The following is a 55511-nucleotide window of genomic DNA, read 5'->3' as shown; positions in this document are numbered from 1 at the left end:
GTCTTCACCGCGGCCGATCAGGCCGAGCTCGGTGATGCCGGCGACTTCCGTCGTGAAACGAACGCAGCGCGTGCAGTGGATGCAGCGGTTCATGATCGTCTTCACGAGCGGGCCGATATACTTGTCCTCGACCGCGCGCTTGTTTTCCTGGTAGCGCGAACTGTCGATGCCGAAGGCCATCGCCTGGTCCTGCAGGTCGCATTCGCCACCCTGGTCGCAGATCGGGCAATCCAGCGGATGGTTGATGAGCAGGAACTCCATCACGCCTTCGCGCGCCTTCTTGACCATCGGCGTGGTCGTGAAGACTTCCGGCGCTTCGCCGTTCGGGCCGGGACGCAGGTCCCGCACGCTCATGGCGCAGGAAGCCGCCGGCTTCGGCGGGCCACCCTTCACCTCGACGAGGCACATGCGGCAGTTGCCGGCAACCGACAGCCGCTCGTGGAAACAGAAGCGCGGAACCTCGGCACCGGCCTCCTCGCACGCCTGAAGCAGCGTGAAGTGATCCGGGACTTCGATTTCTTTTCCGTCGACTTTCAGCTTTGCCATATCTCAATCCCGCTTTTGACCCAGGAAAATCCCGCGTCGCGCCAGCGCCATTCTCTCCGGCGTCCGCTCGGGGCTTTCGCCCGTCCCGTACGCCCTTGTTCCATCTGCCGGGTCCGGCGGGGATTACCCCCTGCCCTTCGCCAGCGCCTTTGCCTGCTCCACCCAGCCGTCGCGGGCGATACGCCCTGCGAAACCGAGTTCGGCTTCGATCCTTGCGACATCGGCAGGCGTGAGGCCCGCGATGTCGGCATACCGCCGGAAGCCCATGCCGTTCAGCACCTGCTCCAGCTTCGGCCCAATCCCCGAAATCGCTTTCAGGTCGTCAGCCTTGGCGGCCTTTGCCGTCGGCGCCTTGCGCACCGGCCGGACTTCCACCGTCTTCGGCGTCGCACTCTTCTCGCGCGCCACCTTCACCGTCTTCGCCACAGCGGGCTTTTCCGCCTTCGGCACCACGGTCAGCACCGGCTTCGCCTTGACCGGTTCGACCGGCTGGGGCTCCGCTTTCGCCTCCGCCAGCGCCGCGGCTTCGTCGAGCGCCACCTTCGCCCGCTCCGCCGCGCTCTGCATCAGGCCGAGCATTGCGCCTGCCATCTGGCCTGCAATGCCGAAACCGATCGCGGTCGTCGCGGCGATTGCCGCCACCGGGTGGGCCATCAGCGGGTGCAGCGGCACATCCGGCATTTCCTTCAGCCACGGTGCGAGCCCGAAGGGGTCACCGCCGCCGGCTTCCGCCGGCTGAACTCTGGTTGCATTTGCATCCTGTCCTGCCGGCGTCTTCATCCTCTTACTCCGCCGCTTCTAGCACGGCGCCATGCGCCATGGCGTTGGCCGTGTACTGATCGATGCGCGCCTCGATTTCCGGACGGAAATTGCGGATGAGGCCCTGGATCGGCCAGGCCGCCGCATCCCCGAGGGCGCAGATCGTGTGGCCTTCGATCTGCTTCGTCACGTCGAACAGCATGTCGATTTCGCGCTTCTGCGCATTGCCCGTGACCATGCGCTGCATGACGCGCATCATCCAGCCGGTGCCTTCGCGGCACGGCGTGCACTGCCCGCAGCTTTCGTGCTTGAAAAAGGCCGAGATGCGCCAGATCGCCTTGATGATGTCCGTCGAGCGGTCCATGACGATCATGCCGCCGGTGCCGAAGGAGGATTTCACCTCGCGCAGGCCGTCGAAGTCGAGCGTCACGTTCATCATGTCCTCGGCCTTGACGACCGGGCAGGATGCGCCGCCGGGAATGACGGCAAGCAGGTTGTCCCAGCCGCCGCGAATACCGCCGCCGTGCTTTTCGACCATCTCCTTGAAGGAGATGCCCATGGCCTCCTCGACCGTGCAGGGACGGTTGACGTGGCCGGACATCATGAACAGCTTGGTGCCGACATTGTTCGGGCGGCCGAACGAGGAGAACCAGCTGGCACCGCGGCGCAGGATGGTCGGCGTCACGGCGATGGATTCGACGTTGTTGACCGTCGTCGGGCAGCCATAGAGGCCCATATTCGCCGGGAACGGCGGCTTCAGGCGCGGCTGGCCCTTCTTGCCTTCGAGGCTTTCGAGCAGCGCGGTCTCTTCGCCGCAGATATAGGCGCCGGCGCCGTGGTGAACGTAGATGTCGATGTCGTAACCGAGCTTGTTGTTCTTGCCGAGAAGGCCGGCGTCATAGCACTCGTCGATCGCCGCCTGCAGCGCCTCGCGCTCGCGGATGAACTCGCCGCGCACATAGATATAGGCGGCGTTGGCGCCCATGGCGAAGGAGGCGATGACACAGCCTTCGATCAGCGTGTGCGGATCGTGGCGCAGGATGTCTCGGTCCTTGCAGGTGCCGGGCTCGGATTCGTCGGCGTTGACGACGAGGTAGTGCGGACGGCCGTCGGATTCCTTCGGCATGAAGGACCACTTGAGGCCCGTCGGGAAGCCGGCGCCGCCGCGGCCGCGCAGGCCCGAAGCCTTGACCTCGTTGATGATCCAGTCGCGGCCCTTTTCGAGCAGCTGCTTCGTGCCGTCCCAATGACCCCGGGCCATGGCGCCTTTCAGCGACTTGTCCTTGGTGCCGTAGATATTGGTGAAGATACGATCCTGGTCCTTAAGCATGGTTCTTACCCGCCATTTTCCGTGGCATTGCCCGCGCCGAAGACGCGTCTGGCAATGAATTGAAACGCTACGCCGCCGGCAACCGCACTGCCCGCCGCCTTCAGCAGCAGCAGCGCGACGGCGCCTATGTCGGTGGTCTGCAGTCCGTCCTTGAACGCGGTCTGCTCACCGACTTCCACTCCCAGGACCTCGGAAGGCGCCAGGAATGTCGAATAGACAAAGTAGCCGAACCCGACAAGCGCACCTGCCAGATAGGCCGGCGACTTGAACGGATTGGTGCGGACGGCATGAAGGTCGTCCAGCGACTTGCGGAACTTGTTGGCCACCCAGTAGAAGAACAGGCCGGCCAGCAGCGATGTCAGAACGACGGAAAACGGATCCGTCCTGCCGCTCATCACCACGTTGAAATAGGCCGCAAACAGCGCCATGCCGACGCCGACGGCCTTTGGCCAGTGCTTCTCGATGAAGACGACCGTCGGGTTGGCCGCGCGCGGCTCGTCCGCACGCACCATCACACGGCTACGATCGCCCGACACCTGGTGCGGACTGGCGGTCTGCGGCAGACGCACGGACGCCGTCGGGGTTTTAACCCCGACACCGGTCTCCATGCCCTTCTTGCCGAATGTCGCCATCGGTTCCCTGCCTTACCGCGGCTTCTTGCCGAAGACGCGGATGTATTCCGCTTCGCCGCCCTTGGCGAGCGCCTTGGCCTGCTTGACCCAGTCGTCGCGCTCGATGCGGCCCTTGAAATTGAGATAGGAATCGACCCACTCGCGCTCCGCCTTCTTCCAGGCCGCGACCTGCGCGAAGGTGAAGATGCCGAGCTCGTGGAGAATACCCTCGATCTTCGGGCCGACGCCCGAGACGAGCTTGAGGTCGTCAGGCGTTTCCGGGCGGGCAATGCCGGCCGGACGGTTCTTGTCTTCCAGCGATGGCTTGCCGACGGCGGCCGCGACCGGCTGCTTGGCGGCGGCATCGCCACCTTCGGCGCGCGTGTCGCCGGTCGCCTTGGTGTTGGCAGCGGCTTCCGCCTTGGCGTTTGCCGGCGTCTTCAGCTTGGGATCGGTCTCGACGGCATCCGTCTTCGGCTTTGCGGCATTCGACGGGGGAACGCTGACGCTTTCCTCCTCGGTCTTCTTGGCGCGGGCCGGGGCCTTCTTTGCGGCCGCTTCCGGTTCGTTGAGGCTGGTGAGGCCACCGACCGGGGCGGAGAAGATGCGATCGACCTGCGGGCCGGTCTCGACCGTCGAGCCCTTGCCGGCATCGAAACGGTCGATGATGTGCTCAAGCTGCGTCGCCGTCAGGTCTTCATAGCTGTCCTTGAAGATCATGATCATCGGCGCGTTGACGCAGGCGCCCTGACACTCGACCTCTTCCCAGGAAAGCGTGCCCGTCTCGTTGAGATGGAAGGGCTCGGGATGGATGCGCTTCTTGCAGACGTTGATGAGGTCTTCCGCGCCGCGCAGCATGCAGGGCGTCGTGCCGCAGACCTGGACATGGGCGCGCGTACCGACCGGCAGCAGCTGGAACTGGGTGTAGAAGGTCGCGACCTCGAGCACACGGATATAGGCCATGTCGAGCATGTCGGCGACGGATTCGATCGCCGCCTTGGTGACCCAACCGTCCTGTTCCTGCGCCCGCATCAGGAGCGGAATGACTGCCGATTGCTGGCGGCCCTTCGGATACTTGTTGATCGTTGCCTTGGCCCAGGTCGCATTCTCCTTGGTAAAGGCGAAGCTGGCGGGCTGGACATTGTCATCGGCTAGTCGACGAACGGACATTCTGTAACGCCTTGTCTCAGTTAATCTGCCGGCACTGCGTTTGCGTCGTGTTGACGAATTCGCAGGCGTAGGCCGACGTGTCTTTCTGCATGAATACGACGTAGCGGCTGCCGTTCGGCGCCGCCGCCTTGATCTCGTAGCCCTGGCTTGCCAGCTGGCCCATGGAGGCGCTGGACGCACCGACCTGCACATCCTCCTGCGCGCCGGCGACAGCGGCGCTTCCCAGGAAGATCAGTGTGGCAAAGGCTAGTTTCGGCATCAGCGATCGACCTCGCCGAACACGATGTCGAGGGAGCCGAGGATCGCCGAAACGTCGGCGAGCTGGTGGCCGCGACAGATGAAGTCCATCGCCTGAAGATGGGCGTAGCCCGGTGCGCGGATCTTGCAACGGTACGGCTTGTTGGTGCCGTCGGCGACGACATAGACCCCGAATTCGCCCTTCGGCGCCTCGACGGCCGCATACACTTCGCCGGCAGGCACATGGTAGCCTTCCGTATAGAGCTTGAAGTGGTGGATAAGCGCTTCCATCGAGCGCTTCATCTGGCCGCGCTTCGGCGGCACCATTTTGCCGTCGATCGAGGAGACCGGGCCGACCTTGGCATCGCCCAGAAGGCGGTTGACGCACTGGCGCATGATCTTGGCCGCTTCGCGCATCTCGATCATGCGAATGACGTAACGGTCGTAGCAGTCGCCGTTCTTGCCGATCGGGATATCGAAATCGAGGTCGGAATAGCACTCATAGGGCTGCGAGCGGCGCAGGTCCCAGGCCGCGCCCGAGCCGCGTACCATGACGCCCGAAAAGCCCCAGGCCCAGCAGTCTTCCAGCTTCACAACGCCGATATCGACGTTGCGCTGCTTGAAGATGCGGTTGCCGGTCAGAAGCTCGTCGATGTCGTCGACGGTCTTCAGGAACGGGTCGATCCACTTGCCGATGTCTTCCACCAGCTCGTGCGGCAGGTCCTGGTGCACGCCGCCGGGACGAATATAGGCCGAGTGCATGCGCGCGCCACAGGCCCGCTCATAGAACACCATCAGCTTCTCGCGCTCTTCGAAGCCCCAGAGCGGCGGCGTCAGCGCGCCGACGTCCATGGCCTGCGTCGTGACGTTGAGGAGATGCGAGAGGATGCGGCCGATTTCGGAATAGAGCACGCGGATCAGCTGGCCGCGGATCGGAACCTCGGTGCCCGTCAGCTTTTCGACGGCGAGCGCGAAGGCATGCTCCTGGTTCATCGGCGCCACATAGTCGAGGCGGTCGAAATAGGGCACGGCCTGAAGATAGGTCTTCGTCTCGATCAGCTTCTCGGTGCCACGATGCAGCAGGCCGATATGCGGATCGACGCGCTCGACGATTTCGCCGTCGAGTTCGAGCACGAGGCGGAGAACCCCGTGCGCCGCGGGATGCTGGGGCCCGAAGTTGATGTTAAAGTTACGAACGTTGTGCTCGTTCATGCCGCTTGCTCCAGAAGCCGGCGCCCAATCGGGTCGCCTGACCCAAAATCAGTTCGTCTTCGCCTTCTCGTCGCCCGGCAGCACGTAGTCCGTGCCTTCCCAGGGAGAGAGGAAGTCGAAGTTGCGGAATTCCTGCTTCAGTTCGACAGGTTCGTACACGACGCGCTTGACCTCGTCGTCGTAACGCACTTCCACGAAGCCGGTCGTCGGGAAGTCCTTGCGCAGCGGGTGCCCCTCGAAGCCGTAGTCGGTGAGGATGCGGCGCAGGTCCGGATGGCCGGTGAAGAGAATGCCGTACATGTCGTAGGCTTCGCGCTCGAACCAGTCTGCCCCCGGATAGACCGGAAAAGCAGAGGGCACAGGCACGTCCTCGCCCGTTGCAACCTTGATGCGCACGCGAAGATTCTGGCGCGGCGACAGGAGGTGGTAGACCACGTCGAAACGCTCGGCGCGGGCCGGCCAGTCGACACCGCAGATATCGATAAGATTGACGAACCCGCACTGCACGTCGTCGCGCAGGAAAGTCAGAAGATCGAGGATGCGCGCACCGTCCGTCTTCAGGGTGAGTTCGCCAAAGGCGATGTCGGCGGAGGCGACGAGATTGCCTGCCGCTTCGCCGATATGGCAGGAAAGCTCCTGGAGGGCTTCGCTCATGTCTAAAGTCCCCTGCCCTTAACGCTCGATCGTACCGGTCCGGCGGATCTTCTTCTGCAGCAGGAGCACACCGTAAAGGAGCGCTTCCGCCGTGGGAGGACAGCCTGGTACATAGATGTCGACCGGCACCACACGGTCACAGCCGCGCACCACCGAATAGGAATAGTGATAGTAGCCGCCGCCGTTGGCGCAGGAGCCCATCGAGATGACGTAACGCGGCTCGGGCATCTGGTCGTAGACCTTGCGGAGCGCAGGCGCCATTTTGTTGGTCAGCGTACCGGCGACGATCATGACGTCGGACTGGCGCGGCGAGGCGCGCGGCGCAAAGCCGAAACGCTCGACGTCGTAGCGCGGCATCGACAGCTGCATCATTTCAACGGCGCAGCATGCAAGGCCGAAGGTCATCCACATCAGCGAGCCGGTACGGGCCCAGGTGATGAGTTCATCCGTCGAGGTGACGAGGAAGCCCTTGTCGGCGAGCTCGTTGTTGATCTCGCCGAAGAAGGCGTCGTTGCTGCCAATGGGCTTGCCGGTGTTGGGATCGATGATCCCCTTGGCCTGCGGCGCAACGAGCGTCGTGTTGGTGTGGGCTACTCCCATTCGAGCGCTCCCTTCTTCCATTCGTAGATAAAGCCGATGGTCAGCACACCGAGGAAGATCATCATCGACCAGAAGCCGAACCAGCCCATGTCGCCGAAGGAGACGGCCCAGGGAAAGAGGAAGGCCACTTCGAGGTCGAAGATGATGAAGAGGATCGACACCAGATAGAAGCGGATATCGAATTTCATGCGCGCATCGTCAAACGCATTGAAGCCACACTCGTAAGCGGAGAGCTTTTCCGAATCGGGGGCCTTGTATGCGACGGCAAACGGCGCGACCAGCAGTGCAATGCCGATCACGAGCGCGATACCGATGAAGATGGCGATCGGGATATAGGAACCGAGAAGTTCAGTCATTGGCGTCCATCCTGCCTGCTCGTGGCGCCGGAGAGACGCCTGTTGGTCCAAGACCTGCAAGCCGATAAAGTATGTTGCAACGCCCCGTCGTTAGCGCAGTGAGCGCCCCCGCGCAAGGCTTTGTCCGGCTTTCGCCCCATTCATTGTGTTCTTTTCCGGGCGACCAGCAAATGCCTGCCGCAAAGCCATTTAAATCGTTACGATTTCACGACTGCCGCAATGCAGGACGTTTCGCCGCAGTTGCGAAGAAAAAAGTCTGATAAATCGCTCCTTCTACCGATTTACATTGAAATCGGGCAGCATGGACAGAGCCGCCGATCGGCCCTGCAAAGCGACAACCCCTCTCCCCCTTTTGCCCGGCCCTCTCTTTTCGGGGAGGCAGGATTCGCCGTCAGGCACCAAGGCAAATCATGGCGACTCACAACGGCGGCTCGAAACGAGCGAATCCGACGCCCGAGAAAGGGCGCCGCACGAATCCCGGCTACCGCGAAAACGAAACAGATTTGAAAAGGAGGACACGGCGAAGCGACGTGAGAAAAAAGTTGCAATGCCTTGGAGAGAAAGAAGAATGGCGCGAGTGACGGGGCTCGAACCCGCGACCTCCGGCGTGACAGGCCGGCACTCTAACCGACTGAGCTACACCCGCGCATTTTATGGCCTTGCGGCCCGGAATGTTTCGTCCGGCCTTTCGAGTGGCGCGAGTGACGGGGCTCGAACCCGCGACCTCCGGCGTGACAGGCCGGCACTCTAACCGACTGAGCTACACCCGCATCCTCGAAAGTGTCCGGAAGGCGAACCATCCGTCCCGAGCGGCCTGCGCCGTTCGATGAGCGGCTAACTAAGGGGTTCGCCTTTGGGTGTCAAGCAGGTTTCACGACAAAAGAATGACGTGTCCGAAAATGTTTCCACAGCCTTGGGCATCTTCATGGTCGCATTCAAAAAAATGCAAAAACTTTGCGATTGCCTCTTGCGGTTTGATCCGGTTCCGCATAGATCACGGCCACCAACGCGGCGGGCGATTAGCTCAGTTGGTAGAGCGCCTCGTTTACACCGAGGATGTCGGGAGTTCGAGTCTCTCATCGCCCACCATTTCCCCCCAGAATTCAAATTTCCCCGAGAATTCAACGCGCTTTGCGCGGGGAGACGGTATTTCAAAGCTCCGCCTGCCCCTACCCCGCCTTTCCAGGGCTGCGCGTTTCCCTGCGCAGATCGCGGAGAATTGTCCTGCGGTACGGCAGTTTCCGATTGCAATCGGAACCCGAGCGGCTAGTTGACTCAGGAAAGAGCGGCTTCACACGGAAAGTTCCGTCGATAATGTCCAGGTATCGCCAATCGGCCACGAGATCGGGCAGGACGCCACGCCATCCCGCGGATGGATTTTGGATTTTTGGCAGATGAGGGATTTTGCTTGAGCGGCAAGGTGGCGCCGGGACAGCGTTTTGGCAGCGAAACCGACGAACGCCCGGCGGCCTCCCGGGCGTTTTTGCGCCGGTTGCGGCTGTGGACGGGCCTCACCCTTTTCCTCTACGCCACGATGCACCTTCTCAATCAGGCCTTCGGCATTCGCTCGCTTGAGGCGATGGATATGGCGAGCCGGGTGCTTTTCCATCCTTGGCAGAGCCCGCTGGGACGGGTGCTGCTTTACGGCGGGCTCCTCATCCATGCGTCGCTCGGGCTGCGTGCGCTCTACCGGCGGCGCCATCTGCGTCTGCCTGCAGTCGATGCGGTGCAGCTGGTCTTCGGGCTGGCGATTCCGGCCGTCCTCTTCGCCCATGCCGGCGCAATCGCCTATCTGAAGGGCGTCTACGGCGCGCGAATCGATTTCGACAAGACCGTCTACACGCTTTGGGTCGCCAGCCCCGATGCCGGTCTGCCCCGCCAGTTCCTGCTGATCCTCGTCGTGTGGATCCACGGATGCCTCGGTGTACGCGCCTGGCTGCGCGGAAAACCCTGGTATCCGCGTTTCGTGCCGATCCTGATGTCGCTCGCCACCCTGCTGCCGGTGCTGGCGATCCTCGGCTTCATCAATGCCGGTCTCGATATGCGCGATCTCGCGGCCCAGGGCGCGGAGGCCCTGCGGCCCGGTCTTCTCGACCTGCCGGGTTCGCCGGCCGCGCTTGCGGCCGCCGAGGCCAATGGCGTCGCAAACCGCCTCACCATGGGCTATCTCGCGCTGCTCGCCGGCATCTTCATCCTGCGCATGGCGCGCGACTGGCATGCCACCCGGTTCGATTCGGTCCGGATCACCTATCCGGGCGGGCGCGTCGTCTCCGTTCCGGTCGGCTTCAGCGTGCTCGAGGCGAGCCGCTGGTCCGGCGTTCCGCATGCGTCCATCTGCGGCGGCCGGGGCCGCTGCTCGACCTGTCGTGTCGAGATCACCGCAGGCGGCGAAACGTTGCCGGCCCCGGCGGGTGACGAGCAGCGCCTGCTGCGGCGCATCGGAGCGCCACCATCGGTGCGACTCGCCTGCCAGATCCGGCCGGAACAGGACCTCACGGTCGTGCCGCTCGTGCATTCCGCCACCGCGGCCCAGCTGCCGAAGGGCCAGCTCGGACCCGTGACGGCCGCCCGGCGGGAGGCGGAAGTGGCAGCGCTCTTCGTCGACCTGCGCCAGTCCACGCGCCTTGCCGACGACCGCCTGCCCTACGATACCTTCTTCATCGTCGAACGCTACATCAAGGCCGTATCCTCGGCGGTGCGGGCGAGCGGCGGTCACGTCATCAACATCGCCGGCGACGGCGTCATGAGCGTTTTCGGCACCGACGGGCCGACGCATGATGCCGCCCGCGACGCCTTTCGCGCGGCGTTGCGGCTGTGGGAGGGGATCGACGCCCTGAACGAGGAGCTGCGGCAGGAACTGAGCGAGCCGCTGCGCATCGGCATCGGGCTGCATGTCGGGGTCGCGGTTGTCGGAACGGAATGGACGGGCGGCCTCGAAGGCACTCCCTTCCTCGGCGATACCGGCAATGTCGCCGCGCGCCTCGAGGCTCAGACCAAACAGCTCGGCGCCACCCTGATCGCCTCGAAGGAGGCGGTCCTGATGGCGGCGGGCGTACCGAACGACCTCACCTTCGTCCCCGTCATGCTGGCCGGAAAACAGGAGCCGATAGAGGTCCTTTGTTTTCGCGACAGCGACGCGCTTCGCCAGCTCGTCGGCGCCGCCGCTTCCGGCTAACGCGCCACGGCATTGCCACCACATCCTCCGCCACTGTCCTTTCGGCCGTGTTCCCATGCGTGCTGGACAACCGCTTGACAGCCGTTATCAAAAATAAGAACATAAAGAGAACAAATGGAGGTGCCGATGCAAAGCGATGCCGTTGAACGCGCCCTGGCCGAAGTTGCCGCCTGCCGGGCCCTGCGCGAAAAGCAGCAGGCTCACAGGGCGGAATTCCAGCGCAAGCTGGAGGCGGTCGCCAAGCCTCTCTATGTGCTGAAGTCCAAGGCGCAGCTGGAGCTGCGGCTGCAATGATGCATGTTATGAGACGACCGGGCGGCATCGTGCGCGAAGAGGCCGCCGAAATCCTCGCCCTTCACAACGGCAATGCGCTGGAGGCCCTGCGCACATTGATTGCCGAACGGGACGCCGTCGAGGAACGGCTTGCCGTCGCAACGCTTATCATGCGCCGGCAATGGGAGGCGGACGATCAGCGATGATGCCCGACAGATCGCTCAGGAAGGCGATCAGATCCGGCGCTTGCGCTGGACATTAGGAGGCAAGCAGACCCGGATGTTTGTCCGACAGGTGATGGTGGACGTTCCCCGACACCACGCGCCAGGACAAACAACCTAGCGCGTCGCAAGCAGCGCCACGTAAGCAATGACCGTCATCAGCAGCCCGCGGAAGGCGAAGCCGACAAAGCGGTATTTGTCGCGGGCGATGGAGGCCATCGCATCGGCATTCTGCATGTATTGTTCGAAGAGATAGCCGACATCACGGTCATGCGCCGCCTTGCGGAAACCCTCGCGGTGATGCGGCCAGGCCCCCCAGAACAGGGAGGTGGCCTTGTCGACCCGGCGCGGCAGCACGACGAGAATCGCCGAGACGATGGAGAAGATCAGCGCGAAGGCGAGCAGGCCGGAAAGCGCGATCGCCGTGAGGCTGCCTTCCGCATAGCGCGACCAGGTGAAGACAGCGCGGCTTTCGGTGGAGGTAACCAGCAGCGCGAGCATGAAGGTGAAGATATAGGCAGCCTTCTGGTCGGAAATCTTCACCTGATCATAGAAGACGTCGTTGATGCGGCGGATATGGTCGAAATGCTCGAGCGCAATGCCCTGCGTGCCGTCAAGGGCCCGCTCGAGGATGGTCTGCCGCGTTTCCAAAGCCGTCATGTCGCGTCTGCCCCTGCTGCGCTTGTCCCGTGATAGCCGAGTGCCTTGAGAAAGCAACGGCCGCCCCTCCACACCGCTTGACTTTTTCAGGGCGATGTCGAGTTCTGGTTGCATGCTGAACCTCGCCCCGCCTCCCGGTCCGCCGACCCCAGCTGCCTTGCGGCACGCCAACCGGAGCCACGCATGAGCGCGGCACTGCGCCTTCCTCACCGCTGGTCGCGCCGCACCCGGCGCCTTGTCGTTCTGGCCCTTGCGGTCATCACGCTCGTCTCTGCCCTGACACAGCTGCCGGCCTGGTCGCTCGCGGACCTGCGCGCCTTCGATTATCTCTCCACCGTCGACGATCCGCGCCCGCCGGCCGGCGGACCGGTGGTCGTCGCGATCGACGAGCCGTCGCTGGCGGAAATCAATGCGCAATGGCCCTGGCCGCGCGAACTGCACGGCCGGCTGGTCGAAAGCCTGCGCAAGGCCGGCGCCACGGCGATCGGCCTCGACATCATCTTCGCAGAGCCGTCCAACCCGGCCTCCGATGCCGCCTTTGCCGCAACGCTCGGCCCCGATGTCGTTCTGGCCGGCGACGAAAGCGTCATCGTCACGCCGCAGGCCGAGCAGCTTCTGCGCACGACGCCGCTGCCGGCATTCACCGAGGCCGGCGCGGTGACCGGTATCGCCGCGATCACGCTCGGCGGTGACGGCGTCTTCCGCGACCTGCCGCGCTACGAGGATGGCTTTGCGCTTGCGCTGGCCCGCATTGCGGGCACGCCGGCAGTCTCGCCAGAGGGCAAGCTCCTGCAATCCTACGGCCCCGCGCGCAGCTATCCGACGGTCTCCTACTATCAGGCGCTCGATCCGGACAACATGCTGCCGAAGGATACGTTCAGAGGCCGCGTGGTGGTGGTCGGCCTCAGCCTACAGAATGCGCCGGTCATCAATTCCGGCGGTGCGGACGCCTTCGCCACGCCCTATACCGTCCATACCGGCCGGCTGGTGGCGGGGGCCGAAATCCAGGCGACGATCCTCGACAATCTCACCGCCGGCGCGGCGATCACCCGCGCCGGCACGCCGCTCGCCATCACCGCCGTCGCGCTCGCCGCCCTGCTTTCGGCGGCGATCGTGCGGCGCGCGACAAGGTGGCAGACGGTCGTGCTCAGTGTCCTCGCAAGCGCCGGCCTCGCTCTCCTCAGCTTCGCGTTCATGCGCGAGGCCAACCTTTTCGTTTCACCCATCGGCCCGACCATTGCGCTTCTCCTGGTCGCAGCCGGCCAGACGGCGCTCGACTATGCCGAAGAGCGGCGCCAGCGCCGCGAGATCGTGCGCGCCTTCTCGCAATATCTCTCACCCGCCCTCGTCGAGCGTCTCGCACGCGACCCCTCGCAGCTGAAGCTCGGCGGCGAGCGGCGCACGCTCTCCATCCTGTTTTGCGACGTGCGCGGCTTCACCACCATCGCCGAAACGATGAAGGACGATCCGGAGCAGCTGACGACGCTGATCAACCGGCTGCTGACCCCCCTGTCCGACATCGTGCTCAAGCACGGCGGAACGATCGACAAATATATCGGCGACTGTGTGATGGCCTTCTGGAACGCGCCGCTCGACGACGAGAACCATGCCCGGCATGCCGTGGCCGCCGCGCTCGACATGCTCGACGTGATGGCGATGCTGAATGCGAAACTCCAGGCGGAGGCGGCGGCGAGCGGAAGCATCCATCATGCGCTGCGCATCGGCATCGGCATCAACACCGGCGAATGCGTGGTCGGCAACATGGGCTCCTCGCAGCGATTCGACTATTCGGTGCTCGGCGATGCGGTAAACCTCGCCTCGCGTCTCGAAGGCGCCTCCAAGGCCTATGGCGTGCCGCTGCTTATCGGCGAAAGCACGGCCAGGCTGGCGTCGGCGGATTTCGCGGTGCTCGAACTCGACCGGATCACCGTCAAGGGCCGCAGTCTCGCCGCCCCCGTCTTCACCGCCATCCGCAGCCTGCCGGACGCGGCGAAGGCACTGCATGCCCGTTTTGTCGAAGAGAAATATGCCGGGCGGCTCGCCGCTGACGATGCGGCCTTCGATACGCTGATCGAAGCCGCCCCGACGCTGGCACCGTACTATGCCACCGTGCGGGCCGAACACGCGACCGGCGGAGCGTAGGCCTCAAGCGCCCTGCTTGGGGTGCGAAGGGGCGAATTCGGCGACGAGCTCGTGTTTCTCGCCGGGATAGGTCAGCCGCACATGGGTGACATAAAGGCCGCCGCTCCAGGTGCGCCGCTCCACGACGAGGCAGGGCGTTCCGGGCGCGATCGCCAGAAGCTCGGCGGCGCGGGCATCAGCCCCGACCGCGCGGATACGGTGTTCGGCGGCGCTCCAGGGCACGCGGCTGATCAGCCAGGCGCCGGGCGCGATGTCGTCAAAGCTTTCCTCGGCCGCTTCCGGCACGGCTTCGAGATTGATCAGGCGGTCTTCCAGGCAGAAGGGCTGAGCGCCTGCGAAATGCAGGGCGGAAATGTCCGTCAGGCGGGCTGATTCGGAAAGCTCCATCAGCCGCCGGTCGGCGGCCCTCGCCACGCGATTAACCCGTGTGCGCCGCTCGTAGCGATACGGCAGGCCGAGCGATTCGACCTCCAGGCGGATGTCGTGAATCTCGAGCACCGCGGATTGGGCATGCGGGTGCGTGACGTAGCTGCCGGATTTGCGCCGGCGCTCGATCAGGCCGCGCTTGACGAGCTCGGTGATCGCCTTGTTCACCGTCATGCGCGAGCACTGGTATTGCTCGGTCAATTCGTGCTCGAAGGGGATGCGGTGGCCCGGCGGCCATTCGCCCGAAAGGATCCTGCCCTCCACATCCTCCAGGATGCGGCGGTGAAGCGACGGCTCCTTGGCCTCGGGCTGCCTGTTGTCCTCGACGGTGGAAATGGTCGCCTCCGCGCTTGCCGGGCGCAGATTCGCCCGGTCGGGAAAAGTCATAAGAAAGGCGGGGACGCCTTTCAATACGTCGTCAGGCCTCGGCCAGCGCCCGCATGGTGGCCGTGAAGCGCCGCCCGACCGCCTCGCGCGCCACATGGCGGCCGCCCTCGACCCGCCGGCAGCCGTTCACCCAGACGCAATCGACCGTCGCACCATTGGCAAAGATCCAGCCGTCGAGCAGCGCATCGCCCGCAAGATCGAGACCATGCCGTGCCTTGAGGCTGACGAAATCGGCGGCGCGCCCGGCCGAAAGGCCCGATTCGGCACCGAGCGCCGCCGCGCCGCCAAGCAGCGCGCCGTCGAAGAGCGCCCGGCCCGTCGAACCGCCGGGGGCGGCCAGCACGTTGCGGGCGCGGTGGGCGAGACGCTGCGAGTATTCGAGCTGGCGCAATTCGTCCGGCAGGCCGATCAGCACGTTGGAATCCGAGCCGACGCCGAAGCGGCCGCCATGAGCCATAAAATCCGGTGCCGGGAAGGTGCCGTCGCCGAGATTGGCCTCCGTCACCGGGCAGAGGCCGGCGATCGCCCCGGTCTTCGCCATGCCGCGCGTTTCGGCCTCCGTCATGTGTGTCGCATGGATGAAGCACCAGCGGCCGTCGACCGCCTGGTTGTCGAGCAACCACTCCACCGGACGGCGGCCGGACCAGGCAATGCTGTCCTCGACTTCCTTGACCTGCTCGGAAATATGGATGTGGACCGGCGCATCGCCGGCCATGGCCACGACGTCGGCAAGCTCGTCCGGTGTGACGGCGCGCAGGCTGTGCGGGGCGACGCCGGTGATGCCGGCGGGCAGCGTATCGGTCAGCGCGCGGCAGCGCTCCAGCACTGCGCCATAGGACCGCCGGTCGTTGATGAAGCGGCGCTGGCCCTCCCCCGGCGCGGTGCCGCCGAAGCCGGCATGGGCGTAGAAGACGGGCAGCAGCGTTAGCGCGATGCCGGTCTCGGACGCCGCTGCGGCGATGCGCACGGCCATTTCGGCGATATCGGCATAATGCCCGCCATCCTTGTCATGGTGCAGGTAATGGAACTCGCCGACGCGCGTATAACCAGCCTCCAGCATCTCGATATAGAGCTGGCCGGCGACCGCTTCCACATCGTCGGGCGTCATGGCGAGCGCGAAGCGGTACATGACGTTGCGCCAGCTCCAGAACGAATCGCTGCCCGGCCCGCGGGTTTCCGCCAGTCCTGCCATACCGCGCTGGAAGGCGTGGCTGTGCAGGTTCGGCATGCCGGCGACGATGGTGTCGTGGCGCTCGTCGCCCGGCGCCGGCGCGGCACCGGTTTCGAGCGTCGCGATGCGGCCGTCCACGATGCCTATACGAACATCCCTCGCCCAGCCGCCCGTAAGCAGCGCCTGCCTTGCATGAATGACGGCCATGGCCCGTTCCTTCTCCCGATGGTGCATCCTGGCGCCGCTCCGGCAAATTGGCTCTTGCGCCTCTCATAATTATGTATATACATTATATTCATCACAGGGAAGAGGCAATCACGATGACGACACCGGAAAAGGACAGTCCCCGAGTCTGGCGCAATGCCCGGCTCGCGACGCTCAAGGAGAGCCTGCCGGATCTTGGTATCGTCGAAAACGGCGCGATCGCCGTCCGCGACGGCCGCATCGCCTTTGCCGGCCCCGAGGCCGAGCTTCCCGCAGAATTCTCCGCCGCGGAGGCCATCGACTGCGAGGGCCGCTGGATCACGCCGGGCCTCATCGACTGCCATACCCATCTCGTGCATGCCGGCGACCGCGCCCATGAATTCGAGCTGCGCCTTGCCGGCGCCTCCTATGAGGAGATCGCCCGGGCCGGCGGCGGCATCGTCTCCTCCGTCAAGGCGCTGCGCGCGGCGAGCGAGGACGAGCTGGTACGCCAGACCCTGCCCCGCCTCGACGCCCTGATCGCCGAGGGCGTGACGACGGTCGAACTGAAATCCGGTTACGGCCTCGACACCGAGAACGAAGTGAAATCCCTGCGTGCTGCACGGCGCATCGCGGAGATGCGCGACGTCACCGTGCGCACCACCTTCCTCGGCGCCCACGCGCTGCCGCCGGAAATGAACGGCGACAAGACGGCTTATATCGACAAGGTCGTCGGCGAGATGCTGCCGGCCGTCGCGGCCGAAGGGCTTGCCGACGCCGTTGACGGCTTCTGCGAGGGCATCGCCTTCTCGCCGGAGGAAATGGCAAAGGTCTTCGACGCTGCGAAGGCGCATGGCCTGCCCGTAAAGCTGCACGCCGACCAGCTTTCCAACCTCCACGGCGCGGAAATGGCCGCCCGCTACGGCGCGCTGTCGGCCGACCACCTCGAATACACCGACGATGCGGGCGCGGCTGCCATGGCCAAAGCCGGCACCGTCGCCGTCATCCTGCCGGGCGCCTTCTACTTCATCCGCGAGACGAAGAAGCCGCCGGTCGATCTCTTCCGCAAGCACGGTGTCCGGATGGCTGTTGCGACCGATGCCAATCCCGGCACCTCACCGCTGACCTCGCTGCTTCTTACCATGAACATGGCCGCGACCCTCTTCGGCATGACCGTCACGGAATGCATTGCCGGCACGACGCGCGAGGCCGCCCGCGCCCTCGGCCTCGTCGACGAGGTGGGAACGCTCGAGGCCGGGAAATGGGCCGATTTCGTCCTCTGGGACATCGGCCGGCCGGCGGAACTGGTCTACCGCATGGGGTTCAACCCCCTGCATGCCCGTATCCGCAGCGGACACTGATCCATTCAACAGGCAGCACAAGGCTGCATCGGGAACTGCACCATGACGATCACGCTCCATCCGGGCTCCGTGCCCCTCAAGACCCTTGAAACCCTCTACTGGACCGGCGAAGCCACCCGGCTCGACGCGTCCTTCGACGCGGGCATCGAGAAGGCCGCCGCGCGCATCGCGGAAATCGCCGGCGGCGACGAGCCGGTCTACGGCATCAATACCGGCTTCGGCAAACTCGCCTCCATCAAGATCGCGCCGGCCGATGTCGCGACCCTCCAGCGCAACCTGATCCTGTCGCATTGCTGCGGCGTCGGCAAACCGCTCGCCGAAAACATCGTGCGCCTCATCATGGCACTAAAGCTGGTCTCGCTCGGCCGCGGTGCGTCGGGCGTGCGCATCGAGGTCGTTCGCCTCATCGAGGCGATGCAGGCCAGAGGCGTCATCCCGGTCATCCCGGAACAGGGTTCCGTCGGCGCCTCCGGCGACCTCGCCCCCCTCGCCCACATGACGGCGGTGATGATCGGCGAAGGCGAGGCCTTTTATGCCGGCGAACGCCTTTCCGGCGGCAAGGCGCTGGAAAAGGCCGGCCTGAAGCCCGTCGTGCTCGCCGCCAAGGAGGGCCTCGCCCTCATCAACGGCACCCAGGTCTCGACCGCCCTGGCGCTGACCGGCCTCTTCCGCGCTCATCGTGCCGCCCAGGCCGCCCTCGTCACCGGGGCGCTTTCCACCGACGCCGCCATGGGTTCCTCCGCGCCGTTCCATCCGGATATCCACACGCTGCGCGGCCACAAGGGCCAGATCGACGCCGCCTCCGCGCTGCGCGCGCTGCTTGCCGGCTCCGTCATCCGCGAAAGCCACATCACCGGTGACGAACGCGTGCAGGATCCCTATTGCATCCGTTGCCAGCCGCAGGTCGACGGCGCCTGCCTCGATCTCCTGCGCTCGGCCGCCCGCACGCTCGAAATCGAAGCCAACGCCGTCACCGACAACCCGCTGGTCCTCTCCGACAACAGCGTCGTTTCGGGCGGCAACTTCCATGCCGAACCGGTCGCCTTTGCCGCCGACCAGATCGCCATCGCGACCTGCGAGATCGGTGCCATCGCCCAGCGCCGCATCGCGCTGCTGGTCGATCCCGCCCTCTCCTTCGGCCTGCCGGCCTTCCTCGCCAAGAAGCCGGGCCTCAATTCCGGCCTGATGATCGCAGAGGTCACCTCGGCCGCGCTGATGAGCGAGAACAAGCAGATGGCGCATCCGGCCTCGGTCGATTCGACGCCGACCTCCGCCAACCAGGAAGACCACGTCTCCATGGCCTGCCACGGCGCCCGCCGCCTGCTGCGCATGACGGAAAACCTCTCCGCCATCGTCGGTATCGAGGCGCTGACGGCCGCGCAGGGCATTGAGTTCCGCGCCCCGCTCGTCACCAGCCCGGAGCTGAAGAAGGTCGTCGCCGCGCTTCGCACCGTCGTCGCCACGCTGGAAGAGGACCGCTACATGGCGCCCGACCTTGCCGCCGCCAGCAGCTTCGTCTCCTCCGGCGCGCTCGCCGCCTCCGTCACCAAGGGCATCCTGCCGGTTCTGGAGGCCTGAGGTGGCACTGGTCGAAACCCGGCAGGGCACATCGCCCGTGATTCTCGCCTTCCCGCATACCGGCACGGATGTCCCGGCCGATATCTGGGAACGCCTGAACGACAACGGCCGTATCCTCGCGGATACGGACTGGCACATCGAGCGTCTCTATGCCGGCCTCCTGTCGGAGGTGACGACGGTGCGCGCAACCTTCCACCGCTATGTCATCGACGCCAACCGGGATCCCGATGGTGTCAGCCTCTATCCCGGCCAGAACACGACAGGCCTCGTTCCGGAAACGGATTTCGACGGCAAGCCGATCTGGAAGGACGGCGAGGCGCCGACCGAGGCGGACATTGCCTATCGGCTCGCCCATTTCCACGCGCCCTACCACGCGGCCCTTGCCGCCGAGATCGAGCGCGTCAAGGCGATCCACGGCGTGGCAATCCTCTATGATTGCCATTCTATCCGCTCGCTGATCCCCTTCCTGTTCGAAGGCCGGCTGCCGGATTTCAATGTCGGCACCGACATGGGCCGCACCTGCGCCAGGGAGATCGAAACGGCGACGTTCGAAATCTGCGCCAAGGCCGAAGGCTATACCAGCATCCTCAACGGCCGCTTCAAGGGCGGCTGGACGACGCGCCACTACGGCAGGCCGCAGACCGGCGTGCACGCCATCCAGATGGAGCTTGCGCAGGTCAGCCACCTTGCCACGGAAGCCCTGCCCTTCGCCCTCGACGAGGCGAAGGCCGCAAGACTGCGCATTCCCCTTCAAGACATCCTGAACCGTCTCGAGGCGCTTGCCTCCACCCTCACACGCTGATCCGGGAGAACCAGCCATGACCGACAATCCCCGCCACAACATCCGCGACGTCCGCGCCGCCACCGGCACCGAACGCACCGCCAAGAGCTGGCTGACCGAAGCGCCGCTGCGCATGCTGATGAACAACCTCGACCCCAACGTTGCGGAAAACCCGCATGAACTCGTCGTCTATGGCGGCATCGGCCGCGCCGCCCGCACCTGGGCCGATTTCGACAAGATCGTCGCGTCGCTGCGCGATCTGGAAGACAACGAGACGCTGGTCGTGCAGTCCGGCAAGCCGGTCGGTATCTTCCGCACGCACAAGGATGCCCCGCGCGTCCTTATTGCCAATTCCAACCTCGTGCCGCACTGGGCCACCTGGGACCATTTCAACGAGCTGGATAAGAAGGGCCTTGCCATGTACGGCCAGATGACGGCCGGCTCGTGGATCTATATCGGCAGCCAGGGCATCGTTCAGGGCACCTACGAAACCTTCGTGGAAGCCGGCCGCCAGCACTACAATGGCGACCTCAAGGGCAAATGGGTGCTGACCGGCGGTCTCGGCGGCATGGGCGGCGCCCAGCCGCTCGCCGCCGTCATGGCCGGCGCCTCGTGCCTTGCCGTCGAGTGCAACCCGGACTCGATCGATTTCCGCCTGCGCACCCGCTACATCGACGAAAAGGCCGACACGCTCGACGAGGCGCTTGCGATGATCGACCGCTGGACGAAGGCCGGCGAAGCCAAGTCCGTGGGCCTTCTCGGCAACGCCGCCGAAATCCTGCCGGAAATGGTCCGCCGCGGCATCCGCCCCGACATGGTCACCGACCAGACCTCCGCCCACGACCCGATCAACGGCTACCTGCCGAAGGGCTGGACGATGGCCGAATGGAAGGCCAAGCGCGAAAGCGATCCGAAGGCTGTCGAAAAGGCTGCCCGCGCCTCGATGCGCGAGCACGTCGAGGCGATGATCGCCTTCCAGGACATGGGCATCCCGACCTTCGACTACGGCAACAACATCCGCCAGGTCGCCAAGGAAGAAGGCCTCGAAAACGCCTTTGCCTTCCCCGGCTTCGTTCCGGCCTATATCCGTCCGCTGTTCTGCCGCGGTATCGGCCCTTTCCGCTGGGCCGCCCTTTCGGGCGATCCGGAGGACATCCGCAAGACCGACGCCAAGGTCAAGGAACTGCTGCCCGACAACAAGCACCTGCACAACTGGCTCGACATGGCCGCCGAGCGCATCGCCTTCCAGGGTCTGCCGGCGCGCATCTGCTGGGTCGGCCTCGGTGACCGCCACCGCCTCGGCCTCGCTTTCAACGAGATGGTCAAGAACGGCGAACTGAGCGCGCCCATCGTCATCGGCCGCGACCACCTCGATTCGGGCTCCGTCGCCTCGCCGAACCGCGAGACGGAAGCGATGAAGGACGGTTCGGACGCCGTGTCTGACTGGCCGCTGCTCAATGCCCTGCTCAACACCGCCTCGGGCGCGACCTGGGTGTCGCTCCATCACGGCGGCGGCGTCGGCATGGGCTTCTCGCAGCACTCGGGCGTCGTCATCTGCTGCGACGGCACGGATGAGGCGGCCGAGCGCGTCGGCCGCGTTCTCTGGAACGACCCGGCGACCGGCGTCATGCGTCACGCCGATGCCGGCTACGACATCGCGCTCGACTGCGCCCGCGAAAAGGGCCTGCGCCTGCCGGGCATTCTCGGCAACTGATGCTTGTCGCCCGAAGGTGTGCGGCGGTTCTGGGAGAACGACATGCATAACGGAGCCCGCCTCCTGCGCAACAGCGACCATCGCCGCATGCCGTGGAAGAACGGCGGCGGCGAGACGGTCGAGGTGATCGTCCATCCGGAAGGCGCCAGCCTTTCGGATTTCGGCTGGCGCGTCAGCATGGCGACGGTGGCGAGCGACGGGCCGTTTTCGGTCTTCCCCGGCATCGATCGCACGCTGGCCGTCCTTTCCGGTGACGGAATGGCGCTTTCCATCGAGGGGCTCGGCGACAAGCTGCTGACGCCGGTCTGCGCGCCCCTCGCCTTTCCCGCCGATGCACCGACGACCGCCCGGCTGACGGGCGGCCCCATCACCGACCTCAATGTGATGACACGGCGGGGCGCCTTCCGGCATTCGCTGACGCACCAGGTTGCGGAAGGGGCCAGAGCGCTTCGCGAGACCACGGGGAAACGCCTGCTGCTGGCGCTTTCGCCACTCGGTGTTTCCACCAGCGAGGGCCTGATCGGCCTTCACCCGCTCGACGCCCTCGTGTTCGATGGCGCGCAGAAGGCGGAGGTTATCCCGACGGGTGAGAAGGCGGCTTTCTATCTGGTAGAAATCACGCCCGTCTGAGCCATCGGCGCAAGCGATTTCCTTGTTCGCCTCCCTGCGGAGTGCTACCTCCCGGCACAACGATTTTTGCCGGGAGACATTTTCATGAGACATCGCAAATTCGGCCGCACGGGTTTCACCACCACGGATATCGGCTTCGGCGCCTGGCAGATCGGCGGCGCCTGGGGTGATGTCAGCGAGGCGGACGGCCGCGCCGCCCTCAACGCCGCGCTCGATGCTGGCATGTCCTTCATCGACACAGCCGACGTCTATGGCGACGGCCGCTCGGAAAAGATCATCGCCGACGTGCTGAAGGACCGCGGCGGCCAGCGCCCGATGGTGGCCACCAAGGCCGGTCGCCGGCTTTCCCCGCATGTCGCCGATGGCTATACCAAGGAAAACCTCGAAGGCTTCATCGATCGCAGCCTGAGGAACCTCGGCGTCGAACGCCTCGATCTCGTGCAGCTGCATTGCCCGCCGACGGAGGTCTACTACCGGCCCGAGGTCTTCCATGCGCTGGAAGAGATAAAGACCGCCGGCAAGATCGCCAACTACGGCGTCAGCGTCGAGAAGGTCGAGGAAGCGCTGAAGGCGATCGAATATCCCGGCGTCGTCAGCGTGCAGATCATCTACAACATGTTCCGTCAGCGCCCGGCGCAGCTCTTCTTCCGGGAAGCCGCGCGCCGTCAGGTCGCCGTCATCGCCCGCGTGCCGCTGGCAAGCGGTCTGCTCTCCGGCAAGATCACGCGCGACACCGCCTTTGCCGCCGACGATCATCGCAACTTCAACCGCCAGGGCGATGCCTTCGACGTGGGCGAGACCTTTGCCGGCGTGCCCTTCGAGACCGGCCTGCAAGCTGTCGAGGAAATCCGCGCCCTGGTGCCCGCCGGCACCGCGATGGCCGCCTTCGCGCTGCGCTGGATCCTGATGGCCGACGCGGTCAGCGTCGTCATTCCCGGTGCGCGCAATGCCGCGCAGGCAGAGGCCAATGCCCGGGCTGCAGGCCTTCCGGCAATTTCGGAAGACGTGATGGAAGCAACGCGCGAGGTCTATTACCGGCTCATCGCGCCCCATGTGCACGATCGTTGGTAAGGAAAATCCGGAGAGTCTCGCGCATCAACTGAAATGATAGCCGACATCATGGCTATCTATTTCGTTTATGCGCGAGGCCGCGCTACCGTTCCCTATCGGTCACAATCACAACAGGGGAACGACCATGAAGAAAATGCTGCTCGCGCTGGCTCTCGCAGGCTCCACGCTGCTTTCCGCCCCGGCTTTTGCCGAGACGCTGAAGATCGGCACGGAAGGCGCCTACCCGCCCTTCAACTTCCAGGATTCCGCCGGCAAGCTTGGCGGCTTCGACGTGGAAATCGGTCTTGCACTCTGCGAGAAGATGAAGGTCGAATGCGAGGTGGTGGCGCAGGACTGGGACGGTATCATTCCCGGCCTCGTCGCCAAGAAGTACGACATGATCATCGCCTCGATGTTCATCACCGACGAACGCAAGAAGCAGGTCAACTTCACCGACCCCTACTATCTTGCCGCCATGACCCATGCGGCGCCGAAGAATTCCGGCATCACCGATTTCACCAATGAAGGCATGAAGGGCAAGACGATTGGCGCCCAGTCCGGCACCACGCAGGCCGATTTTGCCGCCGCCGTCTATCCGGATGCGGACATCAAGCTCTATCCGACGCAGGACGAGGTCAATCTCGACATGGCGAACGGCCGCCTCGACGTGCAGGTCGGCGACATGATTCCGCTGCTCGACTGGGTCACCAAGAACGACGACGGCAAGGCCTGCTGCGAGCTGATCGGCGAGCCGATCACCGACAAGAAGTTCGTCGGCGAAGGCGTCGGCATTGCCGTGCGCCAGGAAGACAACGACCTGCGCGAAAAGCTGAACGCCGCGTTGAAGGCCATCCGCGAGGACGGCACCTACAAGAAGATCAACGACAAGTATTTCTCCATCGACATCTATACGATGAAGTAAGCCAACCTCTTCCGCGTTGTGGTCAGGCTCGACTGGACCATGACGCGGCAGCGGATGGGACGATGTGCACATCAGACTGAGGCGGCTTCGGCCGCCTCTTTCGTTTTCGGGATCAAGGTAAGAAACGGAAGGGGCTCCCGCCCCGAGCGCCATTTATGGGTCGCGTAAAAAAGGCTTCGTCTTCTCCCTCGTCCGCCGGCCTGACCAGAAACGGATAGGGATCCAGCGCCCGCCGCGGGCGAAACTCCATCCGCGCCGCCACCCCGTCCGCCAGGAGGCCATCGAGATACGCCCCCGCGAGGCCGCTGGTGCTAAACCGTTCCCACATCACGTTTTTCCCCTTCATTCGCGATGGGCAATGCGCCAGCCTGCTTTTTGGTTCCGCGAAAAACCCGGCGCGCCGATCACATTTCGACGGTTCCAAGACCCGCCTCCCCTTGCCTTTGTCGACGCCGTGGCCGTAGCTACACGCATGCCGATCAACCGCCTTGAACGCTTCGCCCACAATCTTGACTGGAACCTCCTGCGCACCTTCGTGGTCGTGGTCGAGGAGGGCTCGATCACGCGGGCGGCGAACCGTCTGCTGCTGCAGCAGCCGGCTGTCAGCATGGCGCTGAAGCGACTGGAGCAATCGGTCGGCCACCGGCTGATCGACCGAAGCCCCGGCCGTTTCGAGCTGACCGAGGCCGGCGAGCGGCTGCATGCGCTCTGCCACGATATCTTTTCCGCCATCGTGCGCCTGCCGGAGGCCATGCAGCCCTCCGGCGAGGACATTTCCGGCCACATCACCATCCATGCGGTCAGCCATGCGATGAACCCGGCCTGGGACAGGGCGATCGCCGATTTCTTCCGGCTGCACCCGCGCGTCACCGTGGGTGTGACGGTGGAAACGACGACCGACGTCATCCGCTCGGTGGAGCGCGGCGTCGCGACGCTCGGGCTCTCGGACGGCATCATACCGGAGGGCCTCGAGAAGGCCCCCTTCTGCTACGAGCGCTACGCGCTCTATTGTGGCCGCGGGCACCGGCTGTTCGGCATGCTGGATGCCCGGCTGGAGGACCTGCGCGGTGAACCCTATGTCAGCTTCCTTGCCGACGTTTTGGGCGGGCCGCATATGGGGCCGGTGACGGCGGTGCGCGCCATCGGCTCCTTCGGCCAGCAGGTGCGGGCGCTCGCCTTCAATGTCGAGGAGGTACTGCGGCTCGTCGTCGCCAATGCCGGCATCGGCATGCTGCCGGTGCATCTCACCGGTGCCGCGCTGACGGCCGGCGAACTCTGGCAGCTACCGCCCTATGACGACCTGCCGGTGGCCGAGACCTTCCGTATCACCAATCCCGGTTCCGCGCTTAACCCCGCCGAGCGGGCCTTCCTCGCCCATATGGCGGATGTGCCGCCCTGGCGCTGGGGCGAGCCACATCAATACGGATGATAGCCACTTTCATCGCTATAAATTTGAAGAATGCCGACGGCTTGCTTAGGCAGGAGGAAAGGGTTCACAGCGGAGGCAGGCCATGCGGACATTCGACATCGCGATCATCGGCGGCGGCATTGCCGGCCTTTCGCTCGCCTATTTCCTGAGCCCGTTCCGCTCCGTCGTCGTTCTGGAGCAGGAAGGCGCGCTCGGCTATCACAGCACCGGCCGCTCGGCGGCGGAGTTCACGCTGCGGGACAATGCACCGCTGGTGAATGCGCTCGCCCGCGCCAGCCATGATTTCCTGATGCAGCCGCCCGAGGGGTTTGCCGACGTACCGCTGCTCATAGAGCGGGGCAGCATCATCCTTGGCACGGCGGAGAAGACGGCACTGGTGCGCGCACGCTTCAAGGCCGCCAAAGCGCTCGGCGTGGCGGTGGAGTGGCTGGACGAAGCCGCAATGCTCGCCCGTGCGCCAATGCTCGACCCGGCCTATGCAGCGGCCGCCTATTTCGACCCCGACTACTGGGATATCGAGGTGGACGCCCTGCTGCAGGCCTATGCCCGCCACGCCCGGCGCAACGGCGCACAGATCCTCGAAGGGCAGATGTTCTCCGGCGCCCGGCGGGTCGCGGGCGCATGGCGGATCGAAACCGGTGGAGACACCATATCGGCCGGCACGCTGGTGAACGCGGCCGGCGGTTGGGCCGATGCGGTGGCCGCGCTTTCGGGCGTCACCCCCGCTGGCATCGTGCCGCACCGCCGAACGGCCATCACCGTCGACCTGCCCGGGGGCATCGACGCGAGCCGCCTGCCTGAAATCAACGAGATCGAGGAACTGTTCTATTTCAAGCCGGAGGGGGGCCGCCTGCTCGCCTCGCCGGCCGACGCCACGCCCTGCGAGCCGGCGGACGTGCAGCCGGAGGAGCTCGATATCGCCTATGCCGCCCACTATGTCGAGGAAGTGACGACGCTCAGCGTGCGCCGCGTCTTCAAGAGCTGGGCCGGCATGCGCAGCTTCTCCGCCGACCGCCTGCCCGTCATCGGTCCGGCGAAAGACGAGCCGTCCTTCTTCTGGCTCGCCGGACAGGGCGGCTACGGCATCCTCACCTCGCCCGCCCTCGGCAGCCTTTCCGCCGCCCTCCTCACCGGAAGCTCCATGCCCGAACCCCTCGCGCGCGAAGGCATAACGGCGGATACGTTCAGCCCCTCCCGCTTCTCCTGAAACGAAACGGGCGCCCCAGGGGCGCCCGCTTTGGTCTTAGGCTTCGGTTGCCGGCGTCGTTGCCGAACCGGGCGCCCGCGCGGTATCGCGATCCTTCCACCAGCGGCTGAGGAAGAGCAGGATTGGGCCGCCGATATAGATCGACGAGGTCGTTGCGACGATCACGCCGAACAGCATCGGCCAGGCGAAGGGCTTGACCGTGTCGCCGCCCCAGATCGCCATCGGCAGCAGCGAGGCCGCGACGGCAACCGAGGTGAAGATGCATCGCATGATCACCTGGTTGATCGAGAGATCGATAAGGTCCGAGAAGGGCATCGACTTGTACTTGCGCAGGTTTTCTCTCATGCGGTCGTAAACGACGACCTTGTCGTTGACCGAGTAGCCGATCAGCGTCAGCACGGCGGCGATGGCCGTCAGGTTGAAGTCGATCTGCATCAGCGAGAAGAAGCCGATCATCTTGGTGATGTCCAAGAGCAGCGTCGCGATGGCGCCCACGGCGAAGTGCCACTCGAAGCGCCACCAGATGTAGATCAGGATCGCCAGCATGCCGAGGCCGACGGCGAGGAAGCCGGAGCGGGCAAGCTCGGTGCTAACCGTCGGGCCGACCACTTCCGTACGCTCGAAGCTGGCGTCCGGGATCACTTCGGCGACGCCGTCGCGGATCTTCTGGAGCGCTGCGGTCTGCACCTCTTCGCCGCCCGGCTGGCGCTGGACGCGCACGAGGACGGACGTGCCCTGGCCGAATTCCTGCAGGGCCACTTCACCGAGATTGAGGCCCTCCATCTTCTCGCGCAGCGGGGCAAGGTTGATCGGCGTCTTCGACGTCGCTTCGACCTGGATGCCGCCGACGAAGTCGATGCCGTAGTTGAGGCCCGGCGTGAAGAACAGGATGACCGAGCTGATCGAGATGAAGGCCGACATGCCGATCGCGATATAGCGACCGCGCATGAAGGAGAAGCTCGGGATCGCCCAGACCTTGCCGAAGATCGAATGGATGTCGATCCTCTTCATCTTGCGGCGGATGACCACCTCGCGCATCAGGAGGCGCACGAAGGTGATCGACGTGAACATCGAGATCGCAAGACCGATGATCATGGTGATGGCGAAGCCACGCACCGGACCGGAACCGAACATGAAGAGCAGGATCATGCCGACCATGGTCGTCATGTTGCCGTCGACGATGGTGGCATAGGCCTTGTTGAAGCCCACATCGAGCGCCTTCATGGCCCCCGCCCCGGCCGCCGTTTCCTCTCGGATACGGGCGTTGATCAGGATGTTGGCGTCAACGGCCATGCCGATGCCGAGGATGATGCCGGCGATGCCGGGCAAGGTGAGCGTCGAGCCGAGAAGACCGAGAAGACCGATCGTCAGAACGGTATGCAGCACGAGGCCGAGGTTGGCGATGAGACCCCAGGAGCCGTAGAGCACCTGCATCAGCACCACGACGGCGGCAAGGCCGGCGAGACCCGTGTAGAGACCCATGCGGATCGAGTCCGAACCGAGGTTCGGGCCAACGGTGCGCTCCTCGATGATGGTGAGCGGAGCCGGCAGCGCGCCGGAGCGCAGCAGCGCCGAAAGGACGGTCGCTTCCTGCGGGTTGAAATTGCCGGAGATCTGGCCCTGGCCGCCGATAATCGGCTCGCGGATGACCGGCGCCGTCAGCACCTTGCCGTCGAGAACGATGGCGAAAGGCTTGCCGACATTGGCCTGGGTGATTTCCGCGAACTGGCGTGCGCCCGTCGAATCGAAGCTGAACGAGACGATCGGCTCGTTGGTGCGCTGGTCGAAGCCGGCCTTGGCATCCGCAAGGCGATCGCCCGAAATGGCGACGCGCTCTTCCACGGCATACTTGCCGGGATCGTTGGCGCCGGGCAGGATCATCACGCCGCGCGGGGCGACGCTGTTCGGATCCACCGTCTGGTCGACCATGTGGAAGCTCATCTGCGCGGTCGAGCCGAGCAGCTGGCGCAGGCGCGTCGGATCCTGCAGGCCAGGCAGCTGGACGAGAATGCGGTCGCCGCCGACCCGCTGGATCAGCGGTTCGGCAACGCCGACCTGGTCGACGCGTCGGCGGATGATTTCAAGGCTCTGCTCGACGGCGGCCGACATGCGCTCGTTGATGCCGGCTTCCGTCAGCGTGACGTTGATCAGGTTGCCGCTGGTGGCGACATCGATATCGGCGCTGCCGGCGGTGAAGCCGAGCGTCGTCGTCGGCGTCGCGAGCTTGCGCACTTCCGGCAGAATTTTGTCGAGCGTCGCCTGGTCGGGCAGCGTGATCGTCAGCGTAGTGCCGCTGAGGCGGGCGGCCGAGGCGCGCTCGCCGGCAGTGCGCAGAATGGCGCGCGTATCGTTCAGCAGCACGTCCATGCGCGCTTTGCGCAGCGCCGCGGCATCGACCTCCAGCACGAGATGCGAGCCGCCCTTCAGGTCGAGGCCGAGCGTGACGGGATTGGCGGGCAGGTAGCTCCCGAACTTGGCTTGCTGTTCGGACGTCAGCACGTTGGGCACGGCCGCGAGCACCCCGAAGAGGATGATCGCGATGTAGACCAACAATGCCCATTTGGAGGTTTTCATGGGTTTGTTCCATCTAGACTGCCGGACGGGCGCGACAGGAAGTCGGCGCCGTCCGCGGGAATCGGAATTTCGAACGAATGGCGCGGCGTGCAGAGACGCCACAGGGCCTCAGGCGGCAAGGACCGGAGGCGCACGGCTGCGGAAGGATGCCGGGCCCAGGCGGAGGGGCGCCGCATCGTCGACAGCGACAAAGACCACAGAAACAGAGGTCTCGAAGGGGTAGAGCACGACACCGGCGCCCGGGACGAGTGCCTTGCCGGCAGCATCGCCTTCCGGCAGGCCGCTCTTGGCCTTGGCGACCCGCCGTTCGGCATGGCCGCTTGCCGGGAACCACAGTTCATCGCCGGTCGCCGAGAGCGGCGATGGCGCGACGCCGCCTTCGGCGGCTGCCCGCGGCGGGTGGCCAGCATCATTTGCGCTGCCAGGAAGGGAGAATTGCGAGAGGAACAGGGTGACGAGCAGCACGAGGAAGCCGACGGGCGCAAAACCCCGCTCCCAGATCGTCGCTTCTCTGCCGGTCCTCAACGTCATACCCGTCCGTTTCTTCAGGGCGGAGCGCCGCGCGAAGCAGGCTTCGCAGCAATGCCGATGGTGCGCCAAGAACCACTTACCATCGGCCAAGTCAAGTTTTGACCGTAACGCTTCCTTTACACTTCGACGTTTCAGGCCTCACAATTCATGGATCGTGACGTCAGGGCAGGCCTTTTTCGCGAGGTCGCAGAGATGCTCGTGATGGGTCAGGTAGATCACCTGCCCGCCCGTCGCCATCGCACCCATCACCGTCAGGGCATTGAGCGCACGCCGGTCGTCGAAGGTTTCCATGATGTCGTCGGCGATGAAGGGCACGATCTCGCGACTGGCGGCGATCTCGTGATAGCCCGCAACGCGCAGCGCCAGATAGAGCTGGAAGCGCGTGCCCTTGGAGAGGTCCTTCGCAAGCTTCGAGCCGCCCGGGGCGGCGTTGACGACGAGGAATTCGCTGTCCTTTTCGAGGATCGTCGACAGGCCGGTATATTCGCCCGCCGTGATGTCGCGGAACGTCCGCGAGGCGCGTTCCATCATCGCGCTGCGGTGACGCTCGCGGTAAAGTCGCAGAGCCTGTTCCGCCGCCAGAATGCCGGCGCGCGTCGCCAGATAGCGGCGCGACTTCTCCGCAAGCTCGATCAGCACCGTGCGCCGTCGCTCCTCCAGCACCGCCGCCGCATCGCTGCCAGCGACCTTAGCCAGCGCCTCCTCCGCCCGGGCGCGCAGAAGGTGCTGCTCCTGCACCGCGCGGTCGAGCTCCTCGAGCCGTGCGGAAAGGTCTCCCCTTTCCGCAGAAAGCTGGTCATCATCGACCGCCGAGAGCAGCGCCTCAGCTTCATCGACCGTTTCCGTGCGCAGCTGCTGGGCGAGATCACGCCCGACATCGTGGACGCGCGCCAGAATGTCGTCGCGCTTGCGATAGGCTTCGATGAGAAGATCCGCCTCCGCAAGCGTGTCGCAGCCAAGGACGGAATAGACCTCCGCGAGCCGCGCGGTAAGCACCGCACGACGCTCCTCCAGTGCACCCTCCTCCTCGGCAAGGCGCAGCCCCGCCTTGTCGATCGCCTCGCGCCGCTGGCGCACCGCTGTCGCCGCGGCGAGCCGCCGGCCGAAGGCTGCGACGGTGGAAAGCGGGTCCTCATTGTCGAACGGCTCGGACAGGCGCTCGGCAAGGCGGCGGGCGTGGCCGGCATAATCCTGCTGGTCCCGGCGCATGCCGGCGATGCGGTGATCGAACTCCCCGCGCCGCTCGACATTCTGGGCGAGCGTCTGCAGCGCCGGAAGGAGAGCGCCGACGCGCTCCAGGGCGACGGGCGCGTCCGGCCCGGCGAGCCAGGTGCCGGCGATGTCCCGCTCCCAGGCCTCCTGCCATGCGCCAAGTGCCGCCGTGGCGTCTTCCGCGGCCTTGCCGCGCATATCAATATCGGCCTTCAGACGGGCGAACTGCACGGCCGCAGAATTCCGCCGGGCCTCGGCGGCCTTCAGCGCCTCCAGCCGGTCCTCGGCAAGGAACAACGCTTCATCGAAGGGGCTGTCCTCGGCCAGCGCTTCACCCAGTAGGGCCGCCAACCGCGCCAGCACGTCGCGCCTCTCCCTTTCCACGAGATCGGCTTCCACGGTGCGCTGCGCAAGCCCGCCGATGGCATCCAGCGCCGCCGCCCGCCGCTCCAGCCAGCCGGCCATGTCTGCCAGCGTCGTCCCCTCAGGCAGGCCGAGGCGCGCGGCAAGCGACGACACCTGACCTTCGACTTCCGCCCGCACCTCGGACAGACGGGTCCCTTCACCGGCAAGGGTCTCCAGCCGCGCCGTGCCTTCCGCGATCGTCCGTTCGAGAAGGCGCAGCTCCGAAAGGCGGTCGGCATTGCGCAGGCGCGCATCCGAAGCCTTGTCATCCGCGCGCATCGCCTGCTCGAAGGCATCGGCAGAGCCGCTGTCGAGCGTGCCGGCATGCCTCTGCCAGGCCGCATCCCGCAGGGCCCGCAGATGGCCGGCATGTTCTTCGCCCGCCGCACCGGTCGCCTTTTGAAGCGCCCCGAGCGTTGCACGGGCAGAGGCGACCTCCAGCTCCAGCGCGGCAACCTGCTCGCGTTGACGGTGCAGGGCCTCATCGGCCGAATCATGTCGTTTGCGCAAACCCTCTATATCGCCGGGCGATGGCGCAGCTACGGCCTCCAGGCTCGCCGCGGTGCCGGACCAGGGAGCAAGACGCGCCATCGCTCCATCGGCATCCTGCCGGGCCAGCGCGACGAGGCGACGGGCCTCGCGCAAGCGCGCCGAAAGGTCGCCGGACCGCGCAGCGCGCAGGGCTCCGGCGAGCGAGGACTGACGCGCCGCGTCCGCCTGCACGTCCTCGTCCGAAATGGCGCCCGCCTCGTCTCCCATGGCGGCAAGCGCCCGCTGGGCCTCGGCACGCTCGCGAAGCGCCGTCGCGGCGCGTTCGGCAAGCGCCGACCGTCGGGACAGGAGGGCGGCAAGCTTTTCGCCAAGGCCCGGAGGCAGCAGAATGCCCGCCGGGTCGGCATCCGCAACGAGCCCGAACGCGGCGAGGCTTGTCCCGATGGAAACGGCAACCCGGTCCCGTTCCGCCTCGCGGACAGCAAGATCCATCGCCGCGGTGCGGAAGCGAGCCTCGAGCGCGGAACCGGCAAGCGCGGTGATATCGCCTGCGGCCGCCAGAACGGCCTCGTCCTCAGGCAGCTCCGCCAGCTCCTCGGAAAAATGCAGGCGCTCCCCCTCCATGCGTGCCGCGCGGGCGGCGATTTCCGCCTCCTCGCGCGCCAGTTCCCCGGAGAGCGAACGCCAGCTGGTCGGCGGAGAATCGCCCAGATCGAAGGCGCCGAGCTCGGTACGCAAAGCCCGCAGGCGCCGAAGGTAAGGCAATGCTGAAAGGCAGCGCTCCACCTGCGCCAGCGCGGCGCGCACCTCGGTCCGGGCGGCCGTCATCTCGCCGTGCCGCTCGACAGCGGCGTCGCGGTCGCGCACCAGCAGGCCGTAATCGCGGGCGGCGACATCGAGCGCCTTGCGCTCGGCCGCCAGCGCGTCAATATCCGCCTTGAGCCCCGAGAGTCCGTGCTTGCGGCCGGAGGGACGATAGAACTCGTCGGCCTCCGCCTTCAGCGCCGCAAGACCCGTGGCCATGTCGGAAAGACCGGAGCTGGCGGAAAAGAGCATCGACCCCAGCTCGCCCTCGCTCTTCAGGATGTCCTCGCCGCCCCTCTCGATGCTCTCGTCGTCGAGCGAGAACATGGTGCGATAGGCGTTGCGATCCATGCCGCCGAGCACGGCGGCAAAGAGCGTCTCCGGCAAGGGCCGGTCATCGGCGGTGACGAGCGAGGCCTGGTTGCGCTTCAGGCGGTAGGCCTCGTGGCGCTCGGCACCGACGGAGAACTGCCCGCCGACGCGCATCAGGGCATAGGGATGCAGGAAGCCGTAGGCGCTGGATTTCTCGATGCCGAAAAGCAGGTCGAGATAGGCGGAAAAAAGCGTCGACTTGCCCGCCTCGTTCGGGCCGTAGACAAGATGGAAATCCGGCTTGCCCGGCGTGGCCGTACCGAAATCGAGGCTGCGGTCGGTAAATTTTCCGTAGCGGACGAGGTCCAGGCGATCAAGACGCATCGGCTAGCCCTCCGCCCCTTCGCCGCCAAGGCGGGCGAGAACGGCATCGGCCCCTCGAAGGGCGAGGTCGTGCAGCAGGGCCTCCTCCGCCGCTTCGTCCACGGCCAGCAGGCCGCGCGCCTCCTTCGGCAACTGGCGCAGGAGATCGCCCAGCGTCTCGCGCAACTCTTCGCGATAGGCGTGGCTTTCGATGACGTCCTCGCGCATCAGACGGGACATCTCCGTGAGCGGACCGGCATCGGCACCCGCCGCGGCAAGCGGCATGGAAACGGAAAGTTCCACCGCCTCGATCCAGCATTCGCCAAGCGAGGCGGCAAGGTTCTGCAGTTCGGCGGTGAGCAGATCCTCGTCGCGGCGCAGGCGCCAGGAAAGCGGTGTGGCGCCGTCAAGCGCAAGGCGTGCGACGAGATGGGCGCCGCGTGCTTGCGCCCTCGCCTCGGCCAGCACGGCTTCGACGCGGTCAAGCATGCCGTGCCAGTCTTCGATACCAGAGAGATCGACGGAAAGCCGCTCGAACACCGCAACCGCGACCGGATGCATCTCGCAGGTGATCGTGCCGTCGTCCTCGATGGTGGCGAGCGTGATGCCTTTGGGGCCACCTTCGTTGATGTCGCGGCCCTGCGGATTGCCGGGCATGACGATCCACGGTTTTTCGAGATGCACCCGCCGCTGGTGGATGTGTCCAAGCGCCCAGTAATCGAAGCCGTGCGCGGCAAGATCGGCTGTGCCGACAGGTGCATAGGGATCGTGGCGGCTCGCACCGGCCAGGCTGGTGTGCATGAGGCCGATGTTCACCGCATCCGGCACGGGTGCGCGAAAACTCGGCAGCAGCGATGCCGGGGCATGGGGGTTGGCAAAGCTGATGCCGTGGACGTGGATCTCGCGGCCACTCGCCAGCACGCCGGCCTTCACCGGCTTTCCGCGGCCATCGAAGACGTGCACATTCGGCGGAAAGGTGAGTTCGCGGGTGATCTGTGACTGGGCGTCGTGATTGCCGCGGATGAGGAAGACGCGGATGCCGGCCGCATCCAGCCGGCGCATCTGGCCCATCAGGAAGAGCGCCGTCGCCATGGAGGTCTGCGAACCGTCATAGAGGTCGCCGGCGATGATGAGGGCATCGACCGCCTCGGTGATCGCAAGATCGACGATACGCTCCAGCGCCTTGCGTGTCGCTCCGCGCACCAGCTCGCCAAGCTCGGCATTGCGCAGAGCGAGCGATGTCAGGGGCGAATCGAGATGGAGATCGGCGGTGTGAATAAAGCGGAACGGCATGGCCGGACAATCGCTTCCCCCCTCCTCCGGGTCAATGCTTGGCGCCCCGCAGTCAAGGTTATGCAGGAGAGAAATCGTCTCACCCCGAAAATTCCGGGAAAGGGCAGGAATAACGCCCGCGACCTGACCGTTCGCATTTACAGAGATCGTTCAATATCTATGATCAAATTATCCGAAAACCTTCGTGATCATTTGACATGGTCCCTCATAATACCTATATTTCCCCTCATGAGTAGCACGATAGAAATTTCCCAGGGCATGTTCAAACTCTACCATCAGGTGAGCCGCCTGGTGAACGAGTGCATGATGGATGAAGGCGTGTCGCTTGCCCGCAGCAAGTTCCTGCTTCTTCTGGAATGTCAGGGCCCGCAGCGTTCGACGGACATCGCCTGCGCGCTCGGTTTCGCGCCCCGCACGGTAACGGAAGCGATCGACGGCCTCGAGCGGGACAAGCTGGTCAAGCGCGAGCCGGACCCGAAGGATCGGCGTGCCAAGATCGTCTCGATCACGGATATGGGCCGCACGGTGATCTCCGCCGCACAGCAGCCACAGCACAAGATGATCGAGGCGATCTTCGCGGTGCTGACCGAAGACCAGAAGCAGCACCTCAAGGACATCATCGGCTGCCTCAGCGAGAAGACCGAGGAATTGCAGCGCGAACGGGACAAGGTCGAAGGCGACACCGCCGCAGCGCCCATGCGCCCCCTGCGGGCCGTCGGCTAAGCCGGACGGCAACGGAAAACGGAAGAAGGCCGGGATTTCACGATCCCGGCCTTCTTTGTCTGAAGCGTTCAGCGTCCTCCCCTGCCCGCTGCCTTCCCCCCAATCAGCGGGGAGAAGGTGAAAGCAAGAATGGACGGCCCGCGGAGCTTACATGGCGTTCATCGGGCCGATGCCGAAAAACAGCGTCTCACCCGAGGAACCATCCACGCCGTCATTGTCGGTCATGACGAAGCCATTGCCGGCGGCGTCGATGGCAAAGCCTTCGACCTTGTCGACGACGAAGCCGTTGGTGGCGCCCTTCAGGTCCGGGATGAGGTCACGGACCTCTTCCTTCTTGACGACAGGCAGTTCACCGCCGAGTGCGGCCGGCTTCAGATCGGCAAGCGCCACGCGGTACAGCTTCTTCAGCTTGGCCGCCTGGCCGATCAGGTTGTCGCGCTCGATGATATAGGCTTGGTCGCCGCTGACGGTGATTTCGGAAAGGCCGACCCAACCGCTCTCGGTCTTTTCGAGCGGATAGCGCACGGCGCCCCATTCCTCGGAGGACGGCTTGTAGGAGACGAGCTTCACGAAACCCTTCTCGTCGTCACCCCATTCACGCTGCATGGCCATCCACAGCACCTTGTCATCGCCTTCGCCGACGCTGGTGATGCCTTCGAAGCCGAAGCGCTTCTCGCCGGCGCGCAGCGCGGCGGGAATGGCGATTTCCTTCTGGATCTCGCCCTTTTCGTTCACATGGATGATGGCATGGCCGACGAGCTTGTCGGCATCGCCCTCGTTGGCAAGCCAGAAACCGCCCTCGCCATCCGGCGTCAGGCCCTCGCTGTCGAGCTTCTGGGCGGCAGCACCGTTGCGGGTAATGCGCAGCGCATCGACGATCTTCGCCGGCTTCGCGGTGGCGTCGATCGTGAAGATCGTCGGCTGCGAGGCGTAGAAGGAATCGTTGACGGCGTAGAGCATGCCCGGCTTGTCCTTGACCGGTGCGAGGCCCGAGAGGGCGCCGAAGCCGATCAGTTCGCCATCCTTTTCCGTGGAGACGATCTGCGGATAGGCAGCTTCGCCTTCGGCACGCTCATAGATCATGACATGCGAGCGGGCGCCGCCGTCGTCCACGAGATCGGTCTCGTTGGCGGTCACGAAGAGATTGCGGTTCGGGATGGCGACGGCTCCTTCCGGGCCAACGCCCGAGGGCAGCAGCTGGAGAAGCGCGGGCTCGGCGCCGGTATCCTTGTAGACACCGACGATCGAGGCGCGCTCGGCGAGCACGAAGAACAGGTTGTCATCGCCGAACTTGGCGGCTTCCATGCCTTCCGGCTCGACGCCCTTCTTGTTGCGCTTGTCCGGATAGTGGCCGATCTTGGCAATCTCGCGCTCGAAGGCCGCGCCGTTCTCGTAGAGGACCTTGCCCTGCTTGTCGAAGATGGTGAAGCCGCGGGCGCCACCCTTCCAGTCGCCCTCATTGGCGACGACCAGGCGGTTGTCGTCCAGCCACTTCACGGCATCGGGCTCGCGCGCCACGTCCTTCATCTCGCCGGTGAATTTCAGCGCACCGTCCTTCTTGGTGTCGATGCCTTCAAGGCTGACCGTACCGGCGGAGAAGTGGCTCTTTACCGTGCCGGCCTTGCCGTCGACGATCGCGATATGGTTGTTTTCCTGCAGGGTGACGGCAACTTCGTCGAGGCTGTTGAAGGAGACGAATTCGGGTTCGGGATCCTCGCCGGCGACATCGGCAAGGCCGGTCAGCGCCACATGCTTGATCGAACCGCAATCGACGACGCCGTCCTTGAGGGAGAGCAGCACGAGATCGCCGGCCGGCATCTGCGGGATGGCGCCGTCATTGACCTCTTCGTCGCGCTCGTTCTCGATGGCGATGGCGGCGATCGTCCTGTCCTTGTTGAGGGCGATCGAATCCGGCTGACCGCCGAGATCGCAGGTCGCCTCGACGGCCCTGGAGGCCACATCGACCTGGGCGAGCACACCCGACGGCTTCACGAAGCTTTCGCGCGTGTTGATCGCGACGAGCGCCTTGCCGGCGGCAATGGTGACCGAGGTCGGCTCGCCGTCGAAGGCGACGGTGCCGCCGGCCTTCGGAGCCTTGGCGTCGGTGATGTCGATGAAGCCGATGGCCTTGTTCGGGCTGTCGGAATAGACGAGCGTGTTGCCGTCTTCCGAGGCGCTGATGATCTCGGACGAGGTCGGCGTCGCCTTGTCGACACCCTCGGGCAGGTTGTCGGCAACGGCGAAGGACGCAATGCGATTGAAGACGGGCTCGGCGCTGGCGGCGGAGGCCACCGATGCGGCGAGAACCGCAGCGAGCGCGGCGGTGATCGAACGGGTTTTCATGAAATCCTCCGGGATCCGGTCAAAAGGAACCCGGCGGTTCTGAGGCTTTCGTGTTACAGGCCGATGACATTTCGGCGGCGGTCCGTTGCCTTCCCGTCAAATAAAAGGGGGCCCGGAAGAACCGGACCCCGACCCTGAATTTCAGGTTTGGCGGCGGAGTGGATAACCGCTCTGCCCGAACCAAGGATCAGCCGTTGACGGCGTCCTTCAGGCCCTTGCCGGCCGAGAACTTCGGCACGTTGCGTGCCGGAATCTCGATCTCGGCGCCGGTCGAGAGGTTGCGGCCCTTCGAGGCTTCACGGCGCGATACGGAGAAATTGCCGAAACCGACGAGACGAACGTCGCCGCCGTTCTTGAGCTCACCCTGGATCGTCTCGAAAACGGCGTCGACAGCCGATGCTGCGTCCGTTTTGGAGAGGCCAGACTTCTCAGCCACTGCGGATACGAGTTCATTCTTGTTCATGTTTCCACCCCTTTCATACGGTTTGAAACGACTCATACAAGTCGGGGGCAGAATACGCATCGCCCCTCGCCCCGCAAGAAAATTTCGTCGCAAAACCCTGAGAATCCGGGCTTTACACACGTTTTTCAACGAAAAAGACCGGCCGAAAGGCCGGTCTTTTCCCGTTTCGCTCCAAAATGCCGGATGCATTACCCGGCATCAAGGCTCAATGCGCGATCGCGCCGGTGCTCTCATCGGTCGATTCGACCGCCGGAACCTTGGCGTCTTCGACCGTCGCATCCCATTCGATCGGCTCCGGCCGGCGAACGAGCGCATGCTTGATCACCTCACCCATGCGCGAGACCGGAACGATCTCCATGTTGTTCTTCACGTTATCCGGAATCTCCGCCAGGTCCTTGGCGTTCTCTTCCGGGATCAGCACCTTCTTGATGCCGCCGCGAAGCGCTGCGAGCAGCTTTTCCTTGAGACCGCCGATCGGCAGGACCCGGCCGCGCAGCGTCACTTCGCCCGTCATCGCGATGTCCTTCGAGACCGGGATTCCGGTCATGATGGAAACGATGGCGGTCGCCATGGCGATACCGGCCGACGGACCGTCCTTCGGCGTCGCGCCTTCCGGCACGTGCACGTGGATATCGGTCTTGTCGAAGCGCGGCGGCTCGATGCCGAAATCGACGGCGCGCGAGCGGACATAGGACGCCGCTGCCGAGATCGATTCCTTCATCACATCCTTCAGGTTGCCCGTAACCGTCATGCGGCCCTTGCCACCCGGCAGGCTGACGCCTTCGATGGTGAGCAGCTCGCCGCCGACTTCCGTCCAGGCAAGACCCGTAACAACGCCAACCTGATCCTCGCGCTCGGCCTCGCCGTGGCGGAAGCGCGGAACGCCGAGGAAGTCGTGGATGTTGTCTGCCGTGACCTCGACCGTCTTCGACTTGCCCTTGATGATCTCGGTGACCGCCTTGCGGGCGAGCTTCATCAATTCACGCTCGAAGTTACGCACACCGGCTTCGCGGGTGTACTGCTGGATGACCGCCATCAGCGCGCCGTCCGTCACCGAAAACTCCTTCGGCTGAAGGGCGTGATCGCGGATCGCCTTCGGCAGCAGGTGCCGCTTGGCAATTTCCAGTTTCTCTTCTTCCGTATAGCCGGCAATGCGGATCACTTCCATGCGGTCCATGAGGGGCGCCGGAATGTTCAGCGTGTTCGCCGTCGTCACGAACATGACGTTGGACAGGTCGTATTCGACTTCCAGGTAGTGGTCCATGAAGGTCGAGTTCTGTTCCGGATCCAGCACCTCCAGGAGAGCCGAGGACGGATCGCCGCGGAAATCCATGCCCATCTTGTCGATCTCGTCGAGCAGGAAGAGCGGGTTGGATTTCTTCGCCTTCTTCATCGACTGGATGACCTTGCCGGGCATCGAGCCGATATAGGTGCGGCGGTGACCGCGGATTTCGGCCTCGTCACGCACGCCGCCGAGCGCCATGCGGATGTATTCGCGGCCGGTCGCCTTGGCGATCGATTTCGCGAGCGAGGTCTTGCCGACGCCCGGAGGGCCGACAAGGCACAGGATCGGGCCCTTGATCTTGGCCGAGCGAGCCTGCACGGCGAGATATTCGACGATGCGCTCCTTGACCTTGTCGAGGCCGAAATGATCCTCGTCGAGAATCTTTTCCGCAGCGTTGAGGTCGGTCTTGATCTTCGACTTCTTGCCCCACGGAATGCCCGTCAGCCAGTCGAGATAGTTGCGCACGACGGTGGCTTCCGCCGACATCGGGCTCATCTGGCGCAGCTTCTTCAGCTCGGCATCCGCCTTTTCGCGGGCTTCCTTGGAGAGCTTCGCCTTGGCGATCTTTTCTTCCAGTTCGGCCATCTCGTCGCGGCCGTCCTCGCCGTCGCCGAGCTCCTTCTGAATCGCCTTCATCTGTTCGTTGAGGTAGTACTCGCGCTGCGTCTTCTCCATCTGGCGCTTGACGCGCGAGCGGATGCGCTTTTCGACCTGCAGGACCGAGATCTCGCCTTCCATGAAGCCGAGCGCCTTTTCAAGGCGCAGCTTGACGCTCGTCGTCTCCAGCATCTCCTGCTTTTCGACGATCTTGATGGAGAGGTGCGAGGCGACGGTGTCGGCGAGCTTCGAATAGTCCTCGATCTGGCTCGCGGCGCCGACGACTTCAGGCGAAATCTTCTTGTTGAGCTTTACATAGTTTTCGAACTCGGAGACGACCGAGCGCGACAGCGCCTCGACCTCCACCGGGTCTTCTTCCGGCTCGGCCAGGACATGGGCCATCGCCTCGTAGAATTCCTCGCGGTCCGTATAGCCGTCGATCTCGGCGCGCGCGCGGCCTTCGACCAGCACCTTGACGGTACCATCGGGGAGCTTGAGGAGCTGGAGCACGTTGGCGACGGTGCCGATGCGATAGATGGCATCGGTTTCCGGGTCGTCGTCGGAGGCATTGATCTGGGTGGCAAGCATGATCTGCTTGTCGGTGCCCATGACCTCCTCAAGTGCGCGGATCGACTTCTCGCGGCCGACGAACAGCGGGACGATCATGTGCGGGAACACCACAATGTCGCGCAGGGGCAGGACCGGGAAGGCCGTGGAGTCGTGCGACGCAGACGTCTTTTTCGTCATGTCATTTCCTTTCAAACGTCCCGTTTCCGGGAACCGGTCCATTCGGCGCTCAGAGTGCCGGGCCGGCGATCTTTTCCATCCACAAGTGGCGTGCAGCCAACACATTTTCAAGCCCGGTTGCGGAGTGCCCCACCCCGTGACGGACAAGCGAACCAACACCGGAAGTGTAGTCTTCCGCGCTGTCGCGGAACTTGCGGCCTTCCCCCCGGCAGCACCGCCGGAGCATACGCAGAACAGAATCGAAGTCTTCCATTCTGGCTTGGCGCGCACCGTTTCGCAACGGCTCCCGAAGCAGCGGAAGGTTGCACATCATGCCCCTTCCCGCGACAGGCGACCAGTCACGAAATGTCACTAGCCGCCTCAAACGAAAAGACCCGCCGGCGGCGGGTCCTTCCTGAACGGGTTTGGCGCGATCAGGCCGAAACGTTGGCCTTCTCGTCGGTGCGCTCCGAGTAGATGTAGAGCGGACGGGCCGACCCCTTGACCACCTCGTCGGAGATGACGACCTCGCGCACGCCTTCCAGCGTCGGAAGTTCGAACATCGTGTCGAGCAGGATCTTCTCCATGATCGAGCGCAGGCCGCGCGCACCGGTCTTGCGGACGATCGCCTTGCGGGCGATCTCGCGCAGCGCGTCCTCGTGGAAGGTCAATTCGACGTCTTCCATCTCGAACAGGCGCTGGTACTGCTTGACCAGAGCGTTCTTCGGCTCCGACAGGATCTGGATCAGCGCGTCCTCGTCGAGGTCTTCGAGCGTCGCCAGGACCGGCAGACGGCCGATGAATTCCGGGATGAGTCCGAATTTCACCAGGTCTTCCGGCTCCAGTTCGCGCAACACTTCACCGACGCGGCGGTCTTCCGGCGAGCGGACCTGTGCCCCGAAGCCGATCGACGTCTTTTCGCCACGGGCGGAGATGATCTTGTCGAGACCGGCGAACGCACCGCCGCAGATGAACAGGATGTTCGTCGTGTCGACCTGCAGGAATTCCTGCTGCGGATGCTTGCGACCACCCTGCGGCGGTACGGATGCAACCGTGCCTTCCATGATCTTCAGAAGCGCCTGCTGCACGCCCTCGCCCGACACGTCGCGGGTGATCGACGGGTTGTCGGACTTGCGCGAGATCTTGTCGACTTCATCGATATAGACGATGCCGCGCTGTGCGCGCTCGACGTTGTAATCGGCGGCCTGAAGCAGCTTCAGGATGATGTTCTCCACGTCCTCGCCGACGTAACCGGCTTCGGTCAGCGTCGTGGCGTCGGCCATGGTGAAGGGTACATCGATGATGCGGGCGAGCGTCTGGGCGAGATAGGTCTTGCCGCAGCCCGTGGGGCCGACCAGCATGATGTTCGACTTCGCCAGTTCCACGTCCGAGCCCTTGGCGGCATGCGCCAGTCGCTTGTAGTGGTTGTGCACCGCGACCGACAGGATGCGCTTTGCCTGCTGCTGGCCGATGACATATTCGTCGAGAACCTTGATGATATCCTGGGGCGTGGGAACGCCGTCACGGGATTTCACCATGGAGGTCTTGTTCTCCTCGCGGATGATGTCCATGCACAATTCGACGCATTCATCGCAGATGAACACCGTCGGTCCGGCAATCAGCTTGCGGACCTCGTGCTGGCTCTTGCCGCAGAAGGAGCAGTAGAGGGTATTCTTGGAGTCGCCGCCGTTGCTGCCGCTGACCTTGCTCATATCACTTTCCTTCCAGCACGCCGTTCATCTCCCGGAAGATGGCCGGACCACTCAAACCGCCTTTGCCGGATACGCCTACGCGCCCTTTCAAAGGCTCCAGGGGTACTGACCGGCCCGGGCCCCGCCCTTGAACCGGTTGCAACGCATTCCCCGTTTAAACACCGAATGCTAAGCCGTCACAAATCAACATAGCATTAACGGCCAATATTACCGGCTTTGTGGCGAGGATAAAGCCCCGCGATCATTACAAATCGCGTGATTGCCTTCATCCGCGCATTAGGCCAAGATCGGAACGAGCCTTGCGCGTCAGTTTCGCCGCCACCAGACCGTGACTTTCCCTTAGATAGTCACACAACGCCGCATCATCAACTGATTCGCCCGTTTGCCGCTGGATCCACTTCATTCCGCGCGAGGCGAGATAGGGTGCTGGACGGCACCCCGGCTGCTCGCTCAGAATGTCGAAGGCGATGTCGGACACCTTGAACGTGACCGCAAGCTCCGCCGTGTCGCTCCATCCGGCAATGGCGAAAACCTTCTCGCCGACCTTCCAGACATGCGCCCCGCCCCATTGCACCACGTGGTTTGTGGCGGGGAGCGAAGCGCAGAAGGCGTTGTAGTCGTCGAGCGTCATGAGATCCTGCGGCGTCGAACGAGGTGTTACGTGGCGTCCGCGCCCTCGATCGCCTCGCGGCTGGTGATGACGCGATCGACCAGACCCCAGTCCTTCGCCTCGTCGGCGCTCATGAAATGGTCGCGATCAAGCGTCTGCTCGACTTCCTCATAGGTGCGGCCGCAATGTTTGACATAGACCTCGTTCAGCTTGCGCTTCATCTTGAGGATGTCCTTGGCGTGGCGCTCGATGTCCGATGCCTGGCCCTGGAAGCCGCCCGAGGGCTGGTGCACCATGATGCGGGCGTTCGGCGTGGCAAAGCGCATGTCCTTGTGGCCGGCGGCCAGCAGCAGCGAGCCCATCGAGGCGGCCTGGCCAATGCACAGCGTCGAGACAGCCGGCTTGATGAACTGCATCGTGTCGTAGATCGCCATGCCGGACGTGACGACGCCGCCCGGCGAATTGATGTAGAGCGCGATTTCCTTCTTCGGGTTTTCGGCCTCAAGGAAGAGAAGCTGCGCGCAGACGAGCGTGGCGATATGATCCTCGACCGGACCCGTCAGGAAGATGATGCGCTCCTTCAGGAGGCGTGAATAGATGTCGTAGGAACGCTCGCCGCGGTTGGTCTGCTCGACGACCATCGGCACCAGAGCCATGGCGGTATCTACGGGATTTCTCATGTCAATCCTTCATCGGTGTGGCCCTGAAACCCTTCGCAAACGTTGGGAATCAGCAAGTTTCGTCTTCCCTACATAGAGTGTGAGGGTGGCGGACTTCAAGACAGGTGCGTGTTTTGCGGCGCTCTATGCGAGAATGCAGTTAACTGACGCAACGGGCGGCGGCGATTTCCACAACCGAACCGCCGGCAAGGTGAAGGAAGGGTAAATCGCTCCCAGGCCTTGCCTCCTCCCGGTAATCGTCTGCACTATATCTCCCTCCAGTGGAGGTAGCCATGATGAAACGATCTCTCGTCGCCCTCGGGCTTCTTTTCCTGACATCGGCCGGGGTATCCGCCCAGCAGGCGTCCGATAGCGTCGCGCCGGAGCGCGCAACCGGCCTTGCGGCGGCGAAGGTCGTCACCGCGAAGGCCCATCTGGTGGCGGCCGCCCACCCGCTCGCGGCCGAGGCCGGCGAAAAGGTTCTTGCGGACGGCGGCAGCGCAATCGACGCCATGATCGCCGTCCAGACCGTGCTCGGCCTTGTCGAGCCGCAATCCTCAGGCCTCGGCGGCGGCGCCTTTCTCGTCTACTACGATGCCGGGACCGGCCGGCTCACCACGCTCGACGGCCGCGAGACCGCGCCGATGGAGGCGACACCCAAGCTCTTCCTCGACGAAAAGGGCGAGCCGCTGAAATTCTTCGACGCCGTCGTCGGCGGGCGCTCCGTCGGCACACCCGGCACCGTCATGCTGATGCAGGAGGCGCACAACCGCTGGGGCCGCAAGCCCTGGAAGGACCTCTTCGTCCCCGCCGAAACGCTGGCCCGCGACGGTTTTTCCGTCTCGCCGCGTCTTGCCGGCCTGATCGCCACCGAGGGCGACCGGCTGAAGACCTTCGAGACGACAGCCGCCTATTTCTTCGGCGCGGATGGCGCGCCGCTGAAGGCCGGCAGAATCCTCAAGAATCCGGCCTATGCCGAGACGCTTTCGGCCATCGCCGGTGGCGGCGCGCCGGCCTTCTACACCGGCACTATCGCCCAGGGCATCGTCGATACGGTGCGCAGTTCCGGCAAGAATGCCGGCGTGCTCTCGCTCGCCGACCTTCAGAACTACCAGGTGAAGGAGCGCCGGCCGGTCTGCACCTCCTACCGCGCGCTCGACGTCTGCGGCATGGGACCGCCCTCCTCCGGCGCAGTCGCCATCGGCCAGATGCTCGGCATGCTGGAAAATTTCGACCTCAAGGCACTCGGCAAGGACAATGCCGAAAGCTGGCGGCTGATCGGCGACGCACAGCGCCTCGCCTTCGCCGACCGCGAACGCTACCTTGCGGACACGGATTTCGTGCCCGCCCCCATCAAGGGGCTTCTCAACAAAACCTATCTCGGAGAGCGGGCCAGGCTGCTCGACGGCGACAAGGCACTTGCCGAAGATGCCGTGACGGCGGGCAAGCCCGAATGGGACCACGCCTTCGACTTCGGCCGCGACGCCGCACTCGAACTGCCCTCCACCAGCCATTTCGTCATCGTCGATGCAGCAGGCAATGTGGTCTCCATGACGGCCACGATCGAGAACGGCTTCGGCTCGCGGCTGATGACCGGCGGTTTCCTGCTCAACAACGAACTCACCGACTTCTCCTTCAAGACCCATGACGAGGGCATGCCGGTTGCCAACCGCGTGGAGCCCGGAAAACGCCCCCGCTCCTCCATGTCCCCCACCATCGTGCTGAAGGATGGCAAGCCCGTGCTGGCCATCGGCTCTCCCGGCGGCAGCCAGATCATCGGCTACGTCGCCCAGGCGCTGATCGCCCATATCGACTGGGGCATGGATGTCGGCCAGATCGTCGCCATGCCGCATCTCATCAATCGATTCGGCCCCTACGACCTCGAAGCCGGCACCGCAGCGGAAAAACTCGCCGCGCCTCTGAAGGCGCTCGGCTACGAGGTGAAGGTGGGCGAAATGAACTCCGGTCTGCACGCCATCGCCATCTCAACCGACGGCCTCACCGGCGCTGCCGATCCGCGACGGGAGGGTGTTGCCGTCGGGAAATGATCAGACGAGCCGCACCGGCCCGTCGTAGTCGGCGACGCGCGCGTCCGCCGTCAGCAACAGCAGGCCCTCATATCTCGCCTGTGCGATGAGAATGCGGTCGAAAGGATCACGATGCAGGGGTGGCAGGTTCGCCACGGCGATGGCATGGCCTGCAGCGATCGGCAGTTCGATGTAACCGTTGTCGACCAGGCCCCGCCGCAGGCGTCCGGCATCCGCTTGAAAATCCGGGCGGCCGAGGCTCGATTTGATGACCACCTCCCACAGGCTCGCCACGCTGAAGTGGAGGGCGTTGTCCGGATCCGCCATCAGCGCCATCGCGGTGCCGCTCAGCCGCTCCGGGCTTGCCGCCGCCAAGAGTAGCAGGTGTGTGTCGAGGAGCAGCTTCATTCGTCACCGGAAAACTGGCGGGTGATTTCATCCTCGCCCATCCGGTCGAAATCGTCAGGAACCGTCAACTGCCCGCGCAGAAAACCGAAACGGCTCACCCTCCCCTCATCCGGCGCATCGAGCGGCACGACCTTGACCATCGGCTTGCCCGCCTTGGCAATAACGAAGCTTTCCCCTTTCGCCGCCTGCTCGACAAGGCGCGAAAGATTGGTCTTCGCATCGTGAATGTTAACCGTGCGCATCGTCATCTCCATGGACTTAGTTTATCAAACTTAGTTCACAATCATGAACAAATCAAATTCCGGTTTCACCCGGTGCCGGAATACGCTACCGGTCTTTGATGACCACGACACATATCCCCTTCCTGTCCATCGACCCCGCCAGCCGCCGCGTCTCGCTCGACGGCCGCAATCCCGATTTCTACCGCGCTCCGAACCCGGTCTACGCGGCGCTGCATGCACACTGTCCCACCTTCTGGTGGGAAGAGCAGAAGATGTGGTATTTCACCGGCTACGACCATGTGAACGGCCTCCTGCGCGACCGCCGCTTCGGCCGGCAGATTTTGCATGTGGCGACGCGCGAGGAGCTGGGCCTGCCGGAGCCGCAGGCGCATCTTGCCCATTTCGACGCTGCCGAGGCCTGGTCTCTGCTCGAACTGGAACCGCCGGAGCACACGCGGCTGCGCACCCTCGTCAACCGCGCCTTCGTCTCGCGCATGATCGAGAAGCTGACGCCAGAGATTTCCGCGCTCTGCCACGAAGCGATCGACCGGTTCGAGAAGGACGGGAAGGTCGAACTGCTCGCCGCCTTCGCCGATATCCTGCCGGTAACGATGATCGCCCGCATGATCGGCATTCCCGACGAGATGGGGCCGCAGCTCCTGAAATGGTCGCATGCCTATGTGCGCATGTACATGTTCGGCCGCACGCCGGAAGACGAGATTATCGCCGACAAGGCGGCGGAGGAATTTTCCGACTATGTGCGCAGCGTCATCGCCGAGCGCCGGGCGGAGCCGCGCGACGACCTGCTTTCGCATATGGTGCACACCGAGCACCGCGGCCAGCTTCTCACCGAAGACGAGCTGATCTCGACGACCATCGTTCTGCTCAATGCCGGCCACGAGGCGACGGTGCACCAGATCGGCAATGCCGTACGCAGCATTCTGGAGAGCGGCGCCGATCCCAAAGTGATTTTCGCGGATGAGAAGGCGACGGAACGCACGGTCGAGGAATGCCTGCGCATTTCCGCCCCGGTGCACATCTTCGACCGTTTCGCGCTTGAAGATGTCGAACTCGACGGCATTCATTTCCGCCGGGGCGACAAGGTGGCCATGATTCTCGCCGCCGCCAATCTCGACCCGAAGAAATTCACCGATCCCCTCGCCTTCAAGCCGGATCGCAACGAAGGCGCCAACCTCTCCTTCGGCGCCGGAATCCACTTCTGCATCGGCGCGCCGCTCGCAAGGCTGGAACTCAACATCGCCCTGCCGATCCTCTTCCAGCGCCTGCCGGGGCTGAGGATCGCGAAAGAGCCCGCGGTGAAAGACGTCTATCACTTCCACGGGCTGGAGGCGCTGGAACTGGCGTGGTGAGGTCCGGAAACCCTAGACGCGGATGACGTAGTCCTTGCGAGTCGTTTCAACGACTTCCCAGGTTCCCCTGAAGCCGGGTCTCAGGATCAGGCGGTCGCCGGCCTTCAGGTGCGTGATCTCGCCATCTTCCGATACCAAGATCGAATATCCCTCGAGGATGTGGAAATACTCCCACTCGTCGTACTGGACGCGCCATTTTCCCGGCGTCGACTGCCAGATGCCGGCATAGATGCCGCCGTCGGCTTCCTCGATGTTCCAGGTGGTGAAGACCGGGTCGCCGGAGATCAGCCGGTCGGCGGCCGGGCGGCCCTCTTCGGGTGTGATGCCGGAGACATCGAAGGATTGCGTGTTGTTCATGGATCTGTCCGCCTGCTGAAATGGGCCGCCTGCTGAAATGGCGCGGGCGGCCCGCTAAGATTCACGCCTTGGCCAACGCCTGCTCGATGTCCGCGATGATGTCGGCGACATCCTCGATGCCGATCGACAGGCGCACGACATCGGGACCGGCGCCGGCGGCCACCTGCTGCTCCTCGGTGAGCTGGCGATGGGTGGTCGAGGCCGGGTGGATGACGAGGGAGCGCGTGTCGCCGATATTGGCGAGGTGCGAAAGCATTTCCAGACCTTCGACAAAGCGCTTGCCCGCTTCGTAGCCGCCCTTGAGGCCGAAGGTGAAGACGGCGCCGGCGCCCTTGGGCGAGTAGCGCTGCTGGGTGTCATGATTGGGATCGTCCTCGAGGCCCGCATAGGTGACCCAGGAGATTTTTTCATGGTCCTTCAGCCACTTGGCAACGGTGAGCGCATTGTCGCAATGGCGCTGCATCCTGAGCGGCAGGGTTTCGATGCCGGTCAGGATCTGGAAGGCGTTGAAGGGCGAGATGGCAGGGCCGAAATCGCGCAGGCCCAGAACGCGGCAGGCGATGGCGAAGGCGAAATTGCCGAAGGTGGCGTGCAGCACCATGCCGGCATATTCCGGACGCGGCTCGGAGAGCGCAGGGTACTTGCCGGAGGCAGTCCAGTCGAAGGTGCCGCCATCGACGATGACACCACCCATGGAATTACCGTGGCCGCCCATGAACTTGGTCAGCGAATGCACGACGATGTCGGCACCGTGCTCCAGCGGGCGCACGAGATAGGGTGTCGCCATGGTGTTGTCGACGATGAGCGGCAGGCCGTGGCGGTGCGCCACTTCGGCAATGCCGGCGATATCCACGAAGGTGCCGCCCGGATTCGCCAGGCTCTCGATGAAGATCGCCTTGGTCTTGTCGTCGATCTGGCTTTCGAAGGAGGAAAGATCGGCCGTATCGGCCCAGCGCACATGCCAGTCGAAACTCTTGAAAGCATGGCCGAACTGGTTGACCGAGCCGCCATAGAGCCGGCGTGCGGCGATGAAATTGTCGCCCGGGCGCATGATCGTGTGGAAGACGAGAAGCTGGGCGGCATGGCCCGAGGCGACGGCGAGCGCCGCCGTGCCGCCTTCGAGCGCCGCGACGCGCTCCTCGAGCACGGCCTGGGTCGGGTTCATGATGCGGGTATAGATATTGCCGAAGGCCTGGAGGCCGAAAAGCGAGGCAGCGTGGTCCGTGTCGTTGAACACGAAGCTCGTGGTCTGGTAGATCGGCGTGGCGCGCGCGCCCGTCGTCGGGTCCGGCTGGGCGCCGGCGTGGATGGCGAGCGTTGCAAATCCGGGCTTGTTCTTCGTCATGAAATGGCCTCCCTGGCTGAAGTCGGGCGCACTATTTTAGAGAGCTAAGAGCCGGTCAAAGAAAGATTTTCCGGAAAAGCACGGGTGCGGCGATACGCGTTGCGCCGATGGCGAATTACGCGACGAGACGGGGATACTCGATCGCCGGGCAACGATCCATGACCACCTTCACGCCCGCGGCCTCCGCTGCCGCCGCCGCCGCGTCATGGCGCACCGAGAGCTGCCCCCAGACGACCTTGGGCAGCGGATTCAGCGCCAGCACCTCCTCCACGACCGACGGCAACGCATCCGCTGCGCGGAAAACGTCGACCATGTCGATCGGCTCGACGATATCGGCAAGACGGCCGACGACGGGCTGGCCGAGGATTTCCTTGCCGGCCTGGCCGGGATTGACCGGGATGACGCGATAGCCCTTGCGCAGCAGGAAGGCCATGACCCGGTGGCTGGGGCGCTCCGGATTGGGCGAGGCGCCGACAAGCGCAATCAGCCTGGTCGAGCGCAGGATATCGGCGATGTAATAGTCCGGATAGGAATCATGGTTCATGCGGCTACCCCGTTTTGCTGCCGGAGAATTGGGGTAACGTTGCGTGAAGTCAATATGCGCGGCGCTCAGGAGGCCTTGAGCATCAGCACCGGATATTCCGTCACGGGGCAGCGATCCATGACCACCTGGATGCCGGCAGCTTCCGCCCGCGCGGCGGCGGCATCGTCGCGCACCGTGAACTGGCCCCAGAGCACGGAGGGACGCGGGGCGAGCGCCAGCACCTCGTCGACGACGGCAGGGAACTGGCTTGCCGCGCGAAAGACATCGACCATGTCAATCGGCTCCGCGATATCGGCGAGATGCGCATAGACCCGCTGGCCGAGAATGGTCTTGCCGGCATGGCCGGGATTGACGGGGATGACGTGATAGCCCTTGCCGAGCAGGAAGCCCATGACGCCGTGGCTCGGCCGACCATCGTTCGGCGAAGCGCCGAGCACCGCGATCGTGTGCACGGATCCGAGAATGTGGCGGATGTAGCTGTCGGGATAGTGATCGTGGTTCATCGCTGCCTCCTCCGGCGTTCGCGACCGTCTCTCACATGTCTTCCTGCCTGCCAGACTAGCGCAGAACCTTAAAGAAGACGACCGCGCCGGAGCAGCCGTTCAGCCACCGATTGTGCCATTGTGGGTCAACTTCGGCCGATTTGCCGCTAAACCCGCGAGAATCCCGATTGCAAATCGGTGAAATTGCGCAGATGAAGAACCGAGCCCCTCCCCCCAATGGCCTGCCCTTCGAGGTCCCAGATTGCCGTTAGACGTTCTTTTTCTCGTGCTGTTCGGCGCGGCACTTCATGCCGTCTGGAATGCCCTCGTCAAATCCGGCACGGACAAATCGCTCGACGCGGCCATGGTCTCGCTCGGCGGCGGCATGGTCGGCCTTGCCTTCCTGCCCTTCGTGCCCATGCCCAACCCGGCGGCCTGGCCCTTCGTGCTCACCTCGGCCGCCTTGCAGTTCGCCTATTTCCAGCTCGTGGCCGCGGCCTACCGGGCCGGCGACATCGGCCTCGTCTATCCGCTGATGCGCGGCGCCGCGCCTCTCCTGGTCGCGATGACAAGCGGCATCGTCCTCGGCGAGCATCTGACACCGGGGGCGATGGCCGGCGTTCTCGTCATTTCCGTCGGCGTGCTGACGCTCGCCTTCGAATCGCGCCACGGCAGCCGGCGGGCCATCGTCTATGCACTGGCGAATGCCGCCGTCATCGCCACCTATACCTTCGTCGACGCCGCCGGGGCACGGGCTTCCGGCAACGCCGTGTCCTATACGCTGTGGATGTCGCTGCTGCCGCCGGTGCTGCTCTTCGGCTGGGCCGTCGCGCGGCGGGGCAGCCGACCGGTCTGGACGCATGTGCGGCGCAACTGGGCGCGCGGCCTCTTCGGCGGCGCCGGCTCCATCGCCTCCTACGGCCTTGCCCTCTGGGCGATGACCAAGGCGCCGGTGGCCACCGTCGCGGCGCTGCGCGAAACCGCCATCCTCTTCGCCCTCCTCATCTCGGTCTTCATTCTCAAGGAAAAGGCCAGCATCTGGCGCTACATCGCCGGCGCGGTGATCGCGGTAGGGGTCCTGGTGCTGAAGCTGGCTTGAGGATTGAAAGCGAAGCCCGCAGGGCATATGTACGGATTGTTGTACAGAGGATGCCCCCATGAAGGTCGTCAGCCTTTCCGAACTGCGCGCGAACATCGCCAAGCACTTCGATAGCGTCGAAGCCGACCGGGATGAACTGATCGTCACCCGGCAGAACCGCGAACCGATGGTCGTGATGTCGCTTGCCGATTTCGAGAGCTGGAAGGAGACCGTGTATCTCACCGCCACCCCGGCGAACCGGGAGCATCTCTTGCGCTCGATCCAATCGCTGGATGGAGGCAAGGGTGAGGTAAAATCATTCGACGAGCTGATCACCACCAGCGAATGAAGATCTGCTTCTCACCCGAAGCCTGGGCCGATTTCACCTATTGGACGGAAACCGACCGCAAGACGGTGGATAAGATCGTCGTGTTGATCGGGGAATGCCGGCGGGAGCCTTTTTCCGGCCTCGGCAAACCCGAACCGTTGCGCGGCGAACTGAAAGGTTTCTGCTCGCGCCGGATCACGCAAGCGCACCGGCTGGTCTACCGCGTCACCGGTCGCGGCGCGGCCCAGCTGCTTGAAATCGCCGCATGCCGCTATCACTACGGCTGAAGCATCATTTCCACTCCGGCATGCGCTTGCCGAGAAAGGCGCCGATCCCCTCTTTCGCATCGTCGACGAGCATGTTGTCGGCCATTGCCGCGACGGCGACGTCGTAGGCTTCGGCGAGCGGCAAGCCGGCCTGGGCGCGGAAGGCGGCCTTGCCGATGCGCAGGGCCTGCGGCGACTTCGAGGCGATGACGGCGGCGTATTTGTCGACGACCTGGCGCAGGTATTGCTGCGGCACGATGCGGTTGACGAGGCCGAAATCCTTGGCCGTCGAGGCGTCGATCGTCTCGCCGGTCAAAAGCATTTCCATCGCCTGCTTGGGGTGCGCGGCGCGGGTGACGGCGACCATCGGCGTCGAGCAGAACAGCCCGATATTGACGCCGGGCGTGCAGAAGGTCGAGGTGTCCGTGCAGATGGCGAGATCGCAGCTTGCCACGAGCTGGCAGCCGGCGGCCGTGGCGAGGCCGTCAATCTCGGCAACGACGGGCTGCGGCAGCGCGGCGATCTTCAGCATGATATCGGCCGCCATGCGCATGGTCTTTTCGAAGAAGGCGCGGCCGCCGTCTTCATCCGTACGGCGGGCGGTCATTTCCTTGAGGTCATGGCCGGCGGAGAAGACTTTTCCGGTCGAGGCGAGCACGACGACGCGGGTGGCCTCGTCACCGGCCACGACATCCAGCGCGTCGCCAAGCGCCTCCATGACGGCAATCGAGAGGGCGTTGGCGGGCGGATTGTTGAGCGTGATACGGACGACCGGTCCCTGGCGCTCGATGCGCACCAGCCCGGCTGGTTCCTCTTTCCTTAACGACACCACATCCGCCATGATCGCCTCCATTCTGTTTCATCTGCGGTCCTACGCCTCGCGAGAGACGGTTTCAAGCGCGGCGACATAGACTTTGAGAGGGCTTGCTCCCCGGCACAAACCGGTCTGTAAACGCAGGGCAGACGAAGGAGAACGCCGTGAACCTGACGCCCATCATGGACCGGGACGCCCTGAACCGGTTCCTCGAAACCGATTTCCCGCAGATCCACACGGACGGAAAGGTTTTCGACGTGACCGAGGTCAGGTCCGGTACGGTCGTCATGCGGCTAGATCCGAACGAGCGGCACCTGCGCCCTGGTGGCACGGTCTCCGGCCCCACCCTGTTCGCGCTGGCGGATGTGGCGGCCTATTGCGTCGTGCTGGCGCATATCGGCCCCGTGGCACTCGCCGTCACAACCAGTCTCAACATCAATTTCCTGCGCAAGCCCGAACCTGGCCCGCTCTCCTGCACCTGCCGGCTTCTCAAGCTCGGCAAGCGGCTGGCAGTGATCGAGGCGTCGATTTTCGGCGCGGATGGCGAAGATCTGGTAGCCCACGCCACCGCGACCTATTCGATTCCACCGCGATAATTTGTGGTATCAAAATACCTCAGCAACAAGGTATTGTTTTTATTGAACTATCTTTAACGCCATCCAGGTCGCGTCCCTTGACGCCAAACTGGCTCTCGCTTATAAGCCACCCCAGATCGCGGCCTCTCGGGCTGCGTTCGTTTTTTTGGCATCCACAGGACGCCAAACCAAGCAACAAGAAACGCCCGTCGCCCAAAAGCCTCGGGATCGCAAAAGAAAGACATCTCCCATGGCAACCTTCGTACAGAAGCCCGCCGAGGTAGAAAAGAAGTGGATCCTCATCGACGCCGAAGGCCTCGTTGTCGGTCGCCTCGCTACCCTCATCGCCAATCGCCTGCGCGGCAAGCACAAGGCAACCTTCACGCCCCACGTTGACGACGGCGACAACGTCATCGTCATCAACGCCGACAAGGTCGTCTTCACCGGCAAGAAGTACTCCGACAAGAAGTACTACTGGCACACCGGTTACCCGGGCGGCATCAAGGAGCGTACGGCTCGCCAGATCATCGAAGGCCGCTTCCCGGAGCGCGTTCTCGAAAAGGCTGTCGAACGCATGGTTCCGCGCGGCCCGCTCGGCCGTCGCCAGATGAAGAACCTGCGCGTCTACGCCGGCTCCAACCACCCGCATGAAGCCCAGCAGCCCGTCGCCCTCGACGTCGCCAAGCTGAACAGCAAGAACACAAGGAGCGCCTGATAATGGCCGACCTCTCCTCGCTCAAGGACCTCGGCGTCGCCGCTGCAGCTCCGGCCGCTTCCGCCCCGGTTCACGTCAAGAAGGTTGACGCCCAGGGCCGTTCCTACGCCACCGGCAAGCGCAAGGACGCCGTCGCCCGCGTGTGGGTCAAGCCGGGCTCCGGCAAGATCACCGTCAACGGCAAGTCGTTCGAAGCCTATTTCGCACGCCCGGTTCTGCAGATGATCCTGCAGCAGCCGATCGTCGCGGCTGCCCGTGACGGCCAGTTCGACATCGACGCCACCGTCGCCGGCGGCGGCCTCTCCGGCCAGGCCGGTGCCGTTCGTCACGGCATCTCCAAGGCACTGACCTACTTCGAGCCGGGCCTGCGCTCGGTCCTCAAGAAGGGCGGCTTCCTGACCCGCGACTCGCGCGTCGTCGAACGCAAGAAGTACGGCAAGGCCAAGGCCCGTCGTTCGTTCCAGTTCTCCAAGCGTTAATCGCTCGGAAGGCTTGTTCTTCAGGAAAGGCCAGGGTTCGCCCCGGCCTTTTCGTTTTTCAGCGCGAAACCCCTTGCCTTCAAGATCGCGATTGGCGAACGTCCCGCCAGAATTCGGAGGGACACACATGGCCAACAAGACGATCGACCACGCCATCACCGCCAAGACGCTGAAAAGCGCCGCCTCGGACCCGACCCATGCGGGCATCCTCTCCTTCATGCGCCGGCGCTACACGAAAGTGCTTAAGGACGTCGACGCGGTGGTCTGGGGCATTCCCTTCGATGCCGCAACTTCCAACCGGCCGGGCACGCGCTTCGGGCCGCAGGCGATCCGCCGCGCCTCTGCCATCATGGACAACGACCCGCAATATCCCTTCGAGCGCGACCTCTTCGAGGACATGGCCGTCATCGACTACGGCGACTGCCTGCTCGACTACGGCAACCACCACAAGACGCCCGGCACCATCGAGCGCGAAGCCAAAAAAATTCTCAAATCCGGCGCCTATATGCTGACGCTCGGCGGCGATCATTTCATCACGCTGCCGCTCTTGCGCGCCCATGCGGAAAAATACGGCCCGCTCTCCCTCGTCCAGTTCGACGCGCATCAGGATACC

Annotated in this window: 53 protein-coding genes and 3 tRNA genes (2 of these 56 cut by a window edge); 24 read left to right on the top strand and 32 right to left on the bottom strand. The window is 64.4% G+C overall.

Annotated features, from left to right (window positions below):
• The 12 genes from nuoG to EXZ48_RS07340 all read right to left on the bottom strand — a co-directional run.
• Positions 1–546, bottom strand: partial view of an NADH-quinone oxidoreductase subunit NuoG gene (gene nuoG, locus EXZ48_RS07395; RefSeq protein ID WP_130515070.1) — the beginning only. Its footprint begins 1533 nt before the window's first position; 546 of the gene's 2079 nt are visible here — the first part of the coding sequence; it begins with the start codon at positions 544–546; its stop codon lies beyond the left edge, outside the window.
• Between the two features lie 123 nt (positions 547–669).
• Positions 670–1326: an NADH:ubiquinone oxidoreductase gene (locus EXZ48_RS07390; RefSeq protein WP_130515068.1), complete on the bottom strand. Its 657-nt coding sequence runs from the start codon at positions 1324–1326 to the stop codon at positions 670–672.
• A 4-nt stretch (positions 1327–1330) separates the two neighbouring features.
• A complete protein-coding gene (gene nuoF, locus EXZ48_RS07385; protein ID WP_050743043.1) occupies positions 1331–2635 on the bottom strand; it encodes an NADH-quinone oxidoreductase subunit NuoF in 1305 nt (434 codons plus the stop codon).
• Positions 2636–2640: 5 nt separating this feature from the next.
• Positions 2641–3267 carry a hypothetical protein gene (locus tag EXZ48_RS07380; RefSeq protein WP_130515066.1) on the bottom strand — a complete coding sequence of 209 codons (627 nt, stop codon included), beginning with the start codon at positions 3265–3267 and terminating at the stop codon, positions 2641–2643.
• A 12-nt stretch (positions 3268–3279) separates the two neighbouring features.
• On the bottom strand, positions 3280–4416 hold the full coding sequence (locus EXZ48_RS07375; protein WP_023513869.1) for an NADH-quinone oxidoreductase subunit E: 1137 nt from the start codon (positions 4414–4416) through the stop codon (positions 3280–3282).
• 16 nt (positions 4417–4432) lie between these two features.
• Positions 4433–4675, bottom strand: a complete 243-nt coding sequence (locus EXZ48_RS07370; protein WP_130515064.1) for a hypothetical protein — start codon at positions 4673–4675, stop codon at positions 4433–4435.
• Positions 4675–5865 (bottom strand): NADH-quinone oxidoreductase subunit D, encoded by a 1191-nt coding sequence (locus EXZ48_RS07365; protein ID WP_023513871.1) that lies wholly within the window; start codon positions 5863–5865, stop codon positions 4675–4677. The genes EXZ48_RS07370 and EXZ48_RS07365 overlap by 1 nt, the downstream gene beginning before the upstream one ends.
• Positions 5866–5913: 48 nt before the next feature.
• Positions 5914–6519: an NADH-quinone oxidoreductase subunit C gene (locus tag EXZ48_RS07360; RefSeq protein WP_130515062.1), complete on the bottom strand. Its 606-nt coding sequence runs from the start codon at positions 6517–6519 to the stop codon at positions 5914–5916.
• A gap of 18 nt (positions 6520–6537) precedes the next feature.
• Complete coding sequence (locus EXZ48_RS07355) at positions 6538–7119, bottom strand: NADH-quinone oxidoreductase subunit B family protein (protein ID WP_023513873.1); 582 nt, start codon at positions 7117–7119, stop codon at positions 6538–6540.
• Positions 7110–7475: an NADH-quinone oxidoreductase subunit A gene (locus EXZ48_RS07350; protein WP_024270867.1), complete on the bottom strand. Its 366-nt coding sequence runs from the start codon at positions 7473–7475 to the stop codon at positions 7110–7112. Before EXZ48_RS07350 ends, EXZ48_RS07355 begins: the two co-directional genes overlap by 10 nt.
• 569 nt (positions 7476–8044) lie before the next feature.
• A tRNA-Asp gene (locus tag EXZ48_RS07345) sits at positions 8045–8121 on the bottom strand.
• A gap of 47 nt (positions 8122–8168) precedes the next feature.
• Positions 8169–8245 (bottom strand) — tRNA-Asp (locus EXZ48_RS07340).
• 243 nt (positions 8246–8488) lie between these two features.
• Here EXZ48_RS07340 and EXZ48_RS07335 point away from each other — a divergent pair.
• The 4 genes from EXZ48_RS07335 (at position 8489) to EXZ48_RS34795 (ending at position 11129) form a co-directional block, all read left to right on the top strand.
• A tRNA-Val gene (locus EXZ48_RS07335) sits at positions 8489–8564 on the top strand.
• Between the two features lie 319 nt (positions 8565–8883).
• On the top strand, positions 8884–10650 hold the full coding sequence (locus EXZ48_RS07330) for an adenylate/guanylate cyclase domain-containing protein (protein WP_165909297.1): 1767 nt from the start codon (positions 8884–8886) through the stop codon (positions 10648–10650).
• Positions 10651–10776: 126 nt separating this feature from the next.
• On the top strand, positions 10777–10944 hold the full coding sequence (locus EXZ48_RS34800; protein ID WP_023511902.1) for a hypothetical protein: 168 nt from the start codon (positions 10777–10779) through the stop codon (positions 10942–10944).
• Positions 10945–10952: 8 nt separating this feature from the next.
• Complete coding sequence (locus EXZ48_RS34795; RefSeq protein WP_156032026.1) at positions 10953–11129, top strand: hypothetical protein; 177 nt, start codon at positions 10953–10955, stop codon at positions 11127–11129.
• 132 nt (positions 11130–11261) lie between these two features.
• Here EXZ48_RS34795 and EXZ48_RS07325 read toward each other — a convergent pair whose 3' ends face one another.
• Positions 11262–11804, bottom strand: coding sequence for a Pycsar system effector family protein (locus tag EXZ48_RS07325; RefSeq protein WP_130515058.1), 543 nt, complete (start codon positions 11802–11804; stop codon positions 11262–11264).
• A 183-nt stretch (positions 11805–11987) separates the two neighbouring features.
• Between EXZ48_RS07325 and EXZ48_RS07320 the strand changes: the two genes are divergently transcribed.
• Positions 11988–13946: a CHASE2 domain-containing protein gene (locus EXZ48_RS07320; RefSeq protein ID WP_130515056.1), complete on the top strand. Its 1959-nt coding sequence runs from the start codon at positions 11988–11990 to the stop codon at positions 13944–13946.
• Between the two features lie 3 nt (positions 13947–13949).
• Here EXZ48_RS07320 and hutC read toward each other — a convergent pair whose 3' ends face one another.
• Positions 13950–14759: a histidine utilization repressor gene (hutC, locus tag EXZ48_RS07315; protein ID WP_130515054.1), complete on the bottom strand. Its 810-nt coding sequence runs from the start codon at positions 14757–14759 to the stop codon at positions 13950–13952.
• A gap of 31 nt (positions 14760–14790) precedes the next feature.
• Positions 14791–16137 (bottom strand): formimidoylglutamate deiminase, encoded by a 1347-nt coding sequence (locus tag EXZ48_RS07310; RefSeq protein ID WP_130515052.1) that lies wholly within the window; start codon positions 16135–16137, stop codon positions 14791–14793.
• A gap of 113 nt (positions 16138–16250) precedes the next feature.
• Here EXZ48_RS07310 and hutI point away from each other — a divergent pair, with 113 nt between their 5' ends.
• From hutI to EXZ48_RS07265, 9 genes are all read left to right on the top strand, one after another.
• A complete protein-coding gene (hutI, locus tag EXZ48_RS07305; protein ID WP_130515050.1) occupies positions 16251–17474 on the top strand; it encodes an imidazolonepropionase in 1224 nt (407 codons plus the stop codon).
• Between the two features lie 42 nt (positions 17475–17516).
• Positions 17517–19052 carry a histidine ammonia-lyase gene (gene hutH, locus EXZ48_RS07300; protein ID WP_050743034.1) on the top strand — a complete coding sequence of 512 codons (1536 nt, stop codon included), beginning with the start codon at positions 17517–17519 and terminating at the stop codon, positions 19050–19052.
• 1 nt (position 19053) lies between these two features.
• Positions 19054–19854 carry an N-formylglutamate deformylase gene (gene hutG / locus EXZ48_RS07295; protein WP_130515048.1) on the top strand — a complete coding sequence of 267 codons (801 nt, stop codon included), beginning with the start codon at positions 19054–19056 and terminating at the stop codon, positions 19852–19854.
• A gap of 16 nt (positions 19855–19870) precedes the next feature.
• The gene (gene hutU / locus EXZ48_RS07290) at positions 19871–21547 is read left to right on the top strand and encodes a urocanate hydratase (RefSeq protein ID WP_130515046.1); all 1677 of its coding nucleotides are present in this window, start codon (positions 19871–19873) and stop codon (positions 21545–21547) included.
• 42 nt (positions 21548–21589) lie between these two features.
• Positions 21590–22177 (top strand): HutD family protein, encoded by a 588-nt coding sequence (locus EXZ48_RS07285; protein ID WP_130515044.1) that lies wholly within the window; start codon positions 21590–21592, stop codon positions 22175–22177.
• 84 nt (positions 22178–22261) lie between these two features.
• Positions 22262–23248 (top strand): aldo/keto reductase, encoded by a 987-nt coding sequence (locus EXZ48_RS07280; protein WP_130515042.1) that lies wholly within the window; start codon positions 22262–22264, stop codon positions 23246–23248.
• A gap of 124 nt (positions 23249–23372) precedes the next feature.
• Positions 23373–24149, top strand: coding sequence for an ABC transporter substrate-binding protein (locus tag EXZ48_RS07275; RefSeq protein ID WP_130515040.1), 777 nt, complete (start codon positions 23373–23375; stop codon positions 24147–24149).
• A 472-nt stretch (positions 24150–24621) separates the two neighbouring features.
• Positions 24622–25578 carry a LysR family transcriptional regulator gene (locus EXZ48_RS07270; RefSeq protein WP_023511966.1) on the top strand — a complete coding sequence of 319 codons (957 nt, stop codon included), beginning with the start codon at positions 24622–24624 and terminating at the stop codon, positions 25576–25578.
• A gap of 82 nt (positions 25579–25660) precedes the next feature.
• The gene (locus EXZ48_RS07265; protein WP_130515038.1) at positions 25661–26785 is read left to right on the top strand and encodes an FAD-binding oxidoreductase; all 1125 of its coding nucleotides are present in this window, start codon (positions 25661–25663) and stop codon (positions 26783–26785) included.
• Between the two features lie 36 nt (positions 26786–26821).
• Here EXZ48_RS07265 and secD read toward each other — a convergent pair whose 3' ends face one another.
• From secD to EXZ48_RS07245, 4 genes are all read right to left on the bottom strand, one after another.
• Positions 26822–29359 (bottom strand): protein translocase subunit SecD, encoded by a 2538-nt coding sequence (secD, locus tag EXZ48_RS07260; protein ID WP_023511964.1) that lies wholly within the window; start codon positions 29357–29359, stop codon positions 26822–26824.
• 108 nt (positions 29360–29467) lie between these two features.
• Positions 29468–29890, bottom strand: a complete 423-nt coding sequence (locus EXZ48_RS07255) for a hypothetical protein (protein WP_023511963.1) — start codon at positions 29888–29890, stop codon at positions 29468–29470.
• 138 nt (positions 29891–30028) lie between these two features.
• Positions 30029–33499: an AAA family ATPase gene (locus tag EXZ48_RS07250; protein ID WP_130515036.1), complete on the bottom strand. Its 3471-nt coding sequence runs from the start codon at positions 33497–33499 to the stop codon at positions 30029–30031.
• A gap of 3 nt (positions 33500–33502) precedes the next feature.
• Positions 33503–34771 (bottom strand): DNA repair exonuclease, encoded by a 1269-nt coding sequence (locus EXZ48_RS07245; protein ID WP_130515034.1) that lies wholly within the window; start codon positions 34769–34771, stop codon positions 33503–33505.
• 258 nt (positions 34772–35029) lie between these two features.
• Between EXZ48_RS07245 and EXZ48_RS07240 the strand changes: the two genes are divergently transcribed.
• Positions 35030–35494, top strand: coding sequence for a MarR family winged helix-turn-helix transcriptional regulator (locus tag EXZ48_RS07240; protein ID WP_245290097.1), 465 nt, complete (start codon positions 35030–35032; stop codon positions 35492–35494).
• A 147-nt stretch (positions 35495–35641) separates the two neighbouring features.
• Here the strand turns inward: EXZ48_RS07240 and EXZ48_RS07235 are convergent, their stop codons facing one another.
• The 6 genes from EXZ48_RS07235 to clpP form a co-directional block, all read right to left on the bottom strand.
• Positions 35642–37837 (bottom strand): esterase-like activity of phytase family protein, encoded by a 2196-nt coding sequence (locus tag EXZ48_RS07235; RefSeq protein WP_130515032.1) that lies wholly within the window; start codon positions 37835–37837, stop codon positions 35642–35644.
• 187 nt (positions 37838–38024) lie between these two features.
• Positions 38025–38300, bottom strand: a complete 276-nt coding sequence (hupB, locus tag EXZ48_RS07230) for a DNA-binding protein HupB (protein WP_023516583.1) — start codon at positions 38298–38300, stop codon at positions 38025–38027.
• A gap of 205 nt (positions 38301–38505) precedes the next feature.
• A complete protein-coding gene (lon, locus tag EXZ48_RS07225) occupies positions 38506–40929 on the bottom strand; it encodes an endopeptidase La (protein ID WP_050743021.1) in 2424 nt (807 codons plus the stop codon).
• A 413-nt stretch (positions 40930–41342) separates the two neighbouring features.
• Entirely contained in the window at positions 41343–42620 is a 1278-nt protein-coding gene (gene clpX, locus EXZ48_RS07220) for an ATP-dependent Clp protease ATP-binding subunit ClpX (protein ID WP_024270647.1), read from the bottom strand.
• Positions 42621–42885: 265 nt separating this feature from the next.
• Complete coding sequence (locus tag EXZ48_RS07215) at positions 42886–43251, bottom strand: MmcQ/YjbR family DNA-binding protein (protein WP_050743020.1); 366 nt, start codon at positions 43249–43251, stop codon at positions 42886–42888.
• A 26-nt stretch (positions 43252–43277) separates the two neighbouring features.
• A complete protein-coding gene (clpP, locus tag EXZ48_RS07210; RefSeq protein ID WP_023513714.1) occupies positions 43278–43910 on the bottom strand; it encodes an ATP-dependent Clp endopeptidase proteolytic subunit ClpP in 633 nt (210 codons plus the stop codon).
• 275 nt (positions 43911–44185) lie between these two features.
• Here clpP and ggt point away from each other — a divergent pair, with 275 nt between their 5' ends.
• The gene (gene ggt / locus EXZ48_RS07205) at positions 44186–45937 is read left to right on the top strand and encodes a gamma-glutamyltransferase (protein WP_165909307.1); all 1752 of its coding nucleotides are present in this window, start codon (positions 44186–44188) and stop codon (positions 45935–45937) included.
• Here ggt and EXZ48_RS07200 read toward each other — a convergent pair whose 3' ends face one another.
• Entirely contained in the window at positions 45938–46324 is a 387-nt protein-coding gene (locus tag EXZ48_RS07200) for a type II toxin-antitoxin system VapC family toxin (RefSeq protein ID WP_130515028.1), read from the bottom strand.
• Positions 46321–46566, bottom strand: a complete 246-nt coding sequence (locus EXZ48_RS07195) for a type II toxin-antitoxin system Phd/YefM family antitoxin (protein WP_130515026.1) — start codon at positions 46564–46566, stop codon at positions 46321–46323. The genes EXZ48_RS07200 and EXZ48_RS07195 overlap by 4 nt, the downstream gene beginning before the upstream one ends.
• A gap of 98 nt (positions 46567–46664) precedes the next feature.
• Between EXZ48_RS07195 and EXZ48_RS07190 the strand changes: the two genes are divergently transcribed.
• Entirely contained in the window at positions 46665–47915 is a 1251-nt protein-coding gene (locus tag EXZ48_RS07190) for a cytochrome P450 (protein WP_023513737.1), read from the top strand.
• A 12-nt stretch (positions 47916–47927) separates the two neighbouring features.
• On the opposite strand, the gene EXZ48_RS07185 is transcribed toward EXZ48_RS07190, so the two are convergent.
• From EXZ48_RS07185 to EXZ48_RS07170, 4 genes are all read right to left on the bottom strand, one after another.
• Positions 47928–48272 carry a cupin domain-containing protein gene (locus tag EXZ48_RS07185; RefSeq protein ID WP_130515024.1) on the bottom strand — a complete coding sequence of 115 codons (345 nt, stop codon included), beginning with the start codon at positions 48270–48272 and terminating at the stop codon, positions 47928–47930.
• Between the two features lie 61 nt (positions 48273–48333).
• The gene (locus tag EXZ48_RS07180; RefSeq protein ID WP_130515022.1) at positions 48334–49617 is read right to left on the bottom strand and encodes an O-acetylhomoserine aminocarboxypropyltransferase; all 1284 of its coding nucleotides are present in this window, start codon (positions 49615–49617) and stop codon (positions 48334–48336) included.
• Between the two features lie 115 nt (positions 49618–49732).
• Positions 49733–50161, bottom strand: coding sequence for a CoA-binding protein (locus EXZ48_RS07175; protein ID WP_130515020.1), 429 nt, complete (start codon positions 50159–50161; stop codon positions 49733–49735).
• A gap of 65 nt (positions 50162–50226) precedes the next feature.
• Positions 50227–50664 (bottom strand): CoA-binding protein, encoded by a 438-nt coding sequence (locus EXZ48_RS07170; protein WP_023513733.1) that lies wholly within the window; start codon positions 50662–50664, stop codon positions 50227–50229.
• Between the two features lie 241 nt (positions 50665–50905).
• Between EXZ48_RS07170 and EXZ48_RS07165 the strand changes: the two genes are divergently transcribed.
• Genes EXZ48_RS07165 through EXZ48_RS07155 form a run of 3 tightly spaced genes read left to right on the top strand, consistent with a single transcriptional unit; the run spans position 50906 to position 52336 of the window.
• A complete protein-coding gene (locus tag EXZ48_RS07165; RefSeq protein WP_023513732.1) occupies positions 50906–51742 on the top strand; it encodes an EamA family transporter in 837 nt (278 codons plus the stop codon).
• Between the two features lie 58 nt (positions 51743–51800).
• Entirely contained in the window at positions 51801–52070 is a 270-nt protein-coding gene (locus EXZ48_RS07160) for a type II toxin-antitoxin system Phd/YefM family antitoxin (RefSeq protein ID WP_130515018.1), read from the top strand.
• On the top strand, positions 52067–52336 hold the full coding sequence (locus EXZ48_RS07155) for a Txe/YoeB family addiction module toxin (protein WP_130515016.1): 270 nt from the start codon (positions 52067–52069) through the stop codon (positions 52334–52336). The genes EXZ48_RS07160 and EXZ48_RS07155 overlap by 4 nt, the downstream gene beginning before the upstream one ends.
• A gap of 4 nt (positions 52337–52340) precedes the next feature.
• On the opposite strand, the gene EXZ48_RS07150 is transcribed toward EXZ48_RS07155, so the two are convergent.
• A complete protein-coding gene (locus tag EXZ48_RS07150; RefSeq protein WP_130515014.1) occupies positions 52341–53156 on the bottom strand; it encodes an enoyl-CoA hydratase in 816 nt (271 codons plus the stop codon).
• Between the two features lie 137 nt (positions 53157–53293).
• Between EXZ48_RS07150 and EXZ48_RS07145 the strand changes: the two genes are divergently transcribed.
• From EXZ48_RS07145 to speB, 4 genes are all read left to right on the top strand, one after another.
• Positions 53294–53725, top strand: coding sequence for a PaaI family thioesterase (locus EXZ48_RS07145; protein WP_023513730.1), 432 nt, complete (start codon positions 53294–53296; stop codon positions 53723–53725).
• Between the two features lie 229 nt (positions 53726–53954).
• Positions 53955–54419, top strand: coding sequence for a 50S ribosomal protein L13 (rplM, locus tag EXZ48_RS07140; protein ID WP_023513729.1), 465 nt, complete (start codon positions 53955–53957; stop codon positions 54417–54419).
• A gap of 2 nt (positions 54420–54421) precedes the next feature.
• Positions 54422–54898, top strand: coding sequence for a 30S ribosomal protein S9 (rpsI, locus tag EXZ48_RS07135; RefSeq protein WP_023513728.1), 477 nt, complete (start codon positions 54422–54424; stop codon positions 54896–54898).
• A gap of 127 nt (positions 54899–55025) precedes the next feature.
• Positions 55026–55511: the 5' portion of an agmatinase gene (gene speB / locus EXZ48_RS07130; protein WP_130515012.1), read on the top strand. 468 nt of this gene lie beyond the right edge of the window; the window shows 486 of its 954 coding nt (coding positions 1–486); its start codon is at positions 55026–55028; the stop codon falls past the right edge of the window.

This window comes from Shinella sp. JR1-6, assembly GCF_004284735.1.
In the GTDB taxonomy this organism is placed as follows: domain Bacteria; phylum Pseudomonadota; class Alphaproteobacteria; order Rhizobiales; family Rhizobiaceae; genus Shinella.
The sequence above is the reverse complement of the archived record's forward strand: the minus strand, read 5'-3'. Positions and strand labels throughout refer to the sequence as shown.

What these genes read in the sequence shown, in the direction of transcription:
- EXZ48_RS07325 (WP_130515058.1), bottom strand. Translation starts at nt 11,804, where the DNA reads ATGACGGCTTTGGAAACGCGGCAGACCATCCTCGAGCGGGCCCTTGAC.
- EXZ48_RS07185 (WP_130515024.1), bottom strand. Translation starts at nt 48,272, where the DNA reads ATGAACAACACGCAATCCTTCGATGTCTCCGGCATCACACCCGAAGAG.
- EXZ48_RS07235 (WP_130515032.1), bottom strand. Translation starts at nt 37,837, where the DNA reads ATGAAAACCCGTTCGATCACCGCCGCGCTCGCTGCGGTTCTCGCCGCA.
- ggt (WP_165909307.1), top strand. Translation starts at nt 44,186, where the DNA reads ATGAAACGATCTCTCGTCGCCCTCGGGCTTCTTTTCCTGACATCGGCC.
- EXZ48_RS07310 (WP_130515052.1), bottom strand. Translation starts at nt 16,137, where the DNA reads ATGGCCGTCATTCATGCAAGGCAGGCGCTGCTTACGGGCGGCTGGGCG.
- clpX (WP_024270647.1), bottom strand. Translation starts at nt 42,620, where the DNA reads ATGAGCAAGGTCAGCGGCAGCAACGGCGGCGACTCCAAGAATACCCTC.
- hutC (WP_130515054.1), bottom strand. Translation starts at nt 14,759, where the DNA reads ATGACTTTTCCCGACCGGGCGAATCTGCGCCCGGCAAGCGCGGAGGCG.
- EXZ48_RS07380 (WP_130515066.1), bottom strand. Translation starts at nt 3,267, where the DNA reads ATGGCGACATTCGGCAAGAAGGGCATGGAGACCGGTGTCGGGGTTAAA.
- hupB (WP_023516583.1), bottom strand. Translation starts at nt 38,300, where the DNA reads ATGAACAAGAATGAACTCGTATCCGCAGTGGCTGAGAAGTCTGGCCTC.
- rplM (WP_023513729.1), top strand. Translation starts at nt 53,955, where the DNA reads ATGGCAACCTTCGTACAGAAGCCCGCCGAGGTAGAAAAGAAGTGGATC.
- EXZ48_RS07360 (WP_130515062.1), bottom strand. Translation starts at nt 6,519, where the DNA reads ATGAGCGAAGCCCTCCAGGAGCTTTCCTGCCATATCGGCGAAGCGGCA.
- EXZ48_RS07215 (WP_050743020.1), bottom strand. Translation starts at nt 43,251, where the DNA reads ATGACGCTCGACGACTACAACGCCTTCTGCGCTTCGCTCCCCGCCACA.
- EXZ48_RS34800 (WP_023511902.1), top strand. Translation starts at nt 10,777, where the DNA reads ATGCAAAGCGATGCCGTTGAACGCGCCCTGGCCGAAGTTGCCGCCTGC.
- EXZ48_RS07160 (WP_130515018.1), top strand. Translation starts at nt 51,801, where the DNA reads ATGAAGGTCGTCAGCCTTTCCGAACTGCGCGCGAACATCGCCAAGCAC.
- secD (WP_023511964.1), bottom strand. Translation starts at nt 29,359, where the DNA reads ATGAAAACCTCCAAATGGGCATTGTTGGTCTACATCGCGATCATCCTC.
- hutU (WP_130515046.1), top strand. Translation starts at nt 19,871, where the DNA reads ATGACCGACAATCCCCGCCACAACATCCGCGACGTCCGCGCCGCCACC.
- nuoF (WP_050743043.1), bottom strand. Translation starts at nt 2,635, where the DNA reads ATGCTTAAGGACCAGGATCGTATCTTCACCAATATCTACGGCACCAAG.
- EXZ48_RS34795 (WP_156032026.1), top strand. Translation starts at nt 10,953, where the DNA reads ATGAGACGACCGGGCGGCATCGTGCGCGAAGAGGCCGCCGAAATCCTC.
- EXZ48_RS07390 (WP_130515068.1), bottom strand. Translation starts at nt 1,326, where the DNA reads ATGAAGACGCCGGCAGGACAGGATGCAAATGCAACCAGAGTTCAGCCG.
- EXZ48_RS07255 (WP_023511963.1), bottom strand. Translation starts at nt 29,890, where the DNA reads ATGACGTTGAGGACCGGCAGAGAAGCGACGATCTGGGAGCGGGGTTTT.
- clpP (WP_023513714.1), bottom strand. Translation starts at nt 43,910, where the DNA reads ATGAGAAATCCCGTAGATACCGCCATGGCTCTGGTGCCGATGGTCGTC.
- EXZ48_RS07200 (WP_130515028.1), bottom strand. Translation starts at nt 46,324, where the DNA reads ATGAAGCTGCTCCTCGACACACACCTGCTACTCTTGGCGGCGGCAAGC.
- EXZ48_RS07270 (WP_023511966.1), top strand. Translation starts at nt 24,622, where the DNA reads ATGCCGATCAACCGCCTTGAACGCTTCGCCCACAATCTTGACTGGAAC.
- EXZ48_RS07320 (WP_130515056.1), top strand. Translation starts at nt 11,988, where the DNA reads ATGAGCGCGGCACTGCGCCTTCCTCACCGCTGGTCGCGCCGCACCCGG.
- EXZ48_RS07275 (WP_130515040.1), top strand. Translation starts at nt 23,373, where the DNA reads ATGAAGAAAATGCTGCTCGCGCTGGCTCTCGCAGGCTCCACGCTGCTT.
- EXZ48_RS07370 (WP_130515064.1), bottom strand. Translation starts at nt 4,675, where the DNA reads ATGCCGAAACTAGCCTTTGCCACACTGATCTTCCTGGGAAGCGCCGCT.
- lon (WP_050743021.1), bottom strand. Translation starts at nt 40,929, where the DNA reads ATGACGAAAAAGACGTCTGCGTCGCACGACTCCACGGCCTTCCCGGTC.
- EXZ48_RS07190 (WP_023513737.1), top strand. Translation starts at nt 46,665, where the DNA reads ATGACCACGACACATATCCCCTTCCTGTCCATCGACCCCGCCAGCCGC.
- EXZ48_RS07365 (WP_023513871.1), bottom strand. Translation starts at nt 5,865, where the DNA reads ATGAACGAGCACAACGTTCGTAACTTTAACATCAACTTCGGGCCCCAG.
- EXZ48_RS07285 (WP_130515044.1), top strand. Translation starts at nt 21,590, where the DNA reads ATGCATAACGGAGCCCGCCTCCTGCGCAACAGCGACCATCGCCGCATG.
- EXZ48_RS07155 (WP_130515016.1), top strand. Translation starts at nt 52,067, where the DNA reads ATGAAGATCTGCTTCTCACCCGAAGCCTGGGCCGATTTCACCTATTGG.
- EXZ48_RS07170 (WP_023513733.1), bottom strand. Translation starts at nt 50,664, where the DNA reads ATGAACCACGATCACTATCCCGACAGCTACATCCGCCACATTCTCGGA.
- EXZ48_RS07350 (WP_024270867.1), bottom strand. Translation starts at nt 7,475, where the DNA reads ATGACTGAACTTCTCGGTTCCTATATCCCGATCGCCATCTTCATCGGT.
- EXZ48_RS07180 (WP_130515022.1), bottom strand. Translation starts at nt 49,617, where the DNA reads ATGACGAAGAACAAGCCCGGATTTGCAACGCTCGCCATCCACGCCGGC.
- hutI (WP_130515050.1), top strand. Translation starts at nt 16,251, where the DNA reads ATGACGACACCGGAAAAGGACAGTCCCCGAGTCTGGCGCAATGCCCGG.
- EXZ48_RS07265 (WP_130515038.1), top strand. Translation starts at nt 25,661, where the DNA reads ATGCGGACATTCGACATCGCGATCATCGGCGGCGGCATTGCCGGCCTT.
- EXZ48_RS07175 (WP_130515020.1), bottom strand. Translation starts at nt 50,161, where the DNA reads ATGAACCATGATTCCTATCCGGACTATTACATCGCCGATATCCTGCGC.
- EXZ48_RS07195 (WP_130515026.1), bottom strand. Translation starts at nt 46,566, where the DNA reads ATGCGCACGGTTAACATTCACGATGCGAAGACCAATCTTTCGCGCCTT.
- EXZ48_RS07240 (WP_245290097.1), top strand. Translation starts at nt 35,030, where the DNA reads ATGTTCAAACTCTACCATCAGGTGAGCCGCCTGGTGAACGAGTGCATG.
- EXZ48_RS07280 (WP_130515042.1), top strand. Translation starts at nt 22,262, where the DNA reads ATGAGACATCGCAAATTCGGCCGCACGGGTTTCACCACCACGGATATC.
- rpsI (WP_023513728.1), top strand. Translation starts at nt 54,422, where the DNA reads ATGGCCGACCTCTCCTCGCTCAAGGACCTCGGCGTCGCCGCTGCAGCT.
- EXZ48_RS07150 (WP_130515014.1), bottom strand. Translation starts at nt 53,156, where the DNA reads ATGGCGGATGTGGTGTCGTTAAGGAAAGAGGAACCAGCCGGGCTGGTG.
- EXZ48_RS07245 (WP_130515034.1), bottom strand. Translation starts at nt 34,771, where the DNA reads ATGCCGTTCCGCTTTATTCACACCGCCGATCTCCATCTCGATTCGCCC.
- EXZ48_RS07250 (WP_130515036.1), bottom strand. Translation starts at nt 33,499, where the DNA reads ATGCGTCTTGATCGCCTGGACCTCGTCCGCTACGGAAAATTTACCGAC.
- hutH (WP_050743034.1), top strand. Translation starts at nt 17,517, where the DNA reads ATGACGATCACGCTCCATCCGGGCTCCGTGCCCCTCAAGACCCTTGAA.
- EXZ48_RS07355 (WP_023513873.1), bottom strand. Translation starts at nt 7,119, where the DNA reads ATGGGAGTAGCCCACACCAACACGACGCTCGTTGCGCCGCAGGCCAAG.
- EXZ48_RS07375 (WP_023513869.1), bottom strand. Translation starts at nt 4,416, where the DNA reads ATGTCCGTTCGTCGACTAGCCGATGACAATGTCCAGCCCGCCAGCTTC.